Below are 57671 nucleotides of genomic sequence, written 5' to 3' on the forward strand. Positions count from 1 at the left end.
TTTCAAAAAAAGCGACATTCAATTTTTTAACATTAAGGAATTAAGATATTAAGGGCATGAAGAAGGTTTAAATAATCTTAGTTGTCTTCTTTTCTTCATTTTCTTCATTTTTCAAAAAAAGCGACATTCAATTTTTTAACATTAAGGAATTAAGATATTAAGGGCATGAAGAAGGTTTAAATAATCTTAGTTGTCTTCTTTTCTTCATTTTCTTCATTTTTCAAAAAAAGCGACATTCAATTTTTTAACATTAAGGAATTAAGATATTAAGGGCATGAAGAAGGTTTAAATAATCTTAATGGTCTTCATTTCTTCATTTTCTTCATGTTTCAAAAAAAAGGCTGCCAAGATATTTTTGGAGACTCAGCGAATAAATTATTAATTTTGAAGATGGAACAATTATTAACTTTTGCCTAATCCTCTAAGCTTTTATCGTATTTTGATTTGAGGTATTGTTGTGAATTTTGGAATACTTTAAGAATCGATAAATACAAACGACAATTAAGCCTTATACAATTTGATCAATAATCAAATTTCATTATGAGAGGAGAATGGTCGCTTATTGCAATCCAATCTTCGTAAGTGCCGACTTCGAATTCGATAAGTTTTTCGAACATCGAAAGGGAAACAAAGGCATAATCAATATGATAAGGCTTGTTTTTGTTTTTATAAAGATAGAATGTTGGATGCTCTTCTTTTCCTTGAGTTTGGTTGAGATGTTTGTGGTAAATACTATGTATAGCTTTTGTAGAGAGCTTTTCCACAACATCCGAATGATTTCCGATTCTACTTGGTTTGTCCCAAATGGTATTGCTATTGAAGTCACCTGTTAGAATTACCAACTCATTTTCTAGAAGTTTCTCATAATAATTTATGGCTTTCCATACTTGTTCTACATATTGGCCATCTTTATCTTCCTTATTATTAGCCCAAATTGCAAATAGTGTAAAATTTATGCTGTCTCCTTTTACAATTACTGGCACAATATATTTTAAATCTGGATTATACTTTTGATGGATATTTAAAATATACTTTTCATTTGAAAAAATTCCAAGACCTTTGTGTTTATTATCGCCAATCCAAATCTGATTTTTGAGTAAATCTAAGTTTTTTTCGGTGTTCAGTTTTTCCAAGTTTTCGCATTCTTGGATTATTGTAATGTCCGGATTTTTAATAAAAATAGATTTTGCCTTTTTTCGAAATGCTCCTTGACAATTCCAAGTGATAATTTTCATAGCTATTAGAGCATTTTTGATAAGAAATGGAAGTTTTAGATGCCAAAAATGTTATATTGAAATCTAAAACTTCTAAAAGGAGATTATGGCTTAAATACCAATTTACCTTTCATTGCTTTCTCTATATCTTTTCGGTTGGTTAGTTCTGGTCTTTTACCACCTGTAGCAAACATCTCGGCTTGGTCATCGTAGTTTTTACTCATAAAATACCCACTTTGTCCCGTTGGATTGACACTTTGTGCCGCTTCAGGATTTCCAAAATCTATAATTCTACGTAAAGCTGGTCCATAAACCACTTTGTAGGTTCCGGTTGAATCCATGAAAAAGTCTAGATTATTGATTGTTTCTCTGCCGCCATTTACCGGTATTGGCCCTACATTAAACCACTTTCCAATCACGGGTACAATTCCCAAAGGATGTTTATGCTCTATGCTGTGCACTTTGCCCCATTTCCATTGCGATTGGTCTTTGCCTAATTGGGCGACCAGTTCTTGACTTGAAAGTGCCAAAGCTTTTGTGAAAATTGCCTTTCTTGTTTCTTTTTCGGGGGTGCTAACATTATCCCACCACTTAGAATTATCATTGTTCAAGAATACCGAAGTATTTCTTTTTAAACTAAAATTATGTTCAAAAGCCGCGAATTCCTCAGCACCTAACTCGTCCTGAAGAGAGAGTTTCATGATATTGTATAGGAGTTTGTAGAATATAGTGGGCTCTATATTTTCTAAATTGTGAGAGCCATCCCAAGCCATTAATGATTTTTTCAAATCTTTACCTTCTTGTGTCATTTCACTTTCAGGAATTGCCTCAAAGATAGATTTAACAGTGGCCGGATACATGCTACTTTTTACGTCATTGATTACTTCTCGTACAGATTCCTCCGTCCAGTCTATTTTGTCTGTGAAAATTAAGTCCTCAATTCGTTTGGCTCTATTTGCTGGCACATAATAACCCGGTACAAGTCCATTACCCATATCTTCAGGTTGGTTATTTGCTGTGTACAACACACCTCGCTCAGGATTTAGGATTTGAGGATTCAAACTGAAATCATACCAACCTTGTGGGTCGTCAAGACCAGTGGAACCGTCTAAAATCACAGCTGGGTTTACATGTTTTGGTCTTATCGGCAGTTTTCCTGCAGCCCACCAGCCAATGTTTCCTTCGGTATCTCCCCACATGAAGTTTAGCCCAGGCGATGTCAACGGAGCTACAGCTTTTGCCATTTCATTCGCATTTTTCGACTTACAAACATTGTAAAAAACATTAAGATGTTGTGACGGAAACTGATGATATACCCACCACAATGCAATAGGGTCTTTTATATTTTCAACGTTTTTGAATGCTCCATTTAGCAAATAGCCATGCCTGGTTTTTTTGACATCCAATACCACATCTGGCTTGTCTTTTACCTTTATGGTTTCTTTTCTGATAATTATATCTTCCCATGTATCCTTGTATTTTACCTGGTTTGGATTGGCAGGGTTTAATGTCTCTCTGAAAAAATCTGCATCGTCGTTTTCAAACATCGTAAGTCCCCAGCCTCCTTTGTCATTATGTCCCAAGGCCGGCACGGGTGTTCCGGCTAAGAAATTTCCGTATATTTTGAAAGTTGGACATTCTAAATGAGCTTCATACCAAACCGAAGGTTGCGAAAATGCAATATGCGTATCATTTGAAAGTATAGGTTTACCAGATTTCGTCTTTTTTCCAGCTATCACCCAGCCGTTGGATCCATGAAAAGGCGGATAAGGCAATTCTAGGTCCATTTTACTTAGACTATTGGCCATTATTGCCAAATTTTTTGCAGCACCAAGGTTTGCTTGTACGGGGATTTTGTACAAAGAATCGGGCCAAGCAGCCAGCACATCTTTGTAATAATCAGGGCCAAGTCTATTCAAAATGTCAGTTGAAACCGCCTCAGAGCCAAAAGCTCCCACAAATGTGTAGCCCATATAGCCAACAATGATTTCCATGTCCTCTAGCGTGAATTCTGTTTTGGGAATACCCGCTATAGAATACTCAATGGGCGTTTTGCCGTTTTTGATGTATTCATTTATGCCTTTAATGTATGCTTTGGCGGCGATTACGAAAGGAGAGTTGGGGTCTTTGTAAGTAGTAGCCATTGTAAGTTTGGCGTGTTCTCTAAAACTCAAAGTCCTAAAGAATTTGTCACTTTCTAGTGCTGCTTCACCAAACAATTCCGATAGGCGACCATCAGCCAATCGTCTCAATACTTCCATCTGGAAGAGTCGGTCTTGGGCATGCACGTAGCCAAATGTATAGAAAAGGTCTTCTTCGTTTTCGGCGTAAATATGTGGGATACCGTAATTGTCGTATAAAACTTCAACTTCAGATTTTAATTTCGGAAGATTAATTGTTCCATTTTGGCTTGGTTTTAAGTAGGTTAAATAACCATAAATAGATGCGACTAAAAGTATGATGATGGTCAAAACACCAAAAATTATTTTTTTGAAGGTTTTCATTGATTTGGTTTGAAGGATGATTTTTCAAAAATATGAAATTATATCATAGGATAGTACAATTCTTTATTTTTCTAAAAGAACTTAAAAATCTGATTTTAAGAAAAAATTAAGGTGTTTTTAAGAAAATATTTGAATGCTTTAATATTTTTATTGGATTTTTTCAAGAATTTTGAAAATTAAGGCACTCATAAACATACACTTAAAAAAATAATGGTGGTAAATTTGCAATGTAATCAAACAGAAAATTACCTATGGCATTAGCTAAACAGTTTTTGAAATCGAAGCCAGTTTGTAAAGTAACATTTGAGTTGGCCTCAGAACAAGTACAAGGAAATCAGGTTTTATTATTAGGAGATTTCAACAATTGGGATTCTGAAGGAACGCAATTGAAAAAACAAAAAAATGGAAATTACAAAGCTACTTTGGAATTACCAGTTGGAAACGACATCCAGTTCCGTTATTTAGTTGACGGTGAAAGTTGGATTAACGACGACGCTGCTGATAAGTATGTACCGTCAGGTGTTTCTGCTGATCTTAACTCGGTAGTTGTACTATAAAGATTTTTTATTTAAGGTTGAATAGATTTTAAAAATAGCGGTCATTTGATCGCTATTTTTTTGCTTTTTAATAAGGATAAACTGTTAGAAACTCCATAAAATTTTCTCTGTTTATTGTTTTAGCCTCTTTTGGTCTATAGTTTTCCATAAATATTGGCGGAAACTTTACTTTTTCTTTAGGATTCCATTTTAATTCAAAAACATAAATTTCTCCGTTTATTTCTTCGATATAATCTATCTCAGCCTTGTCTTTATTTCTCCAAAAATATGTTTTGCCATAATACCCATGATATGCCAATAGCTTTTTCCGTTCCACTATTAAAAAATTTTCCCATAGTGCTCCAATATCATTTCTTGCGGTGATTGGATTAAAATTTGAGATTAAAGCATTTCTAATGCCGTTATCATAAAAGAATATTTTTTTCTTTTTGTTTATCTCATTTCTCAAGTTCCGGCTAAATGTGCCTAATCTAAACACAACAAAAGCCTGTTCTAATAAATGGATATAGCTTTCTATTGTTTTTATATCTGCACCAACTGTTTGTGCTAATTCGCTCAATGATACCTCGCTTCCAACTTGAAACGCAATAGCAGTAAGAATTTTCTCTAGTATTTGTGGTTTTTTTATACCTACCAGTGCAAGTATGTCTTTGTATAAATAACTACTTGTAAGATTTTTTAAAATTTCTCGTGCATCGTTTTGTTCATTTATTATTTCTGGATATGTACCATATACCAAGTGATTATTTAGGTTTTTCATAACTTCTAAATAATTTTCATGTATCAAAAGCTCACCTATTGATATTGGAAATAAATTGTACTCCCATTTCCTTCCTGTTAATGGCTCCTGTGTGAGATTGGCTATGTCGAGCGACGAGGAAGCCGTGATGATAAGTTGATAGCCTTCGTTTGAGTCTAATATTTGTTTGCAAATGAGTCCAATATTTTCAATTCTTTGAGCTTCATCTAACAATATTAGTTTTTGATTGCCAAAGCTTAGTTTTAAGAAATTTATATTTTCTAATTTCCAAAGATTTTGAGTTTCTATTTCATCTCCATTAAAATAAACAAACTCTTTACCAGTAGAATTGGCCAAGTTTTTAATCAATGTTGTTTTCCCAACTTGCCTTGGGCCAAGTATGATTATTGCCTTTTTATAATCTATTCTTTTTTTAAGTTTATCTTCAAGAATTCTTTTTATCATTTCTTCTAGATTTAGAGTCAAAAGTATTAATAATAAATTTCAATTCCCAAAATATCGCTATTTTTAAGGATTCAATTCCCAAAATATCGCTATTTTTAAGGATTCAATTCCCAAAATATCGATTTTTAATACTATGATTCTAAAAATGAAAACTAATTTTAAAGTGATATTTTAACTCTAATGGGTCGACTACAGTATTTTTTTGCCACGAATGCACGAATTAACACGAATTAGTAGCTACGAAATATTATTAAATTAGCAACTGAAGCATCGCTTAGCGTCAATAAAAAAGTCAAAATTATTTCCAATAGACATTACACAATAAATCATGTACCAATATCCATTTTACGAGTAACTAATTGACCAATAAACTAATATACCAATACCCAACATGCCAATAACTAATCAACTAATACACCAATAACCAAGCCCTCAAGCAAACTCTGGCGACTGAATTCCCCTGATTTTACGGAATAGGTCCATGGCGTAGTTGTCGGTCATGCCTGATATGAAATCTACGATTGTCATTAGGTTTTGATAGAGTGTGTTTTCTTCCGAAATAATAAATTGGCTTGGAAGAAGCCTTAAGATTTTCTGTGATTTGGCTTGGGTATTATTTGTCAATGCTCCGACAAAATCCTCTAAAAGGCCATAAATGACATGGTAACCAGCTAATTCTTTCTCTACAACCGAGTGGTGGTTGTATATTTTTTGGAAAGAAAGTTTATCAATTTTCTTCAATTGTGCTATCGAATGTTCATCTATTAAATCTATCAAAGATTTATTAAGTGTGCCCTCCAAAAGTTTTTTCTCATTGATCATAAAGGCATCTGTGCATTTTCTGGTGAGGAGATTAATGAGCATGGCCCTTAAGAGCGAAAGTTTCTGGCTTTCATCGCTTATGGTAGTTAGTTTAGTTTGGATATATGCTTGACTATTGTCATTTTCAAACAATGGCAAAAGCAAACCCTCTGCTTCTTGGTAGGAGATTACGTTTAGCTTAAATGCATCTTCTAAATCTATGATTCTATAACAGATATCATCTGCAGCCTCTACCAAATAAACATAAGGATGACGAGCATAAACGTTTTTGTTTTCGTCTATTTTTTTTAAGCCTAATTCTTTTACAATTTCTTGATAATGTGGTATTTCTGAATCAAAAAAGCCTGATTTTTTTGTTCCTAAAGCTTGTTTGTTAAAACCAGAAATGGAGTCACAAGGATATTTTATAATCGAAACCAAAGAAGTATACGTAAGCTTCAACCCCGCACTTTGGAAAATGGTCGTCAGAATTCTGAATGCACTTGCATTGCCCTCAAATTTTTCCAAATCTTGCCTTTGGTTGTCATTTACTTTTTCTTTATTTTCTGATTTTGAAAAGAAATCAGTGAAAAATGTACGTATAGCTTCCTCTCCAAAATGCCCGTAGGGTGGATTTCCAATATCATGTGCTAAACATGCTGTTTGGATTACATCGGAAAGCTCAAATCTATAAAAATCGCTTACATTTTTTGAGAATTTGTTTTGGTATTTGTCTGACAATCTCTCACCGACAGCTTTACCCAGTGAGCGACCAACAGAGGCTACTTCTAAACTGTGTGTGAGTCTATTATGAACAAATACAGCTCCGGGAAGTGGAAATACTTGGGTTTTATTTTGCAATCGTCTAAACTGCGAAGAGAACACCACGCGGTCATAGTCACGCATATAATCGCCTCGAATTTCATCTCTGGCGTGGGTGTTTTGAGAACCCAGTCTTTTGTTTGAATATAGTGTTTCCCAGTTCATTTTAAATTTTTATTGCCTTTCTGAAATAGTGCGTTATGCCCCAAACGGAAGCAATTACCAGTAAAAGTATTAATATTTTCGAAAAAAGACCTTGGTTAGGATGCTGAATCAAAGTGCTTATTTCTTTGGCTTGGCTTCCGGTATATACTGCGAGCAGTGTTCTTGGCACCATGCCTGCAAATCCTCCTATCAAGATATTTCGAAGCTTAGCTCCAGAAATGGCAAAGGTTAGGTTTGTCAATGCGAACGGCAGAATAGGGGAGAGTTTTGCAAAAAAAATGATTTTTAACTCGTCTACTTTTATATTTTTCAGAAGATTTTTAACTTTTTCGTTTTTGTCGAAATAACTTTCCACCCAACTAAAATCCAGCTTTTTGTATAAAACATAAATCAGGAAAATAGCTCCAAAATTGATAATCAATAAATATGGTATTGCCGAAAAGCTCAAGAAATAGCCAAGAACAATTGCCAAAAATGTAGGAGGACAAAGGGCGATAGTTGCTCCAATAGTTAAGATAAGCGTTAAAATCAACCAAGACCAAACATTGAAATTGGAAATTTCGGATTCGTATTTTAAAAGATATAAACTTAAAATAGAAGTACTAAAAAGCGGCAATAAAGTGAAGCCAACAAAACTCAAAATAGAAGGTAGCCGAGATTGTTTCATTTTAGTTTTTTTTACAAACCATTATCATTCGGTCAGAGGCAAGGTCTTGATAGGGATTGAGTTCATAATCGCCATAAACATCTATTAGGGTCAAGTTTGAGGCTTCAAAAAAATGTTTGAAATCTTCTAAAAACAATAACTTTACACGCTCCTCATATTTATGGTTTTTGCCTTCATTTTCGAAACTTATGTTTTTGAAAATAAATCCAAATTCTATCCTTTTATTGATGTTAAATTGTATTCCATCTACGGTTTTTTCGTAATGAGAGTTGAATCCTTCTATAGCTTTTCGGCTGTTCATGTAGTCTAAAACCAATATTCCGCCAGATTTTAAACTATTTGACATGGCTTTTACTGCCTTTTGGTTTTCTTCTTGATTTTCAAAATAGCCAAAACTTGTAAATAAGTTGAGCATCACGTCAAAATATTCAGGGCGAAAAGTATCCCTTATGTCATGTTCATGAAATTGCAACTTCTCGTTTTCTGCACATTGAGCATGCCAAATATTGTTTGGCGATAAGTCTAAGCCCGTTACTTCGAAGTTTTTCGAATTAAGGTAAATAGCGTGTCTACCTTTACCACAAGCCATATCGCAGTATTGCCAATCACTACTGAAGTTGAGTTTTTCAGCCAAATTGTCAATAAACTTTTGTGCTTCATTTTCACCTCTACTTTTATATAAAATATGGTAAAACGGTGTATCGAACCATTCTGCAAACCATTCTGCCATATTAAGAATGCAAAGCTTTATATTCTTGATACACCATGGCTATGCCTTCTTTTAGGTTTATGGTGTGTTTCCATCCCAAGCTGTTAAGCTTGCTTACATCCATTAATTTTCGAGGAGTTCCGTCTGGTTTGTCAGTGTTCCAATGTATATCTCCTTCGTATCCCACTTCGGCTTTAATGGTTTCTGCAAGTTCTTTTATCGTCACGTCTACACCTGTTCCAATGTTTACAAGTGTGCTGTCATTATAGTTTTCCATGAGATAAACACAAGCTTCGGCAAGATCATCAGCATGTAAAAACTCACGCATCGGCGAACCTGTTCCCCAAAGCTCCACTTGTGGTTTGTTTTCCATTTTAGCCTCATGAAACTTACGAATCATTGCTGGCAACACGTGAGAAGTATTTAAATCATAATTATCATTCGGTCCGTACAAATTGGTTGGCATTACTGATATATAGTTGCAGCCGTATTGATCTCGGTAAGCTTCACACATTTTTATACCGGCTATTTTGGCTATAGCGTACGGCTCATTTGTGGGTTCCAGCAATCCTGTTAAAAGATACTCTTCTTTTAATGGTTGTGGAGCCAGTTTTGGGTATATACAAGACGAACCTAAAAACATCAATTTCTTTACGCCTGCCATATACGAGCCATGAATTACGTTGTTCTGGATTTGCAAGTTTTCATACAAAAACTGCCCTCTGAAGGTATTATTGGCTATTATTCCTCCAACCTTTGCAGCAGCCAAAAACACATAATCAGGTTTTTCTTTTTCCAAAAAATCAAATACTTCTTGGCTGTTTCTAAGGTCCAGTTCTTTTGAAGATTTTAATAGAAAATTGCTAAAACCCTTACTTTTTAGATTCCTAACTATCGCAGAGCCAACCATACCATTATGACCAGCCACATATATTTTGTCGGATAATTCCAATTTTTTAGTGAAATTTACGTTTTTAAAATTCAATTTGCATTGCAAAAGTACTACAGAAGAGACTTATAATGAAACGAATTCTATTCATATACTTTTTTTTATTGGGTCTTGGCCTCCAAGCTCAAGACGTGATACCGAAGGCCAAGACCAAAGAACAGCGTAAAGCTGATCGTAAAAAAATGACTTTGGAAGAGAAAATCGAGGATACGTTACCGATAGATGTTAACTTACCTAAACCAAAAGCTTCTATAAATCTACCTGGAGACAATAAAATCAGCTCTGTGGAAGATGCCAAAAAGTTTATGAACGAGACCATTCCGAATCTTTCGTCAGAGGTAAGATCAAAAAGTAAAAAAGCCAAAAAAGCGATTGAAAAGGCAAAGGCAGAGGTGTTTGATGGTAAGAATTACGAAAAAATTGCAATAGAAAAAAGAATCTACAAACGTGGATCAGGTAGTAGATTGCTCTATCAGGAGTTTTATATTTTAAAACAACATCAAAAGCCAAATCCATACAATCGAACACTGACTTGGTACGACGAAAAAAATAAGAAGTTTATTGATGCGATATCGAGAGATATTAAAACTAATAGTTTGCTTCATGGCCCATTTAGAGAATACCGTGGAGAAAAACTAATGAAGGAGGGTTTCTATTATCTAGGAGCAAAGCATGGCCGCTGGATGGAATACGACAAGGATTTTAATTTAGTAGATAAAGAATACTTCAATAAGGGATTTTATAATGAATCTCAAATAAGCTATTTTGGTTCTGACTCTGCAAAAATCAAAGAGATAATTCCGGTAATTTATGGAAAAACAACTGGAGATTATTGGAGGTTTTATGAAGACGGGACTTTAGCTGAAGAAGGTCATTATGACGATGGAAAAAAAGTTGGCCGTTGGGTGGAGTATTATGAGGGCGGTAACAGACGAAAAAAAGTAACGCAATACCCGAAAGATGCTTTCGATATAACTGAACCAAAATTGCTGCAAGAATATAGTGCTGATGGCAAAATGACCTATGATAGCAGTGCCATGAAATAAAGGTTTGTTTAAAAAAAGCATAAATTCAACTTCAATTTTAAATTCAAAAGTGAAATAAAAAGCTTCTTCAATTCTTAAATAGAAACTATAATTCAGATTTTGTGTTTTAACCCAAAAAACTCATTAGAAAATCGGTTACAATAAAATTTGGCTTCATACCTATTTCCGATCCTCTGCAAACCTATCTCGATAGGTTTTTCGATGCTCATCATAGCTATTTTGCAAAATATTATTTCGCCAGATTGTCTATTGAGCTTTTTGGCTTTAATTTTTATTCCAAAGAAAAACTCAAATGAAAAAACTATTATTCTTCCTATTAGGCTTTGCTATACTCTCTTGCAAAGAAAATCAAGAAATAAAATCTGGAATTTGGCGGGCAGAGATACCAACAGTAGAGGGTGTTTTACCTTTTAATATTGAAATAGAAAAAGACAAAGCCTTTGTTATCAACTCCGACGAAAAACTTGCCTTCGATACCTTGTTTTTCCAGAGCGACTCGTTACACCTAGTGATGCAACTCTTTGATGCTGAAATAATAGCCAAACTAAACGGCGAAGAAATGAATGGGATATTCAGAAAAAAAATGGCCGACTTAAGCAACAGAGAAGGAGCATTTAAGGCCAAGTTTAATCAAAGTTTTAGATTTGAAAATGGAAAAGAAAATAAGAAATTAGCGAACAAATATTCTGTAGTTTTTGATGATGGCGAAAGTACTTATGAAGCCGTGGGTATTTTCAAACAAACTGGAAACAGCGTAAAAGGAACCTTCCTGACTACTACTGGTGATTATCGATATTTAGATGGAAACGTGGTTGGAGATAGCCTGAAACTAAGCTGTTTTGACGGAAACCATACGTTTTTGTTTAAAGCCAAAATTCAAAATGATAGCTTAGTTGGCGGTACTTTTTGTTATAGTTTAAAAGTTGTAGAAAAATGGTCGGGCATAAAAAACGAAAAGGCAGAATTACCCGATCCTCACAGTTTAACCTTCCTAAAACCGGGCTTCGAAAGTTTGGAATTTAGCTTCCCAGACTTTGACGGTCATCAGGTTTCATTAAAAGACGATAGATTTAAAAACAAAGTAACTATAGTGCAGGTCTTGGGCTCTTGGTGCCCGAACTGCATGGATGAAACGCGGTTTTTAGCCAATTTCAAAAAGCAAAATCCAAACGTAGAAATAATAGGCTTGGCATTTGAAAAGTCTTTAGAGCCAAGTTTTGTTAAACCAAAAATAGAAAGACTAAAAACAAGATTTGGAGTAAACTATCCTATCTTACTAGCAGGATTAAACGATAAAGAAGACGCTTCAAAAAAACTCCCAATGCTCAACAAAATCATCAGTTTTCCAACAACCATTATTATTGACAAAAAGGGCATAGTCCGCCAAATACATACGGGCTTTAGTGGACCGGGCACTGGTGAGTATTACAATAGTTTTGTGGAAGATTTTAGGAGATTTGTTGAGAAATTGGAAAAGGAGTAATGTATTAGTTACTATTCTTCTTTTTTAGTAATTGTTAAATCTACCATTTCCACATATATTTTTTACTTTATACCAATACTTCTCAAAAAAATATAATAGTATGCTTGCATAACAATATTTTATTTTTTTACTTTGCAATTAGTATGCAAGCATACTATTCTGTTTGATCTTTTAAATAAATTATAGATATGTCACTAGTAGCTGAAAATGAAGCATTGAAAGGAGGGGAGTTCTTAATTAAAGAATCAACTGCCGACCAAATTTTTATCCGTGAAGAGTTCAACGAAGAACAGCAAATGATTGCTGAAACTTGTAGAGACTTTTTAAAGACAGAAATCTGGCCTATTTTAGATGAAATAGATTATGCTAAATCACCAGATTTGATTTCATCTTTGATGGACAAAGCTGGCGAACTTGGTCTTTTAGGCACAGCTGTTCCCGAAGAATATGGTGGTTTTGGAATGAGCTTCAATACTTCTATGTTAGTAGCGGAAGTTTTGGGTGCTGGTCATTCTTTCTCTGTAGCACAATCAGCACATACTGGCATTGGTACTTTGCCTATTCTATATTATGGTAATGAAGAACAAAAGCAAAAATATCTTCCAAACCTTGCTTCTGGTGTTTGGAAAGCTGCCTACTGTTTAACTGAGCCAGATTCAGGTTCGGATGCCAACGGAGCAAAATCTAAAGCCGAGTTGACTGCAGATGGCAAACATTATAAAATCAACGGTACAAAAATGTGGATCACCAATGGTGGTTTTGCTGATATATTTATTGTTTTTGCTAAAATAGAGGACGATAAAAATCTTACGGCATTTATTGTTGAGAAGGATTTTGGTGGTATCACGATGAATGAGCCGGAGAAAAAACTTGGAATTAAAGGTTCTGATACACGTCAAGTTTTCTTCAACGACTGCATGGTACCTGTTGAAAATATGCTTTCGGACAGGCAAAATGGTTTTAAAATAGCAGTAAATATCCTTAATATTGGACGTATCAAATTAGGGATTGCAGCAGTTGGTGGCTCAAAAGGCGTATTAAATCATGCTATAAACTATGCCAACGAGCGTAAGCAATTCGGAATTTCTATCGGAAGGTTTGGAGCGATTAAGCACAAATTAGCCGAAATGGCTACGAAGATTTGGGTAAGTGAGACTGCTTGTTACAGGGCTGGACAAAACATTGACGACCTAATCGAAACTTTTGTAGCTTCAGGTATGGACGATGCAAGTGCCAAACTGAAAGCTTTGGAGCAATATGCCATAGAGTGTGCAATCTTGAAAGTTCATGGTTCTGAAACATTAGATTATGTAACAGACGAAGGTTTGCAAGTTTACGGCGGTATGGGCTATTCTGCCGATGCACCTATGGAAAGAGCTTACAGAGATTCAAGAATCAATAGAATATTTGAAGGTACCAACGAAATCAACCGTATGTTGATATTGGATATGTATCTAAAAAGGGCCATGAAAGGCGAGTTAGATCTTTTAGGTCCAGCAACTGCTGTAGGTAAAGAAATACTTTCGATTCCATCTTTCGAGTCTGATGAGGACGAAATAATGTTCTCAGCCGAGAAAAAAGTAATCAAAAACTTGAAAAAGGCAGCTTTGATGATTGCTGGAGCTGCAGTTCAAAAATTCATGATGAAGCTATCACATGAGCAAGAGATATTGATGAATGTTGCTGATATGATCACAGAGATTTACGCTGCTGAATCGGCACTTTTAAGAGTAGAAAAACTAGTTGTCATAAAAGGCGAAGAGGCCGTTGTTTTGCAAAAAGACATGACGATGGTTTATCTGCAAGAGGCAGTTGAGAAGTGTAACTCAGCAGGCAGAGAAGCTATAACAGCATTCGCTGAAGGAGACGAACTAAGAGTAATGCTAATGGGACTAAAGCGTTTTACAAAAATCGACCCGATAAATATGAAAGATGCAAGAAGAAGAGTCGCAGATGCACTTTTAGCTGAAAATAAATACATATTTTAATAAAATAGAACTCCATTTCGCTTCTCTTTTCGAGAAGGGGTAGTAGGAGGGAAGAATATTTTGGCTTAGAATCAACAATTAAAAACCAATAAACCAGTCTTATATCATTTAGGGCTGGTTTTTAATTTTTGTCAGTTTGTTATAGAATTACATGATTTGGCAAACTGGTCAAAAAAAAGTAGCTCAAAATTATTTAAGCTACCTTATTCAATATTCAGATAGTTTTAAGCAACTTCCTCAACAATAGTAATTTTCTGTATTTTGTCGCCTTGACGAATCAAATCAACTACATCCAAACCCTCAACAACTTTACCAAAGCAAGTATGATTTCTGTCTAGGTGCTGTGTGTTTGTTCTATTATGGCAGATGAAAAACTGTGAGCCGCCTGTGTTTCTTCCTCTATGAGCCATTGAGAGTACTCCTTTGTCGTGATATTGCAATTCTCCGTCTAATTCGCATGGAATTGTATATCCTGGGCCACCACCACCTGTACCGTCTGGATCTCCACCTTGTACCATAAAATTAGGTATCACTCTATGGAAGATTAAACCATCATAAAATCCTTTTTTTGACAAATCAATAAAATTTTGAACTGCTATTGGAGCATCAGTATCATAGAATTCGATAAGCATTGTACCCTTATCGGTTATCATTTCAGCTTTACGCATTGTATTTTTTGTTTAGTTTTACTGCAAATTTAGGTGAGAAATCTGGTTTTGCATTTTAAAATTCAGTAATTCTTTGTTTAGAAATTTCTGTATTCAATAAAAAAGGAATAGTTTTTGAATACATTTATTTTAGAATCAAAAGGAAACCTATTCTTTTAATATAAATTTGCTTTTCATTTTAAAAATTTAAAATGCACCTAATAAAAAATATTGAGATTGTAATTTGTGGTCTAGGTTATGTGGGGTTACCTTTAGCAGTGGAGTTTGGTAAAAATATCCCTACTATTGGCTTTGATATAAATTCGCAAAGAGTAGAAGAATTAAAAAAAGGAATCGATAAAACGCTTGAACAAACTAGTGAAGAAATATCGGCTTCAACTTTTTTAAGTTTCACTTCTGAAATAGAAACAATTAATGTTTCTACTAAAAATAAAGTTTACATTGTAACTGTTCCTACGCCAATAGACGCATATAAAAAACCTGACCTTAAACCATTACTTTCTGTTAGTAAAACAATAGGAGAGGTTCTTAAGAAAGGAGATATAGTTATTTACGAGAGTACAGTTTATCCTGGCTGTACAGAAGATGACTGTGTACCTGTTTTAGAAAAGCACAGTGGATTAAAGTTTAATCAAGACTTTTTCTGCGGTTATTCTCCAGAGAGAATTAATCCAGGGGATAAGAAAAATACACTCACAAAGATTCTGAAAATCACTTCTGGCTCAACACCCGAAATAGCAGATTTAGTAGATCAATTGTATGGTTCGATTATCGAAGCAGGTACTTATAAAGCTCCTTCATTAAAAGTAGCAGAAGCAGCCAAGTTGATAGAAAACTGCCAAAGAGATGTCAATATTTCTTTTGTGAACGAACTTGCCCTGATATTTGAAAAAATGAACTTGGATACTACCGAAGTATTGAAAGCAGCAGGAACTAAATGGAATTTTCTTAAATTTCAGCCAGGTTTGGTGGGAGGACATTGTATTGGCGTAGATCCATACTATATGCTTTATAAATCAGAACAATTGGGTTATTATCCTGCTTTGATTGGTTCAGGTAGAAGGATTAACGACAATATGGGCGTATTTGTGGCCAATAAAGTTGTTAAATTGATGATTAGCAAAGGCATCAATGTTAAAGATTCCAAGGCTTTGATTTTGGGTTTTACCTTTAAAGAAAACTGCCCTGATATCAGAAACACCAAGGTTATAGATATTTACAATGAATTGAAGGATTTTGGCATTCAAACGGATGTATATGATCCTTGGGCTGATAATGAGGAGGTGAATCATGAATATGGAATAAGTTTGAAAGCAGATTTAAACCAAAAATATGATTTAATAATCCATGCCGTTAATCATCAAGTTTTTGAGAAATTAAACATCGGAGACTTTGCTGCTAAAAGCCATGTTTTGTTTGATGTAAAAAGTACTTTGGATAAGTCAATTGTAGATGCAAGGTTATAAAATGGATTAGAAAATGCTTTTTTTTAACATGAAGACAGTGAAGTAATGAAGACCATTAAGTTATTTAAAGCTTTCTTCATGCACTTAATTTCTTAATTCCTTAATGTTAAAACATTGACGGTTGCTTTTTTTTTTAAAATGATGACAATGAATAAATGTAGACCATTAGGATTTTCTTATCCCCTTAATTCTATAATTTTAAAACATTGGAGGAGGTGAAGACCATTAAGATATTTCTTTTTACTTAATGCACTTAAATATCTTTATGTTACATATTTGAAGGAAGAATTTTATTCTATTTTTGTAATTTAAAATTAATATATTGAAATTAATAGATATAATAGCCGGTGCTCGTCCAAACTTTATGAAGATAGCACCTATAATTGATGCCTTCAAAAGACATAACTTTGAAGCAAAAGGAATAAAATATCGCTTAATACATACAGGTCAGCACTATGACAAAAACATGAGTGAGACCTTCTTTGATCAATTAGGTATTCCACATCCAGATATCAACCTCCAAGTAGGCTCGGGCACCCAAGCAGAGCAAACGGCAAAAATAATGGTGGCTTATGAGAAAATTTTATTAGAAAACCCATCTGATCTTTGTATTGTTGTTGGTGACGTTACCTCTACGATGGCTTGCTCTATAGCAGCTAGAAAATTAAATATTCGCGTTGCACATATAGAAGGAGGCATCCGTTCGTATGACGAAACCATGCCAGAGGAAATCAATAGAAAGGTTACGGATGCTATTACCAATTATTTCTTTACAACGTCAGAGGTAGCCAATCAAAACTTAAAAAGAGAAGGGATAAAGCCCGAACAAGTTTTTTTTGTGGGTAATACCATGATTGATACTTTATTGAAAAATATGGACAGGCTCAAAAAGCCCCAAATCTGGGAGGATAATGGTTTAAAAGAAAATGAATACATCGTCATGACACTTCACCGTCCAGCCAATGTTGATAGCCCAGAAAATCTAAAAAAATTAGTTAAGATATTAAGTGAAACAGTAAGTCCAAATAAAATTATATTCCCAATCCACCCGCGTACAAAGAAAATCTACGAAAGTCTAGACTTACAACCTGAAAATATTGTACTTTCTGAGCCAATGGGGTATTTAGAGTTTAATTTTTTAGTCAAAAATGCTAAATTGGTAATCACAGATTCAGGCGGTATTACAGAAGAAACTACTGTAATGAAAGTGCCTTGTTTGACATTACGTGATTCAACAGAAAGGCCAGAAACTTGTACAATTGGCACCAATATGCTAATCGGAACAGATCCCTATAAACTTATAGAACCCCTTCAAAATATCTTTGCAGGCAAATGGAAAAAAGGTGAAATACCAGTTCTTTGGGACGGGAAGACTTCGGATAGAATTGCAGAGGTGCTAGAGAGGATAATGTAGTTTTTTTGTCATTCATTTTCATTTCGAGCGTAGTCGGTTTTCTGTCAGTTCGAGCGTATTACGTCTATTGTCAGTTCGAGCATTTCGAAATTTGATTTAGTAAAATCAAATGAAGAAACTAGCGTAGCTATCGAGAACAGTTCGAGCAGACCAAATCCGAATGGTAATTCGGATTAAGGTTCGGCCATAGGTCTCGAGAACACGTGGAGTACAGTTAATTTACAGTTGAATTTGGCATTTGACTAGCATCTCGAGACCTAAAGGTCGCAATTTCATTCAAATTATCATCTGAATTTCATTGTGCTCGATGTGACAGACGTCATCACGAGAACTACGGTCGCAATTTCATCTGAATTTCATTGTGCTCGATGTGCATCTCGACTACGCTCGATGTGACAATGCGAATGTCAGTTCGAGCGTAGTCGAGAACACGTGGGTTACGTTAAATTTCTTAACATTATTAACATTGGCGTTCATCTCGAGACCTGCGGTCGCAATTTCGTTCAGATTATTATCTGAATTTCATTACGCTCGATGTGCATCTCGACTACGCTCGATGTGACAAGCCTTTTGTCAGTTAAAGCATTTCGAAGTTTGATTTGATAAAATCAATTGAAGAAACTAGCGTAGCAATCCAGAATACCTAGAGTTTTAAAAATCAAGATTTACACACTTTCACCCATTTCTGAAATTTTCAGAATTTGAATCATTTCTACATTTTGAAAGCTCTTTTAGTCTGTCCCAATTTTTTTCTATTAAAGCCTCTTTCTTTTTACCAGACCATTTCTTTATCTTCTTTTCAAATTCTATGCATTGTTTTACATCTTGAAAAACCTCATAAAATTGGATTTCAACAGGTCTTCGAGAATAGGTGTAAGACTTTTCATTAATACCCGATTCATGCTCGTAAAGTCTACGTTCCAAGTTATTGGTTATGCCGGTATAATAGGTGCCGTCTGCACATTTAAGGATATACAAAAAGTAAGTACGCATAGGCAAAGGTGAATTATTTGATTTTCAAAAATATGTTATTGTAGGCTTAAATAAAAAAAATTTATGTGTTTTTTTTGCGGTTAATTTTCGTGAGATATTTTCAATTTGAGGGTAAGAGGTTTCCTGTCATTTCGAACGTATTTGGTCTTCTGTCAGTTGCAGCATATTACGTCTATTGTCAGTTCGAGCGTAGTCGAGAACACGTGGGTTACAGCAAATCATATCTGCAATTGATATGTGGCTTGTATCTCGACTTCGCTCGATGTGACAGACTTCACTTCGAGACCTACGGTCGCAATTTCATTCAGATTAACATCTGAATTTCATTGTGCTCAATGTGACAAGCCTTTTGTCAGTTCGAGCATTTCGAGGTTTGATTTGGTAAAATCAAATGAAGAAACTAGCATAGCTATCGAGAACACTTGAGATGTCGCAAATCATATCTGCAATTGATATGTGGCTTGCATCGCGAGACCTGCGGTCGCAATTTCATTCAGATTATTATCTGAATTTCATTGTTCTCGATGTGCATCTCGAGACCTGCGGTCGCAATTTCATTCAGATTAACATCTAAATTTCATTGTTCTCGATGTGTAAGCTGAAAGAATGAAAGAAGCTATCAAAAGCCTCTAAGTTAATCAGGGCACTTGGTTAGTAAGTTTTTTGAAATGTTTTGTTTTGGGACAACTTGTATCTCTTACTAATTAAGGTTAGTTATTTACTTTATAAAGATAAAAAGTAACTTTCATAAGATTCTTAAGCACTATAAGATGTTTGTTATTAAGTAAAACACTTTGGCAATTTGCTAAATGTTTTGTAATACTTAGTATCAATTCTTATCCATCAAGTAAAACGCCCATTTTAGTTTAGGCTATAATTATTTTTATAGTATCGAAACAATGTTTGTAAAAACAAAAAAGGCCTTTTTCTCGCGAGGAAAAAGACCCTTTGGAATACGTACCTTGAAAATCAGACTTCAATACTACGTCAATTCTTTTGTTTTTTATATGCTGCGGGACGGTTTTTTTTAATTTTTTTTACTGATAAGCAAAATGAGCTACAGAAAAAAAGGAAGTCCTGCCATGTCGCAGGCAGTTCAGAGGATTTCGGGAGTGAAGTCCATCGCAGCCGACCTAGACCTCGGCAATGGTTTAACAGTTGCTGAGTATCAGACAGCTATCGACGAAGTGGAAACAGTGCTCAACACCTACAACACGCATTTGTCGCTGGCCGATGAACTCAAAAACAATTTGGAAAGCAAGGAGAAAGAGTTAAGAAACTTCTCCGAACGCATGCTCACTGGTGTAGCTGCCAAGTATGGTAAAGATTCCAATCAATACCAAATGGCAGGTGGCACAAGAAGGTCTGCTTACAAGCGGACAGTTCGACGAAAGACTACCGTGCTGGCTTAAACCTGAAAACCCAAGATTATACGCTTGGGTTTTTTTATGTTCCAGCATTACATAGGTGTTTCATTAAACATGTTGAATATTAAGGAACTAGATTGGTTTTATATTTTTTTGAAAATTGAGATTTAATAGTATTTGAATATTTTTTTATTTTGAACTTTATTTTGAACTTGAGCTTAAACATGAATTTGATTTTAAAATTTAATCTTGGATTTAACCTTAATCTTTGAATTTGAACTTTGTCTTAATTCCCATGAAGCTCAAATAATTCTTAATTAGGCCTATTAAATTCACTTCATCTGATATACCATATAATCAAAAAACATTTAGTTTTCCTTTAATTTTTAAGGGAAATGCTTACTTTTGCAAATGATAAGATAGTCGTAAAAAGAAATGTTAGCCCATAACGAAAAGATTAACCCCTTAGTGCAAAAAAAACAAGCTACAGATTCTAATTGGTATGTCCTTTATACGAAAAGTAGACACGAAAAAAAGGTGGCCGATATGCTCCTTCAAAAAGGTTTTGAGGCATTTTGCCCTCTAAAAACTGTTACTAAAGTTTGGTCTGATCGTAAGAAAAAAGTAGAAGCACCACTTTTCAATTCCTATCTCTTTGTGAAACTTCGAGAATCTGAGCTTAGGCAGGTGTTTTCTGTACCAGGGGTAGTTCGGTATATCTATTGGTGTGGAAAACCCGCCATTGTAAAAGATCATGAAATAGATGAAATAAAAAGATGGTTAAATGTTTATGACCATGAGGCCATTGAGGTTTCATATTACAATCCAAACGATAAAGTGAAAATCCTTTCAGGCAATTTTATAAATCAAGAAGCAAAAATAATACGCCAAAATGGATCAAATTTGGTAATGTATTTGGAAGGTTTAGGAATAAAATTATTGACTAAATTAGATAATATTATTTTAGAAAAGGCAAGTTAGGTTTATTCTAAATATTTATGAATAGTGAGTGTTGTGTTGCTAGTGGTGATTATTGAGCATTGTTTGTGAGTTGTGAGTATTGAGTTTAGTTTGTGAGGTTGAGTTTCGAGAATTGAATTTGAACTTGAACTTGAATTTGAATTTGTAAAGTGTATTTTAGGTCATTTAAAAATGTGACTGAGAGGGCGAAGCTGTATAAAAGCAGTACGATTTTCAATAAAAAAACACATTTTCAAAAAAAAGATTTCTTGAATTTATCAAAACAGAAATACGCTTAACCTCCCAATAGCTTTGGGACGCCAAAAACAAATAAACCAAAAACAAATAAACCAATAACTAATAAACCAATAACTATTTCACTATTAACCAAAAGATGTTTTCTTTTAAAAAATTTAATTTTCAGTTCCAAAATCGTAGTTTTGCATAATTTAGAAAAATATATAGTATTGATGCCAACAAAACAAACTTTTAAAATATCCATTTTTCTTCTTTTGATTAGTTTTGCTGTCAAAGCTCAAACTGTACCAGATGTTGACAAGCTTTCTGATCAGCAGATTGAATTGTTTATAAAACAGGCAGAAAGCAAAGGTATGTCTGAGATGCAAATTGAAGCAGCTGCTAAGGCCAACGGATATACATCTGAAGATATCATAAAAGTGAGAGAAAGAATAAATCGAATAAAAACCAATACTACTTCTACAGCAAATCAACCTAATACAACTGTTAGAGAGCAAATTGGTGAGGTGTCAGAGCGAGCTGAAACCCAAGTGGATACCAAGTCTTCGGTAGAGAAAAAAGGCAATGTATTTGGAAGAGAAATGTTTAGCAATAAGCAGCTCAATTTTGAGCCCAATCTTCGTCTTCCTACGCCTGCAAATTATGTTCTTGGGCCAGATGACGAATTGAGTGTGGATATTACAGGATATGCCTATCAACATTATGATTTGCGAATTTCTGCCGAAGGAACCGTTAAGATTGAGAGTTTGGCTCCCATATATTTAAATGGGCTAAGTGTACAGAAAGCCAAGGAAAAGATATTGCAAAGACTCAAAACCATATTCGCGGGCTTGTCTAATGGTGGATTGAATATGGATTTGACATTAGGGAAAGTAAGAAGTATAAAAGTAACGGTTGTGGGAGAAGTTCAAAACCCCGGTACATATAGCGTTTCTTCTTTAGCCACATTGTTCAATGCCCTATACGTTTCTGCTGGGCCTAACACAATTGGGTCGTTTCGAAATATTCAATTATTAAGAAACAATAAGATCATACAAACCTTTGATTTGTACGATTTTCTGTTAGAAGGAAGTATGCATGGAAACGTAGGCTTACAAGACCAAGATGTTGTTTTTATACCAGTAGCCGACAGAAAGGTGGAGTTTATAGGCCAAGTAAAAAGACCTATGATATATGAGTTAAAATCAGGCGATAACCTTGCTGATGCGGTTAAATATGCAGGTGGGTTTACAGACAATGCCTATAAAGCAACAATCTCAATCAGAAGAAATACAGACAAGGAAAGAGAAATATTAAGTGTTAATGCTGAGCAGATACGTACTTTTGGTTTACAAAACGGTGATAAAATTGAGATTAACAATATCCTCGATAGATATACTAACAAAGTGGAAGTATTGGGTGCTGTTTTCAGACCTGGCGAATATGCCATAGGTAAGGACATGAAGACTGTTGGACAGCTCCTCAGCAAAGCGGAAGGTTTGCGTGAGGATGCATTCAGAAACAGAGCCTTACTCAGAAGAGAGCAAGAAAACAATGACCCTATATTTATACCGCTTGATTTAAACCAGATATTAAAAGGAGAAGACTTTGAGCTTAAAAGAGAAGATGTCCTTATTATAAAATCAATTACAGAATTACGTGAACTGAGGAAAGTTAGCATTACTGGAGCTATAAATCAAAGCGGAGAATATGATTATGCAGATAATATGACGGTTAATGACCTTATAATACTTTCTGGAGGTTTACAAATAGGTGCAACCATTAAACATATTGAGATTGCAAGGAGGCTGTTTAATGACGAATCCAATGACCAACAAGTGGATATAATAACAGTAGAAGGGAACTTAGAATTAAACATTCAAGCAACTAAATATTATTTAAAACCTTTTGATCAAGTATTTATCAGAGAGTTGCCCAATTACCAAATACAAGAAAAAGTAAAAATAGAAGGGGAAGTAAATTATCCGGGAGAATATGCTATTAAAAACCGTACAGAAAGAATCTCGGATTTAATAAATAGGGCAGGAGGGCAGAGGCCAGATGCATATTTGAAAGGTGCTAAGTTTTTCAGAGATGGAAAACAAGTAGCAGTTAATCTAGAAGAAGTATTGAAAGATCAAAAAGCGGTAATTAATTTGTTTCTTGAAAATGGAGATAGAATTATTATTCCTAAAGAAGAGCAGGTGGTACGTATCAATGGACAAGTACTTAACCCAACAACGGTGGCTTTTCAACCCGATTTTAGTTTTAGAGAATACATAGCCCAAGCAGGTGGATTTTCTGATTCTGCTTTTGTCCGTAAAACCTACGTAAAATATGCAAATGGGCTCACAAATAGGACCCGATCATTTTTGGGGTACAAAGACTTTCCAAGAGTGGAAAAAGGGATGCAGATTATTGTTCCTGTAAAGCATAGAGATAGATTGAGTAAAGCCGAGATTATTTCAATTAGTACTGCTTTTGTTTCTTTATCGGCGGTTTTGTTAACTTTGGTTAGATTATTATAATTATGGATGAAAAGCATTTCCTTTTTGATTTGAAATTTTTGATTGAAACTTTATTTAAGGAAAAGATTAAAATAATTGTTATAACTATTATATTCACATTAGTAGGTATTGTTTATGCGTTTAATTCAAGAGAGGAATTTGTATCGGAAGGTAAATTATTGCCAGAAATTTCAGCATTAGGGTCATCTAATTTAGGTGGGTTAGCTAATTTGGTAGGAATAGGTGGATTTGAATTAGGCATGAAAAATAATACTGATGCTATTCGACCTGATTTGTATCCAAACATACTTAAGAGTAATCTTTTTTTTTTAACTCTTTTAAAGCAAGAAATTCTAAATAAAGATGGAATAAAATTGAATTTTGAGAAGTTTTACCATTATACTATAGAAGAAAATGAAAATGTAGAAAGTAAATATTTAACTTATTTTAAAGGTAAACCTAATGGAGTTTTAGTTTTAAATAGACTCAATGAAATTCGTATCGAGGATTTAAAAGATAGAATAATTGCATCTATTGATAAAAAGTCTGGTGTTATAACTATTTCTGTTAAAATGCCAGATCCAGTTGTCGCAGCTGGTGTTGCAAAATTCTCTATTGATTACTTAACAGATTATGTTACAGATTATAGGACAGAAAAAGCAAGAAATGAAGTAGATTTTCTAGGAGAAAAAGTCGCAGCTTCTAAAGGAAAGTTTTATTCAAATCAAGAACGTAAAGCTAGATATTCTGATCAATTTTCTGCACCAACAATACGGTTTCAAACTGCAGACGTGCAAAGGGAAAGAATTGAGTCCGAGTATAGGATTTCTTCAACATTTTACAATGAATTACTTAAAAAATATGAAGAGGCTAAAATAAAATTGCAACAAGAAACCCCAGTTTTTAAAATTTATGACCCACCCGCAGCTCCAAATAAAAAATCTGAGCCTTTTAGGGCATTAATTGTATTTATTTCATTTTTAATGGGTTTGTTTTTTTCTTCAGCTGGAATTTTGTTTTATTTTATCATTAGAACAAATAGATAAAAAGCAGCAAAGATTAATTAGGTTTTATTGGAATCGAGAATCAATTTATAAAATAAATTAGCTGCTAATTATATTCAAAGACATAATGTTGAAAATTTTATTCAGGGTAGTTTAATATAATTTACGAAGGTGTGTGTTTTAATAAATTGTTATTATCTTGAAATATAATAGTCTTAAAAAGCTTACTTTACTTTATTCAATTGGGAGCTTTACATCTAAAATTTTTAATTTTGGATTGGTTTTTATTTTAACTTATTTCTACACAAAAGAAGAAATTGGAGAATATGATATTGTAATGACTGTTTTTACCCTTGGTCTTCCAATAATTAGTTTACAGTTGTCAGATGCAGTGTTAAGATGGGTAATTGAGGACAAATCATCTATTAATTTAATTTCAGTTTTTAGCAATGTTTTAATTATTCAACTATGTAATATTGCGATTACTGGTTTATTTTTTTGTGTGGTTAATTATTTTTTTAATTATCAGTATTTTATTTTACTGTTCACATTGATATCGCTTAATTCTTTGTTAGTTTTTTTTCAACAATTTTTAAGAGGACAAAAAAAGAATGAGATTTATATTCTAAGCAGTATTGTTTATTCTGTTATTTTTTCATTAATAGCAGTATTTGGGGTTGTATATTTTGATTTTAAAATAAATGACCTTTTGTTGTCAAATATATTTTCAAGTCTACTTTTAATTTTAATATTATTTTTTGTTGGTGATTTCAGTAGTTTTTTTAACTATAGAAAAATCAATTTGGAATTTTCTAAAAAATTAACTTTGTATTCTATTAATTTGATACCGAATGCTATTAGCTGGTGGTTAATAGTTTCTGCAAATAGATTTGTAATATCTTATTATTTGGGAAATGCTTCAAATGGGCTTTTTTCAATAGCATTTAAATTTCCAACTATTATTATGTTAGTAATTCAGACCTTTCAACTTGCTTGGCAAGAGAAAGCAATGGATTGTTATGAAAGCAAAAATAGAGATGAGTATTTTTCTAGTGTTTTGAAAAAGTATATTGTTGTACTTTTAATTTTGTCAATTGTTTTTCTTTTATTTAATAAGTTATTAATTAGAAATCTTGTTAGTGTAAATTTTTATGAAGCCTGGAAATATACTTCTATTTTATTGTTGGGGGTTATTTTTAGTTCAATTTCAAGTTTTATAGGTTCAATATTTCTAAGTTTAAAACAAACTAAAAGTATTTTTCATAGTAGCTTTATCGGAGGGCTATTATCTATTATATTTTCACTAATTCTAATTCCAGAGTATGGTTTATATGGTGCAGCTTTAAGCTTAGTGATTGGTTTTTTTGTTGTTATGATTTTGAGGTTAAATAAAGTTCTTAAATTGACGAAGATAATAGTTCCTTATAAATTATTACTTGAATTGTTTTTTTTATATTTAATTATTATGAAATTAGAATTCATTCATTTTGATTTTATATTTTTTATTAGAATAGCTATTTTTTCAATTTATTTAGTTGTTCGACGCAAATTTTTTATCCAAAATTTTTTAGTTAATTATGAAAAATAAATCATATAGCTTTTTTAGTAATTTAGATAAAATTCAGAATTTAAAAGATATTATTTATTGCAAATTAGAACCCATTATTAACAATGATTTTGTTTTGTTAGATGTACCTAACCACAGGAATATAGGTGATTCGTTAATTTGGCAAGGGGAATTAAATTTTTTTGAATATTTGAATTTTAATTGTTTAGGACAATTTAATGCTGATACTTTTGATTTCTCATTAGATATATCTAAAGATACTGTAATTTTAATGCATGGAGGCGGTAATTTTGGTGATTTATATAGGAAGTTTCAAAATTTCAGGCTTAAAGTAATCAAAAATTTCCCGAATAATAGGATTGTAATCTTACCTCAAACTGTATTTTATGAAAACTTTGACTTACTTGATAATGATTTAAAAATTATGAGTAATCATAAAGATTTATATATTTGTGTAAGAGATAAAGTTTCTGAAAGTTTAATTAAGTCTTATTTTGATCCCAAAAATGTATTATTAATGCCAGATATGGCTTTTTTCTTAGATTTTTCAATTTATCATAATAAAATCAACAATAACGATAATACTTTGTTTCTGAAAAGAACGGATAAGGAATTTATTAGAGTGGAGGAAGTTTATAAATTTAATGATAAATTTGAAATTAAAGATTGGCCAACTTTTTCTAATAATAGGTTTTATAATTTTTTTCTTAATAAATTTGACTCTATAGAATCTAGATTATCTTATTTTTTGAAATTTATTCCTTTATCGAGTCTTTTCATTAATAGTGCTTATGGATTAAAGTCTAAAATGGGGAGGGAAAAGTTGATAGATATTGGGGTTGATTTTTTTTTAAAATATAATACAATTTATACTTCTAGACTACATGGTTTAATTTTAGGAATTTTGTTGGATAAAGAAGTTTATATTATTGATAATTCTTATGGAAAGAATCATAATTTTTATGAAGCTTGGCTATTTGATTTTGAAAAAGTTTATTTATTGAATTAAATTCCTTTGAATATTACTGTTACAATAAATATTTTATTTCACTTTAAAATATTCTCATTTTACATTTTTTTGGGAGTAACAACATTTTTTTATAACTAAGCATTACTTATCTTCAAACTTTTTTGATGCGATCTCGAATTAAGTGGGTAAGATAAAATTTGTTGCTGATATTTGTTTTATAAATAGCGAACAAATATTTCAATTGGCCTTGAGTTTAATTGAAACGTGGTATGTATCAAAAGTTGAGTTTTTGGAAAGAGAAGTACAAAAGGAACTACATTTAACTATTGATTATAAAGCTGGATTTTTAATTGATAAGACTGGCAAAAGTACGGTCCGTGGTAGGGTAGAAAGGAAGTGGCGACATCAGATTTTTTTTAGCATAAGTGTTATTTGCATTGTAAAATCCCACGAGTTAAAACGGTTGAAAATAATGTTGAACAAGCATCAGTTCCATGGGCACGCGAAGGTTGTGGATCTTTTGTTTGAAGCGTTTAGTTAGTTATTAATAGAGCAAGAAATGTCGATAAATAAGGTAGGGAAATTGATTGGCGTCTACCCCAACCGTATTTGGAATATCTTTAATTATTGGCTCGGAATTGCTTATTTTGATGCAGAGCATAATAATATTTCAACATTGGGAATAGGCGAGACCAGCTCTAAAAAGGGGCATGATTATATAACCGTTGCCGTAGATATGAAGACTTCAAGGGTAGTACATGCTACCGAGGGTAGAGGAGCGGACACCATTACTAAAATAGCTGATTATCTGAAAACTAAAGGTACATAGAGGGAGGCTTATTAAGCAGGTTTGTATTGACCTGTCACCCTCTTTTATTAGTGGAGTGGAATCAGAATTTTCTAATGCTCAAATAGTATTTGATAGGTACCATGTTAAAGCATTATTTAATAAAAGTATGGACTACTTAAGAAAACAAGAATTAAAAACTCACTTAATGTTTAAAGGGCAAAAGTACTTGTTTTTCAAAAATGTGAAGAACATGACAGTTTCTCAAAAATTACAGCGAGATACGTAACTAGAAGCATTAACAAGATTAGGTGCGGCTTATCGTTTGAAAATACTATTTGACGATTTTTAGTCTATCAAATCACCTCAAGATGCACAAGGATTTTTAGCCTATTGGTGTGATATGGCAAGAGATTCAACGATACCTCAATTTGAAAAATTTGTAAACACAGTATTGAAGCATTGGAAAGGAATTTCAAATTATTTTAATATCACATTTCAAACGGAATTTTAGAAGATACAAACAGTAAATTTCAGTTGGCTTAAGTAAGGGGATTTAGAAACAAAAAAAAATTTTCTCAATATGATTTACTTCATCGCTGGTAAACTCAAATTTAATTACCCGCTCTATTCAGCATAGGGCCAAATTTATTATCTTATATTTACCCTTCACATATTCAAAAGTTTAAGAAATTTAATTGATAAATGAGAGAATATATTTTTAATTTAATGATTGGGTATTATTCATTTTGGATACTTTCTTTTATTTTTTTTTTATTTTTGGCCTATACTAAGTCAAAAGAAATTAATTTAGGGTTATATAATTTTTTATTAATTTTTTGGGTACCATTCTCATTGCTTTTTTTAGGCTTGAGAGATAGTAGTATAGGTACAGATTCAGAAAATTATAAATATATGTACAATTTGGCTGTGGAAGGTTACAAATATGAGTATTTTGATAATATTGAGTTTCTGTTTTTTATTTTACTCAAAATTACTAGTTATTTTGGTTCTTATAAATTGTTTTTTTTTAGCGTTCATTTAATATTTCTTTCAACATTTTTGTTTTTTTTATCCAAAGTTAGTTATCAATTCGCTTTAACTTTCATTCTTTTTCTTTCATTCTTTTTTTATTATAATTTGTCGATAAATATAATAAGAAACTCCCTTTCTATACCTTTTTGGTTACTAGGAATTTTTTATTTGAATTTAAATAAATTAAAAAAAGGATTGTCTTTATTTTTGATTTCATTTTTGTTCCACAAAACTGCTATTTTTATATTTTTATCTTATATTTTAATAAAGTTTATTTCTTTTAATAAATTAGTGCTTATTTGGATTATAACATCAGTGTTTTCTTTTTTTCAAAAGGATCTATTGTTATATCTGCTTGACTTTACACCTCTTTCTGAATATTTAGAGCTTGTTCAATACGTTAAATATATTAATTACAAGGAAGAGTTTGATTACGTAATTGGATTTAGATTAGATTTTTGGCTTATAAATTTTGTTATGATTGTTTATATATATATAAATAGATTTATTGGTAGAAAGACAAAGTGGGATAGTTTATTTGTAACATTATCTATTTTATCGGTTTTTTCTTATCAATTTCCTTATTCTGATAGGACAAGCTTATTCTCTTGGTTTTTAATTCCTATTATAATTTCTATTACAGAATTAAATGTTGACAAAAGTAAATATTCAAATATAAAAATCTTAAAGTTTCTTATTTTGAGTTTATTTTTGAGTTTTCCTTCATTTTATCTTTTAATTAAAAATGTCTAAAGAGCCTTTAGTTACAATAGGATTACCATGTTATAATGTTGAAAGATATGTTGATTTTGCAATTAATTCTATTTTTAAACAAACCTATAAAAATTGGGAGTTATTAATAATTGACGATAATTCAACAGATAATACCTTTTTGAAATTAAGAAAATATAAAGATGATGTAAGAGTTAAATTAATTAAAGATGGAAAAAATGAAGGATTACCCAAAAGGCTAAATCAGCTAATAGAATTATCTAAGGGGAAATATTTTATAAGAATGGATGCGGATGATATTATGGATATTAATAGAGTACAAGTTCAAGTTGAATATTTAGAGGGAAATCCAAGTATTGATGTATTAGGAACCGAGGCTTATGTAATTGATAATAATAACCAAATACAAGGTAAACGCAAAACCTTTGAATTAAAGGATATAAAGTCAGCTGCTATGCATTGTGCTTTTATTCATCCAACTGTAGCGGGTAAATTGTCTTGGTTTAAAATAAACAAATATAATGAAAACTGTATTCGTATGGAAGACTATGAATTATGGGTAAGAACCATTGGGAATTCTAATTTTTTTGTTTTACATGTGCCTCTTTTGTATTATAGAGAAATAGGTCAAAAATCTTTGAAAAAGTATTTGGGTAGTAAGTTGAATTCTTTTAAGATTGTAAAAGATGCAAAAGGACTTAGTTTTGGATTTAAGATTTCTTTTTTGACTATTGAATATATGAAAATATTTCTATTTTCAATTCTATATTTTATTAATCAAGAGGATTTTTTGATAAAAAAAAGGAGTCTTCATTTAGGTGAGACTGAAAAGAAGATAGCAAGAGAGAGATTAAATTTAGTTATAAGTTAAGCGTATGAAAATAATATTTATAATTACTGACTTTGGGAGTTTTAACAATTTTTTATCTGAATTATCTGTTCAACTTAGTAAGAATAAGAATGTGAAATTATTTGTTATTTGCAACTTAGATAAAGTTATTTTGCTTAAGGATAAATATAATTACGAAGATTTAAATATTAAATTTCATTTTGTAAATATTCCCCGAAAAGTAAATTTGTTTTCAATTTTATCATCAGCACGACAAATAAATTTAATAATTAATTCTATTAAACCTGATATTATTCATGCTCATTTTACTACTGGAATTTTTCCTAGTGTTTTGTTAAAAAAAAGAAAGTTTAAATATTGGGGTACTTTTCATGGCTTAGGTATGAATTCTAGTAAAGGATTAAAAAAAATTATATTTACTTTAGTAGAGACTTTTTGCTTTTTCAGATTAGATAAAATTTTTGTTACTAACGAAATAGATTTTAAATATGTAATTAATTTAGGTTTTGCTCAAAAGACTTTAAAATATAAATGCTTTGGTTTTGGATGTGATTTGCTTGATTTTAATAAAGATCGTTTTTCAATTGATATAATTAATGAAACTAAAAAAGAATTAAATATTATAGGAGAAAAAGTAATTGTTTATACTGGGAGGTTTGTTGAATTTAAGGGCTTTGACTTAGTAATTAAAGCATTTCTAAGATTAATAAAAATAGAACCCAATGGTTATAAATTATTAATTATTGGAGGATATGATATAATACATTCTACTGGTTTAAGCGAAAATGAAGAAATTGAATTAAAAAATAACCTTGACATTATAAACATAGGTTTTACTAATAATGTTGCTAAATTTCTTGCTATAGCAGATTTTTTTTTATTTCCAAGCAAAAAAGAAGGTTTGCCAACTTGCGTAATGGAATCACTTGCTATGGGAATTCCTACAATAGTTTCTAATTCTAGGGGAAGTATGGATTTAATTGAAAATAGAATTAATGGAATATTAATTGATGAGCAACAAGATACAGAAAATGAAATTAATTGTATTATTCAAACCATATTTGAGATAAATAGTAAACCGCAATTTGCTAATGATTTAAGGAATAATTCTTTAAAACGGCGGCACCAATATTCAAGAAACCTGTTTATAGATGAACATGTAAATTATTACTTAAATAATTAAGTCTAGATTCAATTTTCAAAAAGAAGCCTTTGTGTTTCTTTAGATATGCACTTCTAACCATTTAATAAAATTGCTATTTATTATTACTATTTATTTTTTTATTATTATACCTTCGTAATGTCAATAATTTAAAATGTTTTTAAACTTAAAGAATAAAATGAGAAATAATTATTTAAAAATCTTGTCTTTTGTTGTTGTATTTCTGATGGGAGTATCAGTAAATGCTCAAATAGGAAATGTCGGAATTGGGACTAATAATCCCAATGAATCTGCAATTTTAGAAATTGAATCAATTAATAAAGGATTGTTGATTCCAAGAATGAGCCTTGAAAAAAGGAATGAAATTCAGAGTCCTGCAATAGGGTTATTAGTTTTTCAAACCGATGTAAATTCAGGTTTTTATTTTTATAATGGTCAAGGATGGTCCAAATTGAGTAACAATGATGCTTATTCAGTTGCTTCGGATCCCAATGATTGGAGTTTCGGAGGAAATTCAGCTCCAGTAGGTGCTTTTTTAGGTACTACAAATACTGAACCTATTCTTTTCAAGGTTAATAATGTTTGGTCAGGTAAAGTTGGTGGAAGTGTTACTTTTTTAGGAGTAAATGCAGGAAATAGTAGTACTTCAGGTGCCAACAATGTTGCAATCGGTAATGAGTCTTCTAAATCAATTACAACTGGTATTAATAATGTTTCCATTGGTAGATATTCGATGAGATTAAATACTTCTGGTCAAGCTAACGTAGCTTTAGGCTCATCCGCATTGAGAGATAATAGTACTGGAGTCCAAAATGTGGGTATTGGTTGGAATGCATTATTGACTAATACCTCAGGAGACTATAATATGGCAATAGGAACTCAAACTTTAGGTAAGAATACAACAGGTAGTGGAAATACTGGTATAGGTACTAGTGTATTATTAGATTTAGTTTCTGGAGATGAGAATATTGGAATTGGATTAAATGCATTAGTTAAGTTGCAAAATGGAAGTAAAAATATTGGTATAGGTACTCAAACCTTATTTCAAAATCTCACAGGAACGGGAAATCTTGCACTTGGATATAAAGCTGGTTACAATGAGACTGGTAGTAATAAACTATACATTTCTAATTCCTCAACAGTCAACCCTTTGATCAAAGGTGAGTTTGATAACAAGAACTTAAAAATTAATACAGGAGCCACAACATCAAGTACTGTTGGATTTTTAGCCGTTGGCAATTTTGATGCTGCTTTTGCTATGCCTACTGGTAATTCGTACAGATTAATAGTTCAAGATGGCATTATTACGGAAAGAGTTAAAGTAGCTTTGAAATCTACAGCTGATTGGGCAGATTATGTTTTTGAGCCAATATACAAATCAAATATGATGTCTTTAGAAGAGGTTGAAGAATTTACTTTGGAAAACAAGCATCTTCCAAACGTTCCTTCAGCACAAAACATGAAAGATAACGGTTTAGAGGTTGGTGAGACTTCTAAAATGTTTATGGAAAAAATTGAAGAATTAACGCTTTATATGATTGAGCTTAATAAAGACGTTAAAGCACTTAAGCTAGAGAATGAATTACTAAAATCTAAATTAGTAAATAAATAATTTTTCAAAATATTTTTTATTACAAGAGCCTCAAGTAATCTACTTGGGGCTTGTTTTTGTAAAATTTATTAAATGAAAGTATTAATAACAGGTGCTTCTGGTTTTATAGGTATTAACTTACAGGAATATTTTATACGGCATTGCGTGCAGTTTGAAACATTATCAATTAGATTAGGAGATGAATTTTCTATAAATGATGATATAACTGCAGTAATTCATTTAGCAGGTAAAGCTCATGATTTAAATAATGCAGTAGATGAAAATGAATATTATCGTGTAAATACAGATTTAACAAAAGAAATTTACCTTGAGTTTTGTAAATCAAAAGCCAAGGTTTTTATTTATATAAGCTCCGTAAAGGCGGTAGAGGATAATCCATCAAATATCATTGATGAGAAAACATTGCCTCGCCCTAAAACACCTTATGGAAAATCAAAACTTGCCGCAGAAGAGTATCTTGCAAAAAACAGAATTTCAGATAAGAGCCTATTTATTTTGAGGCCATGTATGGTTCATGGGCCAAATAATAAAGGCAATTTAAATGTTTTATATAAATTTGTTAATAAAGGTATACCATATCCTTTTGGTTGCTTTTCAAATCTGAGGTCTTATTTGAGTGTTGATAATCTTTGTTTTATCATTAAAGAATTAATAATAAATGATAAAATTTCCTCAGGAATATATATGGTTTCAGATGATGATGAAATTTCAACTAATGATGTTGTAAAACTAATTGGGGAAACTCTAAATCGAAATATTAAAATTTTAAATTTACCCAAATTTTTTGTATTCTTTCTTGTGAGATTTGGAGATTTATTTAGTTTACAATTAAACTCAGTGAACTTACAGAAGCTTACAGGAAGTTATATTGTTTCAAATGAAAAAATTAAAGCGGCTTTAGGTAAACAGTTTCCTGTAAATACTAAAACTGGTTTAATTAAAACATTCGAATCATTCCTTAAAATAAAACAATGACCTATTTTGTTTTTTTAATAATTTTGTTTTTTGTATCTGAATTGATATATATTCGAATTGCACAGCATTTCAATATCATTGATTTTCCAAACAATCGCAGTTCTCATAAAGAAAATACTATTAGAGGGATAGGTATAGTGTTTCTCTTTGCAGCCTTCCATTATTTTTTTAATTCTGGTTTTCAATATTCTTTTTTTTTTGCGGGTTTATTTTTGGTTGGTACCGTCAGTTTTTTCGACGATATTCGGCCTTTAGCAAATCGATTTAGAATTATTATTCAATTTATAAGTGTAGGTTTATTGATTTTTCAAATTAAAGAATATTTTGTTTTAGACTTTTTAATTCTATTCGTTTTGTTATTAGTTATTGGTGTTGGAATATTAAATGCTTATAATTTTATGGATGGAATAAATGGAATTACTGGCACTTTTAGTTTAGTTACAATTGGTTCTTTATATATTATTAACAGGAATTTTATTTCATTTATTGATGATAATTTGTTGGTAAATGTAGGTTTGAGTATTTGTGTATTTTTGTTTTTTAATTTTCGAACTAATGCAATCGGTTTTTGTGGAGATGTAGGAAGTGTTAGTATTGCATTTATTATTTTATTTACAATTGCTATGCTAATTTTTAAAACAAATAATGTGAAGTTTATTTTTTTCCTTGGAGTATATGGAATCGATACTATTTACACCTTGTTATACAGGATGCAAAAGAAAGAGAATATATTTAAAGCACATAGGAGTCATTTTTTTCAAATATTGGTTCACGATTATAAATTTTCCCATCTTCAAGTATCTTTTTTATTTTCAATTATTCAGCTAATGCTAAATATATGGATAGTTTATACTGATTTATTTACATTTTATTTCTATATTCCTTTTATTATAATAACATCTATCCTTCATTATTATCGAAATAAAAAAGGCTATTCAATAAGAGTTTTTACATTTACCAAATAATAAAATTCTTGGCAATATATTTGTAAACATGCCAATTAGATGTAATTTTGGTAATACAGAGGTTTTCTACAATAAAATACAAATTAATAGCTTAGAAAATGATTAAATTTTTAAACAGATTCAATGACAGGTTTGTTTCCAAATGGTTGGTATTGGCCATGGATATTTTTATTGTTGGATTTTCGTTTATTATTGCAACTGCTATTCGTTTTAATTTTAATTTAACTTATCTTGACCCTTCGCTTTTTAAATACCATTTACTTTGGGTGGTTCTGATCCGTACGGCCACATTTATATTTTTTCGGACCTATACAGGTATTATTCGGCATTCAAGTATTGAAGATGCCAAGCTTTTGTTTAAAGCAGCTTTTTTTTCTACTTTAGAAATTTTACTCTTCGCTATAATTCCATCATTTGGATTGGCCGATTATCTGAAAATACCTTATTCTATTATTGCCATAGACTTTTTTATTGTTTTGTTTGGTTTGGTATCAAGCAGAATTTTGATTAAAACCATATTCGAAGGTCTTTTAGATACATTTAAGTCGAAAAAGAAAGTGATTATTTATGGTTCAGGTAGATTGGGTATAATTACTAAAAATACATTAATTGGAGATAAAAAAAACAATTATCAAATATTATGCTTTATTGATGATAATCCACAGAAAATCGGTAAATCCATTGAAGGAATAAAAGTATTATCCAAAAAAGAAGCTAAGCAAGAAATTTTAGAAAATAGAGGAGAGGAGATAGAGATAATATTTGCCATTCAGTCCATTTCTCCAGCTAGAAAGACGGACTTGGTGGATGAGTTCTTAGACTTGGATTTAAAAATTAGGGTGGTGCCACCTGTAAAACAATGGATCAACGGGACATTGAGTACCAATCAAATCCATCAAATAAGCATAGAGGATTTATTGGAGCGTCCGTCTATTCAAATTAACAATAGATTGGTTAAATCAGCCATAGAAGGCAAGCGGGTTATGATTACAGGTGCGGCAGGATCTATAGGTTCTGAGATAGTACGTCAGATACTGTATTTTAATCCGACAGAATTGGTTTTGGTTGATCAAGCGGAGTCTCCTTTGTATGATTTAGAGACAGAGTTAACCAGGGTTAAAAGCAAATCTCATTATACTACAAAAATATTTCTTGAGATTAAGAATATTACGAATGCTATTCAAATAACGAAAGTATTTGAGAATTACCAACCTCAAATAGTATTTCATGCAGCCGCCTACAAGCATGTGCCTTTAATGGAGTCCAATCCATTTAAAGCTGTGGAAGTAAATACCTTTGGTACACAATTGCTGGCTAATTTAGCTTCTAAATATAAAGTAGAAAAGTTTGTTTTTATTTCTACTGATAAGGCAGTGAATCCTACCAATGTAATGGGTGCTAGTAAACGTTTGGCAGAGATATATGTTCAGAGTTTGAATAAGCATCATGCTAATGAAACACGCTTTATTGTTACGCGATTTGGTAATGTTTTGGGCAGCAATGGCTCAGTTATTCCTTTATTCAAAAAGCAAATTGAAAAGGGTGGGCCTGTTACCGTTACGCACCCTGATATTATTCGGTATTTTATGACCATTCCTGAGGCTTGCCAATTGGTTTTGGAGGCGGGTACTATGGGCAAAGGAGGTGAAATTTATGTATTTGATATGGGTGTGCCTGTAAGGATTATTGATTTAGCTGAAAAAATGATTAAGCTTTCTGGCTTTGAACCCTATACGCAAATCCCTATTTCTTTTTCTGGATTAAGAGCTGGGGAAAAATTATATGAGGAATTGTTAAGTAACGAAGAAACAACCATAGCGACTCATCATCCTAAAATTATGGTAGCTAAAGTAAAGGCAGGTGATTTTGAGGATTTGAAAAATAGTCTTGATACTACGAAAACAAGGCTAAACGCTATGGATGCCAATGAAATTGTTGGCTTCTTAAAGAAAATGGTGCCGGATTATATTAGTAATAATTCTCCATTTGAGCAATTGGATGGAGTTAAAATTTAATAATTCCAGATTTTTTTAACTACTATATTCATCCCAATATTGTTAGGTCTAAGTTCTCCCCAGTCAAATGCTAAGTTTGCTGAATAGATAAGAGATTTATATTTTAATAGTATTTTTTGGCTTCCAGAAAATTGTTTTCTTTCAATTGGAAATGCATAATTACCTAAGTTTTGAGAGTTGATTACTTGTGTGGATGCTGTTATGTTCTTTATTTTATATTGCATCGAGATATTTATAGCACTTATTCTATTATTAATAAAGTAATTTGAATTGTTACTAGCACCATTTGTATTTAGATTTTTTATTTCCTGGCTTTTATTAAATAATGGATTACCTATAACATTGCCACGATAGTTCCATGAATCAACATAAATAATGTTGTTAAAATAATTGTCCCTGCCCCTAAGTTCGCTTATGAAATTTTCAGATGAACCAAATCCTCCTTGGCTTCTTGTATCTAGGTATTCAATACAAATATTTTGAATTATTCCTTCTTTCCTTTTTAAAGATGCACCTAACAATCCATCTTTAATATTACTAAGATAATAAAGCGAGCCATCTTCGTAAATACTTTGTCGATAAATCATCAGTCTTCCTATGGAGGATTGTACCTCCATTCCTAAATCTATAGTGCCTAAATGATTTCCTGCCCTGTTGAGAGCTTCATTGGCAGAAAAACCTTGGGTAAGCCCATCTCCATTTTTGTTTAAACTAATTCCAGTTACTACCTTAAAGAATGTTGGGAAATCAGTATAATACTTTGTTATAGTTTGATCGCTAGCTTGGTCAAAATATGGTATTGTTGGGTAACCACCCCATTGTACCTGGTGGTTGAGGCCTGCATATATTTTTATTTTCCAGTTTGGCTTACCTAGCCTACCGTATAAACTTTTTTGATGTAACCAAACGTTTTGCACGGAATCCCCTTTTCCAAACCAACCATGGGCAAAATTTCCTTTTACTGCAATTAGTCCACTTTTTAAAATCGGTGTATAGTTTGGAATTGCTATTTGTATTTTAGGCATAGGCAATGCATTTCCAGACCATATATAGCTGCCCATGGTGCCTGTAGTGTCCACTAATCCCTGAATTTCTTTTCTTCTGCCTCCGTAGAATTCAAAAGCCCCATATCTTATTTTTGCATAAGCTTCAGGTATTAGAACTTGAGAAAACTTTCCAAGGTTTATATGAGGTTCTAGTCCATAACCATACCCAAATCTTTTTATTTTTTTTTGAAGGGTATAAAGTGAATCATATTCTTTTTTGATTTGAGTACTTGTATAAAAAACTTGAGAGTTTAGGGGAACCACTCCATATTGATTACTTCTTATTAAAAAAGGAGTTTGGGCATTACTAGATAATATTATGCCTGCTTTAGAACTTAGATTCACTTTGGCAAAAAATTCTTTTTGAGCAAAGGAGATATTATTGATAATTGTTAAAAGGAAAAATAGTTTTATCCTCATAGATTTTTTAGGGCTAATTCTTTGCAAAATACTAATAAAATATGGGATTACCTGATCAATTGAAATCGGCCTTTCTTTATTATTTCTTCATTGTTATTTAAAATGATTTTTAAATAATAGATATAAATGCCTTCTTGGGCGTTTTTCCCATTAATTTTTCCGTTCCAAGCTTTATCTTTTTGGTTAAACTCATAGATTTTTTCTCCCCATAGATTGTATATACTCATATACATTTTGGTAACCCTGCCAAATCTCCCTTTTATTTGTAAACTATCGTTAACATTATTTCCATCTGGAGAAAAAATATCAGGTACAAAAAAGATTGCTTCAATGGGGATGGATATATTGTTAGAATAACTTTCTTTTCCGTTTTGACTTATTGATCTAATCTTAAAATTTGCTTCAGTTTCAAAATTGTCTAGATTTGGTTTAAAGTCAGTTTCACCGTTTTTTGTTTTTGCTATATTAGATTCATTTTTAGTGATTTCATTTATAGATATAATTTCATAACTTTCTATTGAATCATTTCCGAATGGGTTGAAACTTGTCCAGATAAGTTCATCGTTGATGTTTGCAGTTAAATTTATACTGCAAACCAACGGCGACGGCTCTGAAAGACTACCACATTCGTCTTTATACTTCATAAAATAACATTCACTATTATTTAAGGTTTCGGCATTTATATCTAATAATGGTTTAATGTAATCAGTACTGTCAATTTTGTTTTCATTTTTTTTAAATAAAAAATATTGTTCTTTTAATAATTTCCATTGAGAATCATCCTGAAATATTATTTCTGTTGTATTTTCATTTTTAACAGTAACATATACATCGTTTATGGATGGAGGGGAGAAGGTTTTTCTGTCGACACAAATTTTATTAGAAATACTAATACCGCTATATTTATAATAATACAATTGGCCTGAGGTTTCCATTTCAATTCTATAACATTGTTGTTTAGAACAATCAACATTTGTTTTTGTATAAGTTGTCAGATTTTTATTTACTACGATTTCTTTTTTTACTGTGTTTTCTATTTCAATTATTTTTTGAGATTTGTCTAAATATCTACCGTAGTTTCTATCATCAAAACTGGTAATAGTATTTGGATAAGTGGACCATTTTAGATTATTGTTTTTTTCTTGGAGATCAACTGAAAATAAAGGTAAGGTGCATAGTTCGGCAGAAGGGTCACTACCACATGAAGTTATCCTATCTAGATAAAAACAGTAAGACTTTGTGCTGTCTTCTAACTCAATAGAATAATCTCCAGGAGTGTAATTTTTGCCTTTAGATTTATATGCTTTACCTTGTTCTTTTTCAAATAGTTCATACCCTTTGCTATCAAAAGAACCATGAAACGAAATTTTGGCTTCATTTGGCGATACTAGTTCAATTTTATCAATATTAACTTTGTTTGGATCATCATATCCATTAGGAAAAAGGGTTGGTATTTTGAATGGGATGGTGATTGAGGCAGGACTGGCACAGTTTAATTTACTATTGTTGAAAAACCCTTCTACTTTAATGGTTTTAGGTAAAATTAAAGATTTTGTTTTTGAATAAGGAAGGGAGTTTTTATTTATTTTTTCAGGTAAAATAGCACCATCTCCCCAATTAATTTCATAATAATCGAAGTCATTATCATTAGCTACAGGAATGTTGATTTCCACCGAATTGTTGTTACAAGAATTATAAGAAAAAATGGGTTGATTGTTAGGTCTTACACTTATGGTTTTACAAGTATACATTGGCTTACCATTTTTTGTGCCATATTGCAGGATTTTATATACCCTTATGGAATTAGCATTCGAAAACAATGCATTATTTGAAGAGTCTTTATTGTTTATCATATCTAAAAGTGATGCATCCTTGCTGCCATCGTAATAAAAATCGTAACGAATATCCGTGCCTCCAGATTTATCGTGTAGTTTAACAGCCAAAGGTGTACATCCTGCTGTAATATTCCCTTCTATTTCAAAAGCTCCTTCTATTGAGCCTGCTGGCCTATTGTTTGCATCACAAAGCCCTTGTGCTTTGCTGATGTTTTGCATCAGCATAATTGCATATAAAATTAGGGAAATATGTAATATTTTGGTTTTCAATAGTATAGAGATAGCTAAAAATAAACTTAAATTTAAACAATTTTGGGTAAAATAGCACTAAAATTTATTTAGCGGTTTTTATTTTTCTCCTTACATTTTTTAGGCAAAACTAATAAATGAAAGTTTTATTTATTCCAAAAGATATACCAATACTATTCGGATACAGACTCCCCACATCTTGTGCAATTGAGACATTTAATCTTATTTTACGGAAAACTTCTTTATTCGTATTTAAGAGAAATGAATTTCTTTTTAAACTTAAAGTGTTTCCATAAGTACCGAAGTTTTGGCTTAAGCTCATTTTTCCTAAAAAATTAATTCTTTTATAGTAGCCAGAAAATACCAAATAATAAACTTTAACTCTATTACTATAAATTGTTCTTTTATCAGGGTTAAGTAAAATGTAGGGTGTACCTAAAATATTAGAATTGTAAGACCAAGATTGATATTGCCCATGGGAGAAATAATTGTCAAATTCACCAAAGTTACTCTCCTGATATTTCCCAAACCTATATAGACCTTGGCTTTTTGTATAAATAAATTCTCCCGTAATATGCTGAAGAATGCTCTTAGGGCTTTTAGATTGCCAAGCAAACCCATATATTCCATCTTCGATATTGTTGAAATTCACCAATGATCTGGCAAAATCAAAGGGCTTTTGATGATAAAATTTAAGGTTTTGGTTGAAAATTGCACACAAATCTACAGAACCTAATTGGTTTCCGACTGCTAAACCACGACCATAGCCTGGTATTTTGTTTGGGTCCATATTTACAAATTTTTGTAAAAATGGCAAAACAATAAATTGGTAACTATACAAAGGGTAAGGAGCTAAGTAGCCGTTTATGGTTGGTGAGGCATATTCTCTTTCAATTTTCTTCAACTCTTCAGAATAACCTCCCCATTGAGCTTGATGATTTATTCCACCCATCAATTGAACTTTTTGTTTCTTGTCGTTTATTTTAAAATACAACCATTTTTGGTGGATATAGAAATTTTCAATTATACCTTGTGTTCCAAACCACCCATGCGATAGACCAGTTTTGAATGAAAATCTCTTGTTTTTGCCTAAATAAATCCAGTTGGGCGTAGTTAATTGTAACATGGGTATCGGTAGGGCATTGCCAGAATATACATACGCACCGGAGCTTAAAGTGGAATCAGTTAGACCTTGTATTTGTTTTCTTCTTCCTCCTGTAAATTCAAATCCGCCGTATCTAAACTTTAAATAGGCTTCAGGGAGCAAGATTTGTTTTACTTTTCCATAATTAGCATGAAAGTCTAGGCCATATCCAAAATTAAACTTTTTGAGTTTTTGAGTTTTAGTGTAAAGACTATCGTATTCTTTTGTTAAACCAAAATTAGAGAATCCGAAATTGGCTTTTTGAGGGATTTGTCCGAAAGTATTTGCATGAAGTAAAAATGGAGTATTGGTATCACTTGCGGCTATAAATCCTGTTTGTAAATCATATTTTATTCCTTTGAAAACTTTCTGTGCATGGGACTTTAAGGCAAAGAATGTATAAAGTATAATGAGCAGTTTTATCTTCATATTGCATAATTTTTCAAATAAGAAATGTTGGTTTATTGTAATAAACCGATTTCCAATTAAAAAAGGTTACAATCAAGATAGTCCAAAAGTTTGGAAAAAGCTAAATTAATTTATTTTATGGTCAAATAAATATTGAGTTTCCCCTTATCACATAGCCCCAGCTCCACCTTTTTGGAAAACAACTTCTTTTACTAATCCGATTGAATTAAAATGCAAAATCATGGCTTCGGCCGTGGTTTGGTTGCGGATGTTTTCGCATTGTGGGCCTTTTTCGAAAAAATAAACAAAGAATTTTTCGTTTTTCTTGTCTAACATTTGGTAATCATATCGCCCAAATGTTTTTAAGATTTCATTTTCTGAGATCGTTAAAATTATATCTCTGTTTTGTTTCAAGATTTTCAAAGCAGGCATTCTTTTGCCTTCGCAACCGCCTCTGTCGTTTTTAAATGATTGGTTTTCAAAACCTTCAATTTCTAGAGGTTTTGAATAGGAACAGGCTTGAAGTATTAAAACTAGAAGGAATATTTTTCTCATTTATCACTTTGGAAAGAACCTATGATGCTATTGACGATCGATAAAACAAAACTAAATATCAAAGGATGTAGGAAGCCATTTACTTTAAAGCCTGGCACGAGGTAATCGCACAAGTAAACGATGGCCACACTGATTACCAATGAAAACAAACCGAGGGTAAGGAAAGTAATGGGTAAAGAAATGAATTGGAGAATGGGTTTTACGAAATTATTTAAAACGCTCATTACAAATGCAACCAATATAGCCGTAGAAAAATGGTCAACATTTACATCGTCTAGATATTTTGGCAGGGTCAATACCACAAATCCGCAAACGAGAAGTCTTATTATGTAATTTGTCATTTGGCTTGGTGTCTTTTTATTAAAACTTCTAAAACTTCGTCTAAGGTATAATCTTTTGCTTCTAATAGAATCAAATAATGAAATAAAAGATCAGCAGCTTCGCCTAAAAACAAGTCTTTGTTATCGTCTTTGGCTTCTATTACCAACTCTACGGCTTCTTCTCCAACTTTTTGGGCTATTTTGTTTATTCCTTTTTTAAATAAAGACGTAGTATAAGATGCATCCGTAGGATTGTTTTTGCGGTCTTTGATTATTTCAGCCAATTGATTGATAAACTGCACTTTTCCAATGTTTTTCTCTTCCCAACAGGTATCATCACCCGTATGACAAGTGGGGCCTTGAGGTATAGCTTTTAAAAGTATAGCGTCAGAATCACAATCTATTGCGTGGTTTTTATATACCAAGAAATTATCTGAAGTTTCGCCTTTGGTCCATAGTCTTTCTTTTGAACGGCTGTAGAATGTTACTTTACCTTCTGTTATGGTTTTGTTGAAGGCTTCTTCATTCATATAACCTTGCATAAGGACTTTTCCAGTGTAAAAATCTTGAATTATAGCTGGTAAAAGGCCTTTAGAGAAATCTGCTTTTCTATTCATATATTTAAAAATTATGCAAAAATACTAAGGAGAGTCTAATAATCAGGAGGAAAGGAAAATTATTATATTTTTTTTGAAATACGCTTGACAAATAAAAAAAGAGGGCTTATCTTTGCACCCACATTAAACGAGAGAGGTTCTTGTCAATGCGAAAGTAGCTCAGTTGGTAGAGCGTAACCTTGCCAAGGTTAAGGTCGCGGGTTCGAGACCCGTCTTTCGCTCAAGAGGTTAAAAGTTCCTATGAAAGTGGGAGCTTTTTTATTTCTTTCACCCGCCGGGGTGGTGGAACTGGTAGACACGCAGGACTTAAAATCCTGTGAGCCTTATCGCTCGTACGGGTTCGATTCCCGTCCCCGGTACTAGGAAGGCTAAAAAGAGCCAACCAAATGAAATAAAAGAGAGTGTAAGTTGCTAATTTTAAGTAATTTACGCTCTTTTTTCGTTTTACCCTTTTCCTTTCGTTGGTTAACTTTTTCTCTTAATCTGTCACAATTTTGTCACAATTTTTAAAATGCTTTATTTCTAAAACTATTGTTACTTTTATATTTTTATGGTTCTTGAAGGAAATAAAAAGCATTTTTTTAACAGAAGGTATATAAAGATTCACTTTATTAAAGTTGGCAACTTTTTTGATTTCTTATTATTTGCGAATTTTTGATTCCTACAGATTTTTCCAGACCGAATAATAAAAATAAGAAATAACAAAATAACTGAATCTTTTTTATTTTGAGGATTTTGCTTACATTCGAGTTTTACACAAATTACAAATGCAAAATAATCCCAATGATCAAGTTAAAAAATACGCACGCCGAGCTGCCATTTCAGCCGTGGTTTGTCGGAATCTCGCCCATAACACCGGCAGCCATAAGGCTCCGTGGTTGAAATTTTTTGTCAACGATCGGTTTGAAAGGTTTTATCATTATTTAGAAAATAGTGATAAAAACAACCTAACAAAACTCAATCGTAATCTCCTTGAGAAAAAACATGACTTTGAAAATTGCGTAAATAGTGATGATGAAGGGTTAAAAAAAGATAAATTAATTAAAATCGAAGATGCTAAAACCGAACAACTACAAGAAAGTTTAGCTATACAATCATATTTTGATTTTTTCAGTGCCAATATGGAGTTTATCACGGATGTAACAATGTCCTTTGATACTGAACGTAGTAGTTTTGAAGGAACTTTAAATGATATTATTGAAGAATACTTTAATAAAAACTTGGCATTATCTGGGCTTATCGACGATTATTATTTTACTGAGGGACTTGATGCACCACAAAGAAAAGTAACTATTTCTGGTTACTCCAAGATTAGTGATTTTACACCACTAAGTTTGCCGAATGGTAGTTTGAGTAAGGTGGCCATCATGATTATCTTTGAAAATCTCATTCGGAATGTTTATAAGCATTTAAAAATCCGAGAAAAAATAGAGATTGGTTTTCAACTAAGCGACTTTGATGAGCATTATTATGCATTAGATATTTTTCATAAATCTGAGTATGCGAATAATTCTTTAAAAAGAATACAAAACTTTGTTGATTCGCCTATTCTTAATAATGACTATTCAATCAGGCAAGAAGGGTGGGGGATTTTTGAAATGAAAGTTTGTGCCGCCTACTTGGTTGATTTCCCCTTGGATTATATTGATAATGTAGTTAAAGATAGTTTCGTCGAAATCTCAGAGAAAGGCAAATTCCACCCTTTATTAACGCCTAATTATTATTCCTTGGATGATAATTCTTATAAAATATCCCAAGATGAGCTAACAAATCTAGGTTTTAGAATTTACTTAAAACGCCCCAAAAGGATTTTTATTGATGAGGACTTGTTGCCGAGTTTTAAAGGTAAAAATATAGGGAAAGGTATTTTGTTAGGTAAGATATCAGATGTAAGCAAAAGTTTTTTTAACACCTATGATCTTGTTTTAGCACACAAGATTAAAGCACAATACCTCGATACCAATCAAAGATTATTGTTTGTTGATGATAGTACCTATGCATTCGAATATGAAAATCATAAGGGCCATAAATCCTCCTTTATTTTTTCTGTTTGGCTACAAAAAGTAATTGATGACGATAGAATAAAAAGTTTAAGTGAGATTTTATGGGTAAATTATTTAAAGCAAAAACAATATAAAATCAAGCATAGTGACTTCAAAATTGCAAGAAACGAGGACCGTTTAAAAAAAATTAAAGAACAAAACCCAGACATTCAACCCCATCAGTTAATAATTATTGATGGACATGGAAGAGACGTCGTTTCAATAGGCAAAAAAAACCACGAAAATCTTAAATCTTTTCTTTGGTATATACCTGAAGACTTCCAAATAAGACAAACTTGGTTTACCAATGTATTCCCTTCTGGAGATTTTGATTTTAACTATAATTTTCAAGAAAAGCTATATTTAACAGAAACATTAAATATACATATTGGTATTTTTGACGAACGGGTACAATTTGAAACATTGACAGAATACAGAAATAATACTCAACTCACTATAGCTGATTTATTAGATTTATCTGGTATCCATATTTTAAGCAATAAAATTTGGGACTTAGTAAAAATTAGTGAAGATAATTTCAAGGAACTAGAACATCTTATCAAAGAATCTTTAAAAACAAACGAATACACTATCTTGCATTATACTATTTTTGAACGTTTAGCAAGCTTTAATAATCACGGCAATGATACAGCGTCGCTTACTTCGTACTACAAAAGCTTGATTAAAGATGCACCCAATCTCTTCGTTTTCTGCTCTGGCAGGGGAAGGCCATCTAATTTGATTAGGGGCTGTTATTATATACATTTATCAACCTTACGGGATCTACTTATACGCTTACGATCCAAATATCATTTAGTGCAAGCTTTAAAATCCTTACGTCAAATCTTTCATTAATCATGCCCACTTTTATTATTTTCACTTGCCACTATCGTATAAACGGAACAAAAATTTGCAACTCGATACCCTCGCTTGGGAAGCTTAATTCTGAATTCATTCATCAAGAAACATTTTGTTGTGGTTCGAAAGTATTTTTTATTAATGATGGGTTTGAAATTAAAAATGATACCCAAAGAAATCAACTTCCTCATAGAGTTAACGATTTAATTAATACTGAGAAGGTATATATCGTGAGGCACAAAACTGGAAATGAGCTTCAAGATAAAGTTATTAAAAAGCTGAACGTGCAGGAAAGATTTATGGTAGATTTTTCCCATAGTGAGGGAATCTACCAAGACCTAAACGCATGGTACAACGCAGAAATAAGTCTTCCAACAATCCTAGAACGACATTTCTACACCGGCTTCAGAAATGCAAGGAATCGCCTGATTGAGGCTTTCAATGTTGGAAAAATCCCTGACAGTTACTACGTTGAGAACTCACAACTCACCAACACTCTAAAGGAGTTATATGATCAATTGGTAGAAAAGGTTAATGATTTGACCATTAGTGAGATAGAAACATTTCAAAAATCACTCGAAATTCTTGACTTATGAAATCAGAAAAATATTTGTTAATAGCAAATTCAACGATTCGTAATCCAGAAATCGAAACCATTTTAAGGAAAAATAAGGATGATGTGTTCGATTTTTTGTTTATTGATATCCATGCCAATGAATGGGATATTTGCCAATTGATTACTAAGCAAATTAAAAACAATCTAATCCTTGTCATTGACATAGACTTGTGTATCAACAATGCCCATTCCGTATCACATCCAGGGGTAAAGCTCTTAAAATACTATCGGATGTTAGAGCATTTGACACCATGTATTTTGTTTGGCCGAAAACCTATCAATGAACTATTTCGGTTTGAACCCGAAAATGCTATCTTACTTGCAAATGGTACTGCCTATTTGAATATCAATAACCAGGAAATTTTTGGATTGAAAACCCTCCATCAAGCAATTGAAAAAGGAATTCAGAAAAATTTTATAAAAATTGGTTTGCCAGCTATTAGTCATGATTGGAATAACCTCTGGGCGATATATAAATTATGGTTAGTACACAAGCATGTAGCGATTTCGATGTATGGCAAAAAACTAAATGAATTACTGCCAGCAAACATTCAAGCAGTACTAAAGTCCTACGAAGGGGTTTTGTATCGATATTTTCATGCTATATCAGAAACCGATGTCCAAGGGGTTTTACAACTGTATTTTGGAAGGCAATTGACAGATGCTGTCAATAGAAGAAAACAAAATTCGGAAGCTACTGTTGTTTTAATCGATGACCAAACAAATGATGGCTGGGCTGATATTTATGAAAACATTATTTTTGGGAAAAGTAATAACCAAATACAAAGAATCATCCCAAAAAATGGCGATACTATTGAAGACATCTTTAATAAATTTAAAATCTTGGCAAAAAATGAAATATCCTTGGTATTACTAGATGTTAGACTTTTGGGGGAACAAAAAAAACTACTAAACCAAATGGACTTGTCGGGCGTAAGAGTATTCCAAAGAATAAAAAGAAAATACCCTAAAATACCGATTTTGATCACAACGGCATCCAGCAAAATCGGAGTCTATGAATGTTTTATCAACATGGTGTCGCATCCAGATGGTTATTGGATCAAAGAAGGAATTGATAAACACCTTAGTACTACTGAAACAATTGGCAACTATTTTAACCTTGTGAATCAAATCGATGGGATTCTTCAAAAGCGACAAGAATACATTAAAAAGTACTTAAAACCGTACGAAACGGATTTAAAAAATGAACATGTAGTAAAGCTCATCAATAAAGGTTTTGACCATGTAGTCACTGATTATGAACAAATTAAAGAAAACCTAGCATTTACACAAACTAAAAACAAACTGAAAGCTTTTAAAAAATGTATAATCGATACCAACTTCTTTTTGAATATTGGCAATGTAAATACAACACTCGATCACCACACCACCAATATTTTTCAGTCTTTAGTTTTATTAAGTTTTATTTTTGAAGAAAACTTACTGATCCATGAACGTGTTTTGGCTGAGATTTTGAAGTTTAGTACAAAAGATGATCCTAACTACGACAAAGATATTTCGGTAGCAGCCAGAAAAACCTTAGGTTTGGTAAAAAGATTGCTTAAAAATAAAAAGATTACTGTCTACGAGCCAGGAAAAGTCACATTAACAAATATCCTTGCTGAAAATGTAGAAGCATTATATGCCGACGACAAGCTTGTAGAAACAATACATAAGCTAGATAAAAAAGGAGAAGCTATCTTATTTATTTCTAACGATAGAGCCCTCAATGAAAAAATTAAGTTTACCAACACAAATTCACAAAAATCGACGTGTGAAACCATTTTAACAACCTTTAAACCCGTTTTAGATTCCTTATGAAAATACTGCTTGCTTGTAATGATACATCAAAAGATAAACTTTCAGCCTTAATAAGCGGTCAATTTAATGATGCTCATGTTACCGCCGTGTGTAACAAAGCTGCTTATGATAACCTTAATTTTAAGAAAGAAGCCTTTGAACAAGCCTTTTTCTATGTTGAACTTGACTGGCTCAAAGACAATACCAGTAACCAAGGGTATGAATTGGCGGTTGATTTTATGAATCAAATGCCAAATAGTAAACGGCTAATACAGATTCGATTTCTTAGTTTGAAAAAGCAAGTGGATTTGATTAAAAAAGTGAGAGGCGGCGATAAATTTTTTTTAGCTAAATCCTTTCAACATATTTATGATGTGGGTTTGAAAAGATTGTCTTTAGAATACTACAGCAAAGAGCATTATGAGTTTATCAAACTATTTTCGCTCAAAAAATCAGGAATTTTGCTTTTTGTTAAGCATGAGCTCGATACAATTCAACGGAATTTATTAGAAGAAGAAGCCGCATTTAGTAGTAAAAAAACGCTTATTAAAAAACACGTTGATTCTTTGGCATTCTTGGGGAATGAGTTATTTGCCATAGACAGCAATATTTTAGCGATGAACAAAGATGAAATAAATGCCTTTTTGACCGCAATACTGAAAAACATTGAACGATTGATTCACAAAGATTCGGGTAAAATAATTACTGAAAAACTGAAATACAATGTGCTTATCGTGGAAGACGACCAAGAAATGCTTCTTGAATTAGTAGAAATCTGTAAAGAGCGATTTATTTCTGTGTATCCTTCTTCTGACACTGAACTTAAAAACTATTCGATCGAAAAAGCCTATGAGCAACTAAAAGAAAAAGGTAATAACTTTCAAGTAATGATTTTAGACCTACTTTTTGAGCGAGCTGACGAGTCTTATGAAATGAAAAGTGGGGTTGATTTCTTAAAAATGGCAAGTGTTAAACATCCATATCTAACTACAAGGATTATTACAAATGTTTCTAGGCAAATCATTTCGGCTATCCTCAAAATTTCTTTGAAAGACCTATATCCCAAAAATATGGGTAAAGAAGCCCTGCGTGAGTTTATTATCAATGACATTGACAGGATTAAAGAGGAATGTCTTGAAAAAGCGAATTCAAAAAGAATAAGATGTTTTGGGCCTAAAATGGGATTTTTCGAAATTCCGGAAGTTTGGAATCAGGTGCAAAATTTAATTGAATCAGATGAATTTGAATATTTTTGGAATAATTCGGCCTTAAAAGGCCTAAATAATTTCAATATTTATAACAAAATCGTTGGATTTACAGGAACTCTTATAAAAACGGAAGATAAAAAAAGAAAAGTATTCACAATAGACAAAATTGAAGCTTATCTTAGGGATATTTGTATATTTAGGCTTTTGCTTTTAAGTAAATACATTGATCATACCATTAGCGATGGAAATTTTGATCACGATATTTTTGAAACAGATGTTTTAAATAAAATATGTAAAAGAAAATTCAATACCAATTTTTTGAATGGAATTGGAATTCATGCTACTTTTAATAAGATAGATGCCATTTACAAGATTCAACTTAAAAACCTATTTCCTCAAGAAGTCCGATGGATCTATTCGGCGTTGAATAATAATCCCAATAATGTGATTTTAGTGGCAGATAATTATGAAGATTTAGCAGAATGGTATGAGTTTTTTAAAAATGTGCCTCACTTTAAGGCTATGGGAATAAATATCCCTAAATTAGATAAGGATGCAATCGATTTTTACCATCTAAATAAGCTTTTAGAAGAGATAAGTGATTCAAAAAATTTAACTGAGGACATTGCAAGAGAAATTTATAATCAATTTATCGAAGAGCATGGGATAATAGTTGATTATCTACCAGAAGATACACAACTAATTTGTAAAAGAATTTTTTCAAAAATACAAGATTGATACAACAAAATTGATTTAAACATGTTTAACCATTCCTATTTTTTCACAAAAGAATAAAAGCCAGCAAACAAACCAATATTGAGTCCATAAATGTATTTGATAAAAGAGTAACCGATTATTTTTATTTTGCAATGATTTCCACCCGGCGAATTCATGTAAAGCTCATAGGCGGTGTTAAGAGAAGTTATCGATTCATATACACAGATTATTACAAATAGTCCTAAATAGGTTGCTAAGACATAAGCTTTTTGTTTATCTGATATTATTACAAACCTAAGAATGAAAAATGAAATTATAAAGGCCAAAATACCCACCACCAGTAAAATTACAATACTTTTGTCGGCATCCTCGTAATAGTTCGCACTATTAAATCGACCGTATTCACTTGATTCACAAATATTACCATACATGGCAGAAGAACTTGCGATAAAGTAAGCACTTATAAGGAAAAAAAATAGAGACCCCACTATTTGAAAATAAGAATTTTTGCTCATAAACTTGGTTAAAATTTATTTTCTTAGTCCTGTTACTGAAAAACTTGGTTCTGTTAGTACTACCTGTACCATACCAGCAGTTTGGTTATAATAAATTACCTTGCCTTGATGGTTCTCTGATGATACAGTAATCGTACCTGTTTTTATATCATACTTTCCTGAAAAATTGATACTACTTTCACCGTATATATTCGCATCATAGTTATGCTGGCTAACGTATAAGTATTTATGAAGAAGGGGGAATTTGGATTTCGTCCGCCCGTAACTAATGATATTTTTTTACAATATTGAGTAATTTCTAAATGCTTCATAGTATTCCGTTCGCTGGTGCAATTGTTGATTAATGTAATGATGTTCAATTATTTCCGTCCACCTCCTTTTTCATAAGTACTATCTTGGTGGCTGACATTTTTACTTTGTTAATCAAAATCTATTCAGATATTTTGTCATTAAGCGTTATTTTTTTTGAATAAATCTTTTTTGCCCCTAATTCTCTATTTTCTAACCAAAATTCAATCGTATAATTGCCACTTGGGTAATCATAACCTTCTTGTCCCCAGCCTCCTGAATAAGTGAATTCAGCGTCCTTAGATTCTAAATTTTCATAGTACGAACATTCAAGGGTCTGACCGCATTCATTTTCAAATTTAGCACTCAATTTACCTGTCCGAACACTTCCATCTTGATTAACATATCTTATATAAATTCTTTTGTTTAAGCTCTCTATTAAATTTCTTAATTTTAATTCGAAGCTGATAAATTTTGTATTGAGTGTATAAAATGGTTCATTGGAATAGATTTCATTACTATTGATGTCTTTACAAAAAAAAGAGCCACTTATAACAGAAACTGGAACTGCCTTACTTATTTCACTTTTTAGGTTCTGGATTTCATCTTTATATTTTTGAATCTCGGCTCTGTACTCTTTGGCTGGGATTGTAATAGTTTCTGTTTCATCACTTTTTGAACAAGAAGTAGTGAAAATGATTAAAAAAGTTAAAATATTTTGTACATTTTGTTTCATATTGAATTGTAATTGTTAGTTATCTAATTTTTTTGAGTCTGTCAAAATTGAACTTAAAGTGTTAGTTAATATTTTTATACTTGCCACCAACAATAGTAATATATGCAGTATCCCCCCCAGTAACTATATCAATATTTAATACTCGGTACTGTCTTCATAATGTCCACCGGGTAGCACCAAACGAGTTGCTGGTTCTTCATTTTTGGATTCTGGTTTTTCAGCAACAGTCTCCTTTTTCTTTGAATCATAACCAGTCACAAACACGGAGAACATTAAAATTGTAAAAAGTATTCTCATGTATTTTTTAGATTAAAAAGTGTTTAATTTTCAATTCATTTTAGTAAAATTAAACAAAGAGTAGTTATTGGTATTAAAATTCAAGCCGTTTGGAGACTGAACCGCATTTTGCAGACATTGCCCTATTTGAGATACAGTTAGCCGTTCATCCTTTTCCATGATACCTATCATAATCATTCGACGCTGATAGTCGGTTTCGTCAGAGTTTAAATCTATTTGTTGGGTGAATTGTCCCAAGTTAAGTAGGTATAATTCTTTTTGATTACTAAGTGGGATAGATTTTAATTGAAACATCATTGTATCAGCTCTTGAGCGTGCCAATTGTTCTTCTCTTTCTCTATTTTCACCCTCTTGTGAAGCGGTTCCTACAGCAATGAGTGCTTTTGATTGTGAGACTTCTGGAAAAATAGGTATAAAATTCCTTATCACTTCTGACGCCGTGCTTAGATCTGTCAGCCTATTAACGCTATCAAGCATATATCTTTTTTCTTGGGTGATATATGCAATTCTAAACTTTGCTTTTTTTCCATCTACTTCACCTTCAACATCATGATAATCGCAACCACAATCAATAACTTCTTCTTCCTTCTTCTTGTCAGTGCAAGCATAAACTATACCTGCCAAAATCAACAATAGTGCAATTAGCTGTTTCATATTATTCGAATGTTAAAATGTTTCGTTTATAATCAATAGATATTTTTCCAAATTGAGCCAAGGCTGTTTGCCCAAGCAAAAGTGGGGCTTTACTGTTAGGGATGATAACTGCTTCAACATTTTTAAGCGTCCGGTTTCCGATTTGAACACTGCGAAGCTTCACTACATAACCTGAACTAACATCTCCGTTGGCATTTGTCATTTGGGCTTCACCTAGCACATCGCCTTTATCAAGCGTTCCTTGTTTAATTAAAAAATTAGCTTCAACATCAGATATAGTAATCGATGAAGCCCCAGTATCAAAAATAAAATTCATTTTTGAACCATTGATTTGAACAGGTACTTCATACACACCTCCAGACACAGTCATCCGTACTTCTTCTTTACCCCCTTTGGATAGCTCCGTAATTGGCCTAGATTGAGCTCTTGTTTGACCCCTAGCAGACCGACTAGCATCTCTGTTAGAGCATCCTACGCAACTCTCAAGGAAAAGCTCAAAGGTCAATAAAATACAAAAGAATGTAAATTTATGGAGCATTAGCGAAGCATTAATTTTTTGTAAACGTACTCAAGTGTTGTTTTTCCTTATTTTTCCCACGGAGATTCATCATTCATTTAAGACAGAATCAAGCTCAGTTTTCATTTTTTTTAATTCTTTCGAATCAACTATTTTTCTTATTTTCATAATGGCTACAGACTCTTCTGCTCCAGCAGGAAAGGATTCAACGGTTACTTTGTATAGCTGTCCTTTACTTTCAAATGACCAATATTCATTTTTATACAATTCGATAAACTTAGAATCGCCATTAACAACAAAGATCCCTTTAATATGGCCTTCAGTTCCTTTAGGATTAAATTCTTCAATCCTAAAACCGGTTCCAAATTTTTCATCCATAAAGGTGCCTCGGTATTTGACGGTTTTGGTAAAGGTAAATTCATCATCCACCATTTCTGTAACTTTTGTAGATGGCAGTGGCGTAAAGGTAAAGACGCCATAACATTTTGAGTCGTCATTATCATACTTCATGCTACTTAAAACCACTCGAAATTGTTCTCCATGTAGGTTATTATAAACAAAGCCTTCACCCGGATCTAAGTATTCTGTACGATTATAGTTATTGACATCTTGGTAATTGCAAACAACATCTGAGTGATGAACATTGCTAACCCCCAAAGTTAGCCCAGACTCAGCATTTGTTTTTGAGGAACCCATATAAATTTTATCACCTTCCCCTAGTTCATCATTTTGGGATAAATCAGCAGGGCTTTCATTTATATTCGATTGGGTTCTAATACTCTTTGAATCGTATCTTTTGCTACAGCCATTACAGCTAATCAAAGAAATAGAGGAATAGCAGCAAAACAAAAAATAAAGGTACTTTCTCATAAATTTAATCTACAATTTTATTTTTAAATAATGGTTTTGTCGAAATTCCTTGTCGATGAAGTTTTCTAATAGTCCAAGGCTCAACTGGATTCTTGTCTCTCCAAAGACCTAAGCCTTGTTCTTTGGCATTTTGCTCAACTTTGGCATATAGCTCTTCGCTTGAAAATTCTTTATAATGCCAAGCCATACCAGCACTTAGCATTTCCATTGAAATATCTACGCCATTAAGGTAAGTAGAATGAACCTCTCTATCCCAGGTTTTACCTTTGCTTTTTGAAATTTCTACTTTTTTTCTAAAAATTAAAGATCCTAAATAACGATTGGATTTCTTGTAAAAAGGCATCCCACGTTCAGGGGCATCGATGCCTTCCATTCTGATTCGAACAGGTTTTCGATCAATGAGAACATCATAAGTATCTCCGTCAACAATCCCGATTACCTCATATGGACCTTCCAAACTTTGGTCGAATTCGAGCGATTCTTCTTTAATAGTATCTATTTCATTGTTCAGTGGGTCTATCGTTTCTTGGTTGATTACTACTGGTTTTGCCTGTTCAACCGATTCGAGCCTAGTAGAATCTTTTGCACAACCAGAACAACCAAGCAACCCCAAGCTGCCGGCTACCAAGCAAGCCGTTAATACCAAAAGTTTATAAATCTTCAATTTTGCCAATTTTAGGGATAATTTGAATTAAAAAGCGTTGGTTCAAAGTTTCATTTTCCAAACGACCAACGCCACCTATACCACTTCCTGCTACTATTAATTCGCAAACTGTTGGATCAAGTTTAATTTTTTGATTAGACCATAAACTTTTTAGTGCACGTGCTCTATCATAACTTAAAGCATCATTTCCAGGAAATTTATCCTTTGATGCCATACCTTCTATAACTACCATATAACTAATATTGTCATTATTATATTTTGCCTTTAAACTTGTAATTAAGTTCTCAATACTTTTCCCAACCAATTTTAGAGAATCATGTTTTGTTGGGTGAATTATTGAGCCATTTGGGGGAAAAGTAATCCTTAGTTTCATCTCAAACCGTTTGAATCTATCATCGTATTCAAAATACTCCTTTGGTAAAGCCTTTGTGGCATTTTGAATATCATTGATTTTCCTTAACTGTTCCTCAGTGGCTTTTTGTCTATATTTAAGCAACACCACAGTCAGCACATAGAGGGTCAGCATGATAAAAAACAAACTCGTCATCAAATCAGAGTAGCTCACCCAAAAAAAGTTTGATTCTTTATGCTTCATCTTTATTCTCTTGGTTTGATTGCGTTGGCTCTTCTTTATTATCCATTACAACCTTATCAGCCACTTGCTCCTGGGTTATTCCATCTTTTGGCTTTCGGCCAAACAATGCTTTTATCTTACCAAGCATTTTTTTGAAACGATTTGTGCCTTCGGCACTATCATTGGTCGGGTATTCTTCTTCCACTATTGTTTCCACCTTCCTTTCTGAGTGTACCTGCTTATTACCACCTTTAGGATTCTGCTTTCTGTTAGTGCTTACTTGTTGACTAGAGCCATTATTTGACTTATTTTGCTGAATAACTTGAGCTAGCAAATTATTATTATTACCCAAGGCTTGTAGAATACTTCTCTGATTTTTGGACTCTTCAACAGCAAATTTTTTAAATTCCTCTACATACGCCTCCATAGATTTTAACTTTTGCTCTTGCTCTCTCTTGTTCGATAATTGGCTTGAAAGTAGGTCTTCTTCTTTCAATTGAATGTCTTTCACAGCTTGAATTCGAGCTTCTGTGTGGCTTTTTAGTTCATTTAAACTTTTACCAATAACATCATCTACTTTTCCTACAGTATCATTAATTATTTGCCCACGGTCAGATAATTCTTTGAAATGAGATTTTAAGAACACTTGTAGGTCATGGGATTCGTCAATTAATTGCCCCATTCTCGCAGAAATATTGCCAACATCTTGGGTTCTTTTGACGATTTCTGAAGAATTTGCAACCAAGTTATCTACGTTTTTGAGTGAATAAGACAGTTTTTCAAGAGCATCCATACTACCTCTAAGTTCCTTAAAGACATCTAGGTTAAAACCGATTATTTTCTTGAAATTAGTATCATCAAGAGCCTTGATTGTTTGCTGTTGAGCTACGAGGCTTTCATGGTTTTTATTGATCATCCCTTCAAGTAGTGCAACATCTTTTTTGAATGATTCTCCAAATTTTTCGATATTTTTGTTTAGACCAATGATACCCGTTGTAACGTTTTCAGCTAGCACAGGTATTAGTTCGGTTTGTAAAAAAGTAAAAAATCTATTTTTGTTTTTTTCTACTTCAATTTTTACTCCCTTATAATTCCATGCAGAATTACGTGTTGTTAGAATTAAACCAAAGAAACTAGCAACCATGGCAATCATAACACTAACAAGAAGCGAGTTGATACCACCATCTTCAAGTAGTGTTTTAGTATCGCTTAAAATAAGGCTAAGTACACCCACTATGATACCTAACATTGTACCAGCTAATCCAAGAAACAAAGGTGATTGTAATGTAAGGTTAATTTCATCGTCTACAACATCTATGTTCCTTT

49 protein-coding genes, 2 tRNA genes and 1 pseudogene (1 of these 52 running past the window's edge) are annotated in these 57671 nt (G+C 32.3%); 28 read left to right on the plus strand and 24 right to left on the minus strand.

Features of this window, described 5'->3' with window-relative positions:
- Positions 1 to 521: 521 nt before the first annotated feature.
- Positions 522 to 1235: an endonuclease/exonuclease/phosphatase family protein gene (locus EGI22_RS15645; RefSeq protein ID WP_255069350.1), complete on the minus strand. Its 714-nt coding sequence runs from the start codon at positions 1233 to 1235 to the stop codon at positions 522 to 524.
- Between the two features lie 83 nt (positions 1236 to 1318).
- A complete protein-coding gene (locus EGI22_RS15650) occupies positions 1319 to 3718 on the minus strand; it encodes a penicillin acylase family protein (protein ID WP_255069351.1) in 2400 nt (799 codons plus the stop codon).
- A 251-nt stretch (positions 3719 to 3969) separates the two neighbouring features.
- Here EGI22_RS15650 and EGI22_RS15655 point away from each other — a divergent pair, with 251 nt between their 5' ends.
- Complete coding sequence (locus EGI22_RS15655; protein ID WP_255069352.1) at positions 3970 to 4275, plus strand: isoamylase early set domain-containing protein; 306 nt, start codon at positions 3970 to 3972, stop codon at positions 4273 to 4275.
- Between the two features lie 67 nt (positions 4276 to 4342).
- On the opposite strand, the gene EGI22_RS15660 is transcribed toward EGI22_RS15655, so the two are convergent.
- From EGI22_RS15660 to EGI22_RS15680, 5 genes are all read right to left on the minus strand, one after another.
- Positions 4343 to 5479, minus strand: coding sequence for an ATP-binding protein (locus tag EGI22_RS15660; protein WP_255069353.1), 1137 nt, complete (start codon positions 5477 to 5479; stop codon positions 4343 to 4345).
- 432 nt (positions 5480 to 5911) lie between these two features.
- Complete coding sequence (locus EGI22_RS15665; RefSeq protein WP_255069354.1) at positions 5912 to 7267, minus strand: deoxyguanosinetriphosphate triphosphohydrolase; 1356 nt, start codon at positions 7265 to 7267, stop codon at positions 5912 to 5914.
- Position 7268: 1 nt separating this feature from the next.
- Positions 7269 to 7934, minus strand: coding sequence for a TVP38/TMEM64 family protein (locus EGI22_RS15670; protein WP_255069355.1), 666 nt, complete (start codon positions 7932 to 7934; stop codon positions 7269 to 7271).
- A gap of 1 nt (position 7935) precedes the next feature.
- The gene (locus tag EGI22_RS15675; protein WP_255069356.1) at positions 7936 to 8664 is read right to left on the minus strand and encodes a cyclopropane-fatty-acyl-phospholipid synthase family protein; all 729 of its coding nucleotides are present in this window, start codon (positions 8662 to 8664) and stop codon (positions 7936 to 7938) included.
- A gap of 1 nt (position 8665) precedes the next feature.
- Positions 8666 to 9595, minus strand: a complete 930-nt coding sequence (locus tag EGI22_RS15680; RefSeq protein WP_255069357.1) for a GDP-L-fucose synthase — start codon at positions 9593 to 9595, stop codon at positions 8666 to 8668.
- Between the two features lie 68 nt (positions 9596 to 9663).
- On the opposite strand from EGI22_RS15680, the gene EGI22_RS15685 reads away from it, so the two are divergent.
- The 3 genes from EGI22_RS15685 (at position 9664) to EGI22_RS15695 (ending at position 14109) form a co-directional block, all read left to right on the plus strand.
- Positions 9664 to 10638: a toxin-antitoxin system YwqK family antitoxin gene (locus tag EGI22_RS15685; protein WP_255069358.1), complete on the plus strand. Its 975-nt coding sequence runs from the start codon at positions 9664 to 9666 to the stop codon at positions 10636 to 10638.
- A gap of 292 nt (positions 10639 to 10930) precedes the next feature.
- The gene (locus EGI22_RS15690; RefSeq protein WP_255069359.1) at positions 10931 to 12121 is read left to right on the plus strand and encodes a TlpA disulfide reductase family protein; all 1191 of its coding nucleotides are present in this window, start codon (positions 10931 to 10933) and stop codon (positions 12119 to 12121) included.
- A gap of 188 nt (positions 12122 to 12309) precedes the next feature.
- Entirely contained in the window at positions 12310 to 14109 is a 1800-nt protein-coding gene (locus tag EGI22_RS15695) for an acyl-CoA dehydrogenase family protein (protein ID WP_255069360.1), read from the plus strand.
- A 224-nt stretch (positions 14110 to 14333) separates the two neighbouring features.
- On the opposite strand, the gene EGI22_RS15700 is transcribed toward EGI22_RS15695, so the two are convergent.
- The gene (locus tag EGI22_RS15700; RefSeq protein ID WP_255069361.1) at positions 14334 to 14777 is read right to left on the minus strand and encodes a peptidylprolyl isomerase; all 444 of its coding nucleotides are present in this window, start codon (positions 14775 to 14777) and stop codon (positions 14334 to 14336) included.
- A gap of 191 nt (positions 14778 to 14968) precedes the next feature.
- Between EGI22_RS15700 and EGI22_RS15705 the strand changes: the two genes are divergently transcribed.
- Positions 14969 to 16243 carry a nucleotide sugar dehydrogenase gene (locus tag EGI22_RS15705; RefSeq protein ID WP_255069362.1) on the plus strand — a complete coding sequence of 425 codons (1275 nt, stop codon included), beginning with the start codon at positions 14969 to 14971 and terminating at the stop codon, positions 16241 to 16243.
- A 322-nt stretch (positions 16244 to 16565) separates the two neighbouring features.
- Positions 16566 to 17657 (plus strand): non-hydrolyzing UDP-N-acetylglucosamine 2-epimerase, encoded by a 1092-nt coding sequence (gene wecB, locus EGI22_RS15710; protein ID WP_255069363.1) that lies wholly within the window; start codon positions 16566 to 16568, stop codon positions 17655 to 17657.
- Positions 17658 to 18332: 675 nt separating this feature from the next.
- Here the strand turns inward: wecB and EGI22_RS15715 are convergent.
- Positions 18333 to 18650 carry a GIY-YIG nuclease family protein gene (locus EGI22_RS15715; protein ID WP_255069364.1) on the minus strand — a complete coding sequence of 106 codons (318 nt, stop codon included), beginning with the start codon at positions 18648 to 18650 and terminating at the stop codon, positions 18333 to 18335.
- A gap of 237 nt (positions 18651 to 18887) precedes the next feature.
- Here EGI22_RS15715 and EGI22_RS15720 point away from each other — a divergent pair, with 237 nt between their 5' ends.
- The 16 genes and pseudogenes from EGI22_RS15720 to EGI22_RS15790 all read left to right on the plus strand — a co-directional run bounded on the left by EGI22_RS15720 (position 18888) and on the right by EGI22_RS15790 (position 37395).
- On the plus strand, positions 18888 to 19076 hold the full coding sequence (locus tag EGI22_RS15720) for a hypothetical protein (RefSeq protein ID WP_255069365.1): 189 nt from the start codon (positions 18888 to 18890) through the stop codon (positions 19074 to 19076).
- A 626-nt stretch (positions 19077 to 19702) separates the two neighbouring features.
- Positions 19703 to 20062 (plus strand): hypothetical protein, encoded by a 360-nt coding sequence (locus tag EGI22_RS15725; protein WP_255069366.1) that lies wholly within the window; start codon positions 19703 to 19705, stop codon positions 20060 to 20062.
- Between the two features lie 423 nt (positions 20063 to 20485).
- The gene (locus EGI22_RS15730) at positions 20486 to 20998 is read left to right on the plus strand and encodes a UpxY family transcription antiterminator (protein WP_255069367.1); all 513 of its coding nucleotides are present in this window, start codon (positions 20486 to 20488) and stop codon (positions 20996 to 20998) included.
- Between the two features lie 419 nt (positions 20999 to 21417).
- The gene (locus tag EGI22_RS15735; RefSeq protein WP_255069368.1) at positions 21418 to 23742 is read left to right on the plus strand and encodes an SLBB domain-containing protein; all 2325 of its coding nucleotides are present in this window, start codon (positions 21418 to 21420) and stop codon (positions 23740 to 23742) included.
- 2 nt (positions 23743 to 23744) lie between these two features.
- Positions 23745 to 24767, plus strand: coding sequence for a Wzz/FepE/Etk N-terminal domain-containing protein (locus tag EGI22_RS15740; protein WP_255069369.1), 1023 nt, complete (start codon positions 23745 to 23747; stop codon positions 24765 to 24767).
- Between the two features lie 157 nt (positions 24768 to 24924).
- On the plus strand, positions 24925 to 26313 hold the full coding sequence (locus tag EGI22_RS15745) for a lipopolysaccharide biosynthesis protein (RefSeq protein ID WP_255069370.1): 1389 nt from the start codon (positions 24925 to 24927) through the stop codon (positions 26311 to 26313).
- Positions 26303 to 27301: a polysaccharide pyruvyl transferase family protein gene (locus EGI22_RS15750; protein ID WP_255069371.1), complete on the plus strand. Its 999-nt coding sequence runs from the start codon at positions 26303 to 26305 to the stop codon at positions 27299 to 27301. Before EGI22_RS15745 ends, EGI22_RS15750 begins: the two co-directional genes overlap by 11 nt.
- Positions 27302 to 27821: 520 nt before the next feature.
- Complete coding sequence (locus EGI22_RS15755) at positions 27822 to 28091, plus strand: transposase (protein ID WP_255069372.1); 270 nt, start codon at positions 27822 to 27824, stop codon at positions 28089 to 28091.
- Positions 28092 to 28137: 46 nt separating this feature from the next.
- Positions 28138 to 28563, plus strand: a pseudogene (locus EGI22_RS24160) (transposase).
- 191 nt (positions 28564 to 28754) lie between these two features.
- Complete coding sequence (locus EGI22_RS15760) at positions 28755 to 29837, plus strand: EpsG family protein (protein WP_255069373.1); 1083 nt, start codon at positions 28755 to 28757, stop codon at positions 29835 to 29837.
- Entirely contained in the window at positions 29830 to 30687 is an 858-nt protein-coding gene (locus tag EGI22_RS15765) for a glycosyltransferase family 2 protein (RefSeq protein WP_255069374.1), read from the plus strand. The genes EGI22_RS15760 and EGI22_RS15765 overlap by 8 nt, the downstream gene beginning before the upstream one ends.
- A gap of 4 nt (positions 30688 to 30691) precedes the next feature.
- Positions 30692 to 31849 (plus strand): glycosyltransferase, encoded by a 1158-nt coding sequence (locus EGI22_RS15770; RefSeq protein ID WP_255069375.1) that lies wholly within the window; start codon positions 30692 to 30694, stop codon positions 31847 to 31849.
- Positions 31850 to 32006: 157 nt separating this feature from the next.
- A complete protein-coding gene (locus tag EGI22_RS15775) occupies positions 32007 to 33440 on the plus strand; it encodes a hypothetical protein (RefSeq protein WP_255069376.1) in 1434 nt (477 codons plus the stop codon).
- 72 nt (positions 33441 to 33512) lie between these two features.
- Positions 33513 to 34415, plus strand: a complete 903-nt coding sequence (locus EGI22_RS15780) for an NAD-dependent epimerase/dehydratase family protein (protein WP_255069377.1) — start codon at positions 33513 to 33515, stop codon at positions 34413 to 34415.
- Positions 34412 to 35380 (plus strand): UDP-GlcNAc--UDP-phosphate GlcNAc-1-phosphate transferase, encoded by a 969-nt coding sequence (locus EGI22_RS15785; protein ID WP_255069378.1) that lies wholly within the window; start codon positions 34412 to 34414, stop codon positions 35378 to 35380. The genes EGI22_RS15780 and EGI22_RS15785 overlap by 4 nt, the downstream gene beginning before the upstream one ends.
- 98 nt (positions 35381 to 35478) lie before the next feature.
- Entirely contained in the window at positions 35479 to 37395 is a 1917-nt protein-coding gene (locus tag EGI22_RS15790) for a nucleoside-diphosphate sugar epimerase/dehydratase (protein WP_255069379.1), read from the plus strand.
- On the opposite strand, the gene EGI22_RS15795 is transcribed toward EGI22_RS15790, so the two are convergent.
- The 6 genes from EGI22_RS15795 to hisIE all read right to left on the minus strand — a co-directional run bounded on the left by EGI22_RS15795 (position 37392) and on the right by hisIE (position 43989).
- Complete coding sequence (locus EGI22_RS15795) at positions 37392 to 38861, minus strand: capsule assembly Wzi family protein (RefSeq protein ID WP_255069380.1); 1470 nt, start codon at positions 38859 to 38861, stop codon at positions 37392 to 37394. The two genes, EGI22_RS15790 and EGI22_RS15795, sit on opposite strands and share 4 nt — an antisense overlap.
- Positions 38862 to 38908: 47 nt before the next feature.
- A complete protein-coding gene (locus tag EGI22_RS15800) occupies positions 38909 to 40915 on the minus strand; it encodes a gliding motility-associated C-terminal domain-containing protein (protein WP_255069381.1) in 2007 nt (668 codons plus the stop codon).
- A 160-nt stretch (positions 40916 to 41075) separates the two neighbouring features.
- Entirely contained in the window at positions 41076 to 42518 is a 1443-nt protein-coding gene (locus EGI22_RS15805; protein ID WP_255069382.1) for a capsule assembly Wzi family protein, read from the minus strand.
- A gap of 147 nt (positions 42519 to 42665) precedes the next feature.
- A complete protein-coding gene (locus tag EGI22_RS15810; protein WP_255069383.1) occupies positions 42666 to 43052 on the minus strand; it encodes a hypothetical protein in 387 nt (128 codons plus the stop codon).
- The gene (locus EGI22_RS15815; RefSeq protein WP_255069384.1) at positions 43049 to 43393 is read right to left on the minus strand and encodes a phage holin family protein; all 345 of its coding nucleotides are present in this window, start codon (positions 43391 to 43393) and stop codon (positions 43049 to 43051) included. The genes EGI22_RS15810 and EGI22_RS15815 overlap by 4 nt, the downstream gene beginning before the upstream one ends.
- Complete coding sequence (gene hisIE / locus EGI22_RS15820; RefSeq protein WP_255069385.1) at positions 43390 to 43989, minus strand: bifunctional phosphoribosyl-AMP cyclohydrolase/phosphoribosyl-ATP diphosphatase HisIE; 600 nt, start codon at positions 43987 to 43989, stop codon at positions 43390 to 43392. Before hisIE ends, EGI22_RS15815 begins: the two co-directional genes overlap by 4 nt.
- A gap of 148 nt (positions 43990 to 44137) precedes the next feature.
- On the opposite strand from hisIE, the gene EGI22_RS15825 reads away from it, so the two are divergent.
- The 6 genes from EGI22_RS15825 to EGI22_RS15850 all read left to right on the plus strand — a co-directional run bounded on the left by EGI22_RS15825 (position 44138) and on the right by EGI22_RS15850 (position 51251).
- Positions 44138 to 44210 (plus strand) — tRNA-Gly (locus tag EGI22_RS15825).
- A gap of 52 nt (positions 44211 to 44262) precedes the next feature.
- A tRNA-Leu gene (locus EGI22_RS15830) sits at positions 44263 to 44348 on the plus strand.
- 408 nt (positions 44349 to 44756) lie between these two features.
- Positions 44757 to 46886, plus strand: coding sequence for a hypothetical protein (locus EGI22_RS15835; protein ID WP_255069386.1), 2130 nt, complete (start codon positions 44757 to 44759; stop codon positions 46884 to 46886).
- A gap of 2 nt (positions 46887 to 46888) precedes the next feature.
- Complete coding sequence (locus tag EGI22_RS15840; RefSeq protein WP_255069387.1) at positions 46889 to 47485, plus strand: hypothetical protein; 597 nt, start codon at positions 46889 to 46891, stop codon at positions 47483 to 47485.
- Positions 47482 to 49326 (plus strand): hypothetical protein, encoded by a 1845-nt coding sequence (locus EGI22_RS15845; RefSeq protein ID WP_255069388.1) that lies wholly within the window; start codon positions 47482 to 47484, stop codon positions 49324 to 49326. The genes EGI22_RS15840 and EGI22_RS15845 overlap by 4 nt, the downstream gene beginning before the upstream one ends.
- On the plus strand, positions 49323 to 51251 hold the full coding sequence (locus tag EGI22_RS15850; RefSeq protein ID WP_255069389.1) for a hypothetical protein: 1929 nt from the start codon (positions 49323 to 49325) through the stop codon (positions 51249 to 51251). Before EGI22_RS15845 ends, EGI22_RS15850 begins: the two co-directional genes overlap by 4 nt.
- A 35-nt stretch (positions 51252 to 51286) precedes the next feature.
- On the opposite strand, the gene EGI22_RS15855 is transcribed toward EGI22_RS15850, so the two are convergent.
- The 9 genes from EGI22_RS15855 to EGI22_RS15895 all read right to left on the minus strand — a co-directional run.
- The gene (locus tag EGI22_RS15855) at positions 51287 to 51745 is read right to left on the minus strand and encodes a hypothetical protein (protein ID WP_255069390.1); all 459 of its coding nucleotides are present in this window, start codon (positions 51743 to 51745) and stop codon (positions 51287 to 51289) included.
- A gap of 430 nt (positions 51746 to 52175) precedes the next feature.
- The gene (locus tag EGI22_RS15860) at positions 52176 to 52769 is read right to left on the minus strand and encodes a hypothetical protein (protein ID WP_255069391.1); all 594 of its coding nucleotides are present in this window, start codon (positions 52767 to 52769) and stop codon (positions 52176 to 52178) included.
- A gap of 135 nt (positions 52770 to 52904) precedes the next feature.
- A complete protein-coding gene (locus EGI22_RS15865; RefSeq protein WP_255069392.1) occupies positions 52905 to 53042 on the minus strand; it encodes a hypothetical protein in 138 nt (45 codons plus the stop codon).
- A 54-nt stretch (positions 53043 to 53096) separates the two neighbouring features.
- Positions 53097 to 53720 (minus strand): hypothetical protein, encoded by a 624-nt coding sequence (locus tag EGI22_RS15870; RefSeq protein WP_255069393.1) that lies wholly within the window; start codon positions 53718 to 53720, stop codon positions 53097 to 53099.
- 1 nt (position 53721) lies between these two features.
- Positions 53722 to 54258, minus strand: a complete 537-nt coding sequence (locus tag EGI22_RS15875) for a TIGR02281 family clan AA aspartic protease (protein WP_255069394.1) — start codon at positions 54256 to 54258, stop codon at positions 53722 to 53724.
- 69 nt (positions 54259 to 54327) lie between these two features.
- Positions 54328 to 55107, minus strand: coding sequence for a hypothetical protein (locus tag EGI22_RS15880; RefSeq protein WP_255069395.1), 780 nt, complete (start codon positions 55105 to 55107; stop codon positions 54328 to 54330).
- A 4-nt stretch (positions 55108 to 55111) separates the two neighbouring features.
- The gene (locus EGI22_RS15885; protein ID WP_255069396.1) at positions 55112 to 55771 is read right to left on the minus strand and encodes a thermonuclease family protein; all 660 of its coding nucleotides are present in this window, start codon (positions 55769 to 55771) and stop codon (positions 55112 to 55114) included.
- Positions 55758 to 56366: a hypothetical protein gene (locus EGI22_RS15890; RefSeq protein ID WP_255069397.1), complete on the minus strand. Its 609-nt coding sequence runs from the start codon at positions 56364 to 56366 to the stop codon at positions 55758 to 55760. Before EGI22_RS15890 ends, EGI22_RS15885 begins: the two co-directional genes overlap by 14 nt.
- Positions 56356 to 57671: the 3' portion of a hypothetical protein gene (locus EGI22_RS15895; protein WP_255069398.1), read on the minus strand. The gene runs 505 nt beyond the window's last position; 1316 of the gene's 1821 nt are visible here — the last part of the coding sequence; its start codon lies beyond the right edge, outside the window — the gene reads right to left on this strand; its stop codon occupies positions 56356 to 56358. Before EGI22_RS15895 ends, EGI22_RS15890 begins: the two co-directional genes overlap by 11 nt.

The sequence above is a fragment of the Lacihabitans sp. LS3-19 genome, from assembly GCF_024343575.1.
Taxonomy (GTDB): domain Bacteria; phylum Bacteroidota; class Bacteroidia; order Cytophagales; family Spirosomataceae; genus Leadbetterella.

What these genes read in the sequence shown, in the direction of transcription:
- EGI22_RS15665 (WP_255069354.1), bottom strand. Translation starts at nt 7,267, where the DNA reads ATGAACTGGGAAACACTATATTCAAACAAAAGACTGGGTTCTCAAAAC.
- EGI22_RS15700 (WP_255069361.1), bottom strand. Translation starts at nt 14,777, where the DNA reads ATGCGTAAAGCTGAAATGATAACCGATAAGGGTACAATGCTTATCGAA.
- EGI22_RS15775 (WP_255069376.1), top strand. Translation starts at nt 32,007, where the DNA reads ATGAGAAATAATTATTTAAAAATCTTGTCTTTTGTTGTTGTATTTCTG.
- EGI22_RS15675 (WP_255069356.1), bottom strand. Translation starts at nt 8,664, where the DNA reads ATGGCAGAATGGTTTGCAGAATGGTTCGATACACCGTTTTACCATATT.
- EGI22_RS15740 (WP_255069369.1), top strand. Translation starts at nt 23,745, where the DNA reads ATGGATGAAAAGCATTTCCTTTTTGATTTGAAATTTTTGATTGAAACT.
- EGI22_RS15870 (WP_255069393.1), bottom strand. Translation starts at nt 53,720, where the DNA reads ATGAAACAGCTAATTGCACTATTGTTGATTTTGGCAGGTATAGTTTAT.
- EGI22_RS15685 (WP_255069358.1), top strand. Translation starts at nt 9,664, where the DNA reads ATGAAACGAATTCTATTCATATACTTTTTTTTATTGGGTCTTGGCCTC.
- EGI22_RS15750 (WP_255069371.1), top strand. Translation starts at nt 26,303, where the DNA reads ATGAAAAATAAATCATATAGCTTTTTTAGTAATTTAGATAAAATTCAG.
- hisIE (WP_255069385.1), bottom strand. Translation starts at nt 43,989, where the DNA reads ATGAATAGAAAAGCAGATTTCTCTAAAGGCCTTTTACCAGCTATAATT.
- EGI22_RS15800 (WP_255069381.1), bottom strand. Translation starts at nt 40,915, where the DNA reads ATGCAAAACATCAGCAAAGCACAAGGGCTTTGTGATGCAAACAATAGG.
- EGI22_RS15780 (WP_255069377.1), top strand. Translation starts at nt 33,513, where the DNA reads ATGAAAGTATTAATAACAGGTGCTTCTGGTTTTATAGGTATTAACTTA.
- EGI22_RS15785 (WP_255069378.1), top strand. Translation starts at nt 34,412, where the DNA reads ATGACCTATTTTGTTTTTTTAATAATTTTGTTTTTTGTATCTGAATTG.
- EGI22_RS15670 (WP_255069355.1), bottom strand. Translation starts at nt 7,934, where the DNA reads ATGAAACAATCTCGGCTACCTTCTATTTTGAGTTTTGTTGGCTTCACT.
- EGI22_RS15840 (WP_255069387.1), top strand. Translation starts at nt 46,889, where the DNA reads ATGCCCACTTTTATTATTTTCACTTGCCACTATCGTATAAACGGAACA.
- EGI22_RS15755 (WP_255069372.1), top strand. Translation starts at nt 27,822, where the DNA reads ATGTCGATAAATAAGGTAGGGAAATTGATTGGCGTCTACCCCAACCGT.
- EGI22_RS15690 (WP_255069359.1), top strand. Translation starts at nt 10,931, where the DNA reads ATGAAAAAACTATTATTCTTCCTATTAGGCTTTGCTATACTCTCTTGC.
- EGI22_RS15855 (WP_255069390.1), bottom strand. Translation starts at nt 51,745, where the DNA reads ATGAGCAAAAATTCTTATTTTCAAATAGTGGGGTCTCTATTTTTTTTC.
- EGI22_RS15645 (WP_255069350.1), bottom strand. Translation starts at nt 1,235, where the DNA reads ATGAAAATTATCACTTGGAATTGTCAAGGAGCATTTCGAAAAAAGGCA.
- EGI22_RS15875 (WP_255069394.1), bottom strand. Translation starts at nt 54,258, where the DNA reads ATGCTCCATAAATTTACATTCTTTTGTATTTTATTGACCTTTGAGCTT.
- EGI22_RS15880 (WP_255069395.1), bottom strand. Translation starts at nt 55,107, where the DNA reads ATGAGAAAGTACCTTTATTTTTTGTTTTGCTGCTATTCCTCTATTTCT.
- EGI22_RS15660 (WP_255069353.1), bottom strand. Translation starts at nt 5,479, where the DNA reads ATGATAAAAAGAATTCTTGAAGATAAACTTAAAAAAAGAATAGATTAT.
- EGI22_RS15860 (WP_255069391.1), bottom strand. Translation starts at nt 52,769, where the DNA reads ATGAAACAAAATGTACAAAATATTTTAACTTTTTTAATCATTTTCACT.
- EGI22_RS15850 (WP_255069389.1), top strand. Translation starts at nt 49,323, where the DNA reads ATGAAAATACTGCTTGCTTGTAATGATACATCAAAAGATAAACTTTCA.
- EGI22_RS15650 (WP_255069351.1), bottom strand. Translation starts at nt 3,718, where the DNA reads ATGAAAACCTTCAAAAAAATAATTTTTGGTGTTTTGACCATCATCATA.
- EGI22_RS15765 (WP_255069374.1), top strand. Translation starts at nt 29,830, where the DNA reads ATGTCTAAAGAGCCTTTAGTTACAATAGGATTACCATGTTATAATGTT.
- EGI22_RS15715 (WP_255069364.1), bottom strand. Translation starts at nt 18,650, where the DNA reads ATGCGTACTTACTTTTTGTATATCCTTAAATGTGCAGACGGCACCTAT.
- EGI22_RS15795 (WP_255069380.1), bottom strand. Translation starts at nt 38,861, where the DNA reads ATGAGGATAAAACTATTTTTCCTTTTAACAATTATCAATAATATCTCC.
- EGI22_RS15705 (WP_255069362.1), top strand. Translation starts at nt 14,969, where the DNA reads ATGCACCTAATAAAAAATATTGAGATTGTAATTTGTGGTCTAGGTTAT.
- EGI22_RS15835 (WP_255069386.1), top strand. Translation starts at nt 44,757, where the DNA reads ATGCAAAATAATCCCAATGATCAAGTTAAAAAATACGCACGCCGAGCT.
- EGI22_RS15845 (WP_255069388.1), top strand. Translation starts at nt 47,482, where the DNA reads ATGAAATCAGAAAAATATTTGTTAATAGCAAATTCAACGATTCGTAAT.
- EGI22_RS15890 (WP_255069397.1), bottom strand. Translation starts at nt 56,366, where the DNA reads ATGAAGCATAAAGAATCAAACTTTTTTTGGGTGAGCTACTCTGATTTG.
- EGI22_RS15770 (WP_255069375.1), top strand. Translation starts at nt 30,692, where the DNA reads ATGAAAATAATATTTATAATTACTGACTTTGGGAGTTTTAACAATTTT.
- EGI22_RS15815 (WP_255069384.1), bottom strand. Translation starts at nt 43,393, where the DNA reads ATGACAAATTACATAATAAGACTTCTCGTTTGCGGATTTGTGGTATTG.
- EGI22_RS15695 (WP_255069360.1), top strand. Translation starts at nt 12,310, where the DNA reads ATGTCACTAGTAGCTGAAAATGAAGCATTGAAAGGAGGGGAGTTCTTA.
- EGI22_RS15810 (WP_255069383.1), bottom strand. Translation starts at nt 43,052, where the DNA reads ATGAGAAAAATATTCCTTCTAGTTTTAATACTTCAAGCCTGTTCCTAT.
- EGI22_RS15655 (WP_255069352.1), top strand. Translation starts at nt 3,970, where the DNA reads ATGGCATTAGCTAAACAGTTTTTGAAATCGAAGCCAGTTTGTAAAGTA.
- EGI22_RS15805 (WP_255069382.1), bottom strand. Translation starts at nt 42,518, where the DNA reads ATGAAGATAAAACTGCTCATTATACTTTATACATTCTTTGCCTTAAAG.
- EGI22_RS15760 (WP_255069373.1), top strand. Translation starts at nt 28,755, where the DNA reads ATGAGAGAATATATTTTTAATTTAATGATTGGGTATTATTCATTTTGG.
- EGI22_RS15790 (WP_255069379.1), top strand. Translation starts at nt 35,479, where the DNA reads ATGATTAAATTTTTAAACAGATTCAATGACAGGTTTGTTTCCAAATGG.
- EGI22_RS15725 (WP_255069366.1), top strand. Translation starts at nt 19,703, where the DNA reads ATGAGCTACAGAAAAAAAGGAAGTCCTGCCATGTCGCAGGCAGTTCAG.
- EGI22_RS15865 (WP_255069392.1), bottom strand. Translation starts at nt 53,042, where the DNA reads ATGTTCTCCGTGTTTGTGACTGGTTATGATTCAAAGAAAAAGGAGACT.